We start from the raw sequence: 57,671 nt of genomic DNA, 5'->3' as shown, positions 1-57,671 counted from the left end.
ACTCAAGTTGAATCTTTAGTATCGGACACTGAGTGTGTGGTCAAAAAACTTGAAATGATACCCGTAGAGTGTGTTGTTAGAAATATTGCTGCAGGCTCTATGGTTCGTCGCTTAGGGGTTGAGGAAGGACTTGTTTTAGACCCGCCGACGTTTGAGTTTTTTCTTAAGAATGATGCCTTACATGATCCAATGGTTAACGATTACCATATCACTGCATTCGGTTGGGCTACGCAAGAGCAAATTGATGAAATGAAGCGACTAACATTCGCCGTCAATAATGTGCTCAAGCCTTTGTTTGAAGAAGGTGGAATGTTGCTTGTGGATTACAAATTAGAGTTTGGTCTAAGTAACGGCGAATTGATTCTAGGAGATGAGTTTACGCCTGATGGTTGTCGTTTATGGGACAAAGAAACTCGCAAAAAACTAGATAAAGATCGTTTTAGACAGGGTTTAGGCTCGGTTGTTGAATCCTATATTGAAGTGGCGAAACGTATCGGCCTCGACCTGTAAGAATTAGCAAGTATCAAAATTTTAAAAAGTTGTATAGAGAGTACCTTAGGGTGCTCTTTTTTTAAGGAAAACATAAATAATGAAAAGAGTATTATTTTTACTAACACTAGCCTTTTTCGCGACTCACCTAAGTGCACAGCAAGATGATTTAAAGGTAGTCGAAAACAATATAAAGCAAGCTAATGACAAGCTAGCCAATGCCAATATTGTAGTCGTAAGAGAATTAAGTGAACATCAACTTCCTGGTTTATATGAAGTTAGATTAGATGGCAGAACTCTAGTTGTTACAAAAGATGGTACAAAAGCCATCATCGGAGAAGTATTTGACCTGCAAAAGATGATTAACTTAACTCGTGTGGAACAACAAAAAAGCCAGGTTGTTTTAGTAGAAAAAGAATTAACAAAAATGACAAAGAACGATTTTGTTACTTATCCTGCAAAAGGCGAAACGGTTGGTAAGCTCTATGTCTTTTCAGATACAACCTGTGGTTATTGTAAGAAAATGCACTTAGAGGTCGAAAACTACCAAAACGCTGGTATCGAAGTGAATTATATTCCATACCCAAGAAATAGATTAGTAGACGGTGATCCGGCTTTTGAACGCATGAAGCAAGTTATGTGTGCGAGCAATAGAACAGAAGCGATGACAAGAATAAAGGCCGGAACTGACAATGATGACTATGTAAAAAATAGCTACGATCCTTCATGCGTAGAGACTGTTTTGAAAGGCAGAGCAGCAGGGGAGAGAATTGGACTTGAAGGCACGCCATTTATGTATTTGTCTAAAGGCGAAATGCAAATAATTCCGGGTTATCAGCCGTCTAGTGCTGTGATTTCTTTCTTTAAAAGTTAATCGGCAATCTAGTTTTATAAAAAACATTTAAAAACCGCTTATCGATTGGTGTCTTCTCACGAGTAATACAAAAGACATCAATTGATAAGCGGTTTTTTATTCGATTTTTGTAATGTATGGATTCCTTTGTACACACTCGAAAAACAGAACTTTACCTTCATTTACGATACAGCGTGTTGAATTGACACTAATACAAAGTAATTGAAATATCCGATGTAGGCTTACAACAACAAGGCAATATCTCATCATCATCGATAAAGGCGAGGGGATCAGTTGTATACTCAACCTGGCCTGAATTAAGTTTCGTTCGGCAAGCGCCACAATATCCTTCTCGGCAATGAAAATGAACTTCAACTTTTTGTTGTTCAAGATGCGTCAAAAGAGTGTCGTCATTATTGCTGCAGATGAAAGTGTCCGAGCCTTCGACTCGGACTTGATACGTCCCTGATTTTTCTGACACTTTAGAGTTCGAATGTCTCGAAGTCGTCAGATGCAACTTCACTATCAATTTGCCCAACAAGATAACTACTAATCTCAGTTTCCTGAGGTGCTACTTGCACGTTATCTGAGCTGAGATAGTTGTTCATCCAAGGAAGAGGGTTACTTTGAATATCAAAAGGTTGCCCCATACCGATGGCTGCCATACGGTGATTAGCAATGTATTCAACATATTGACAAAGTATGTCTTCATTCAAGCCTAGCATTGAACCATTTTTGAACAGGTAGTTAGCCCATTCTTTTTCTTGCTCAACAGCCTTCATAAAGATTGCTTTTGCTTCCTCATGGCATTCTGCTGCAATTTCTGCCATTTCCGGATCATCTTTTCCTTTTGCCCACAAATTTAGAATATGTTGGGTTGAGGTTAAGTGAATATTTTCGTCACGTGCGATTAAGCGAATAATTTTTGAATTGCCTTCCATTAATTCGCGCTCTGCAAATGCAAATGTGCAGGCAAAGGACACATAAAAGCGAATGGCTTCAAGTGCATTGACTGAGTTCATGCATAGGTACAGAAGTTTTTTGAGCTCTCGCATATTGATTACGTGAGTTTTACCTTCAATTTCATACTCACCTTCACCATGCGTTTGCCAAAGTTGCGTCGCAAAAATGAGGTCGTCATAGTATTTTGAAATGTCAGATGCACGTTTTTTAATTTCATCATTTACGACGATATCTTCAAAGATAGCACTCGGATCAGAAAAGAGGTTACGTAAAATGTGAGTATATGAACGTGAATGAATCGTTTCAAAAAATGACCAAGTCTCAACCCATGTTTCTAACTCAGGGATAGAAATGATAGGTAAGAACGCAATGTTAGGGCTTCGACCTTGTATTGAATCTAAAAGCGTCTGATATTTAAGGTTCGACGTGAAAATGTGCTTTTCAGCGTCAGATAATTTTTGAAAGTCCATTCTATCTTTGCTGACATCCACTTCTTCAGGACGCCAAAAGAAAGAAATTTGCTTCTCAATTAATTTTTCAAAAATAGGATGCTTTTGTTGGTCATAACGCGCTACGTTAACCGGGTTACCGAAAAACATAGGCTCGACCATCGCGTTATTGTTTTCTTGATTAAATGTTGTGTATTTCATTGTTTTTTATTTTCACTTCTCGTTTTAATCAAATGAATTTAAATTTTACAAGCACCGCCAGCGCAATCATCATCTTCTTCTATAATGACTTCTTGAGCAGGTTTCGATGTAGCTTCAGCAACATAGGCTTTATCTGTGTTGTCTGATGCACCATCGCGGGTGTTGTGGTAATAAAGCGTTTTCACACCAAGCTTGTACGAAGTTAACAAATCCTTAAGTAGCACTTTCATTGGTACTTTGTTGCCTTCGTATTTTCCTGGGTCGTAACTTGTATTGGCAGAGATAGTTTGATCAATAAACTTCTGCATGATCGCAACCAACTGCAAATATCCATCGTTTGATTTGAGATCCCAAAGCAATTCATAGTCATTCTTTAAACGTTGATATTCAGGAACGACTTGCTTAAGAACGCCATCTTTACTTGCCTTTATACTGATATGACCGCGTGGTGGTTCAATACCATTTGTTGCATTTGAAATTTGTGAAGACGTTTCTGACGGCATTAGCGCAGAAAGCGTACTGTTTCTCAATCCATGTTTAACGACATCATCTCGTAAGGTATCCCAATCGTAATGAAGTGGCTCGTTACAAATACCATCAACATCCTTTTTGTAAGTATCGATAGGCATTAAACCTTGAGAATAAGTCGTTTCATTGAATTTAGGGCAGGCGCCTTTTTCTTTTGCTAATTCCATTGAAGCTTTTAGCAAATAATATTGCATTGCTTCGAAGGTTTTGTGAACTAAACCGTTGGCACTGTGATCGCTATACTTAACACCATTTTTAGCCAAGTAGTAAGCGAAGTTAATAACACCTACGCCCAGTGTGCGTCTTCCCATTGTTGCATTTAGGGCTGCTGGAACAGGGTAGTCTTGGTAATCTAGTAAGTTATCGAGTGCACGAACAGCTAAATCAGCGAGTTCTTCAAATTCGTCTAAACTTTCAATTTCACCCAAGTTAAATGCCGATAATGTGCAAAGTGCGATTTCGCCTTCTTCATCATTGACATGTGACAGTGGCTTAGTTGGTAACGCAATTTCTAAACATAGGTTACTTTGACGCACCGGCGCTACTTTAGGGTCGAAAGGACTGTGCGTGTTGCAATGGTCAACATTCTGTAAGTAAATTCGACCTGTGCTTGCGCGCTCTTGCATAAACAAACTGAATAACTCAATTGCTTTAATACGCTTTTTACGAATAGTCTCGTCAGCTTCGTATTGCACATATAAACGTTCAAATTCGTCTTGATCAGCGAAGAAGGCGTCATATAATCCGGGAGTGTCGGATGGGCTAAATAGCGTAATGTAATCGTCTTTGATCATACGCGTGTACATTAACTTGTTAAATTGTACACCGTAGTCCAAATGTCTGACTCGGTTCTCTTCTACGCCACGGTTGTTTTTGAGTACTAATAAAGATTCAACTTCCATATGCCACAGCGGATAGAATAATGTTGCAGCACCACCGCGAACACCGCCTTGTGAACAGCTTTTAACCGCAGTTTGAAAGTACTTATAAAATGGAATGCAACCTGTGTGAAATGCTTCACCGCCTCTAATTGGACTACCAAGCGCTCTAATACGTCCAGCATTCACGCCGATACCGGCTCTCTGGCTAACGTATTTAACAATCGCTGATGCAGTAGCGTTAATCGAATCCAAGGAGTCGCCAGCTTCTATTAATACACAAGAGCTGAATTGACGAGTAGGGGTTCGAACGCCAGCCATAATAGGTGTTGGTAATGATAATTTAAATGTCGAAGCTGCATCATAAAAACGTTTGATGTAATCCATGCGTGTATCGCGAGGATATTTTGCGAACAAACATGCGGCAACAAGTACATATAAAAATTGTGCACTCTCGTAAATTTCACCTGTTACTCGGTTCTGTACCAAGTACTTGCCTTCCAATTGTTTAACAGCGGCGTAGCTGAAATTCATGTCGCGCCAATGGTCGATGAACTTATCCATTTCCTCAAATTCAGCTTGAGTGTAGTCAGTCATTAAATGCTCATCGTACTTTTTCGCTTCAACCATCTTTTTGACGTGAGCGTACAGAGCTGGCGGCTCGAATTGGCCATAAGCCTTTTTGCGAAGATGAAAAATGGCTAGGCGGGCTGCAAGATACTGATAATCAGGTGCATCTGTAGAGATAAGGTCAGCCGCAGATTTGATCATAGTTTCATGAATCTCAGCAGACTTAATACCGTTATAGAACTGGATCTGAGCTTTGATTTCAACTTGTGAAACTGAAACATCAGAGAGGCCTTTAGCCGCCCATGTTACAACTTTATGAATTTTGTCTAATTCGAGAGGTTCTTGCGTGCCGTCTCTTTTTGTCACTAGAAGAGTGTTGTTCATTTTTTATTATCGCTCTTTGGTCTACGCCTGATTTTTAGCGTGATATTAATTTTCTAAACCCAAATCAAATTCGCTTCGTGCCAATTTTGTGTTTAAACGAGGTATATGTTTAGACACTTAATATAGGGTGTTTGAAATTCCATGACCACAAGATAGTGAGGTTTTGAGTTAGATGCAACCCAACATGTAGTGCTTTTTGACTATTTGTACAACACTTAGAGATTCAGTTAGTAGTGACTAACGTTGGCGCAATTAAATTAACAGGCTTATATAGGTTGCAACAGAATTATTTTTATTTATTTTTCGGTAAACTAATTTAGTCTAAAAAGCGTTTGTTTATTACTATTTGTTTTAATGAAAATCGGGTATCTAGTGTTGATTTTTATAAAAGGCACTAGATATAGTGCCTAACGGAGTTTTTCACACTGCAGTATATAATTTACATCTACATTTTTATCAGATAAATAATAGGTATTATTTATCACATTTAAATGTAATCCAGTGATATTTTTCGGTACTAAAGATGTGGTATCAATCCAACGCGTCATTTCGGCGGGGGTAATGAATTTTTTATGGTCATGCGTTCCCTTTGGAACCAAGTTGAGAACATACTCCGCACCCAAAATTGCCATTACCCAAGACTTCATATTTCTATTAATAGTAGAGAAAAATACTTTTCCGCCAGGTTTCACTATTTTGGCACAAGCCTGAATTACAGAAGCAGGGTCAGGAACGTGCTCTAACATCTCTAGACAAGTCACAATATCCATACTTTCAGGATTGGCTTGAGCATAGTCTTCTGCACTAGTGAGTTCGTAATTGACTTTTACGCCTGATTCAAGCCCATGCAAACTAGCAACGTCTAAAGAGTCTTTCGCTAAATCGATCCCGGTCACCGAAGCGCCAGCTTTAGCCATCGACTCCGCGAGAATACCTCCTCCACAACCTACATCTAGTATGTCTTTGGAGAAAAGGCCTTGAGACTTTTCTTCTATAAAGGCGAGTCGAACAGGATTTATATCATGAAGCGGTTTAAACTCGCCATTAAGATCCCACCATTTAGATGCTAAAGCGGAAAACTTCTCTATTTCATTGTTATCTACGTTAACTACAGCCATGTTATCCTCAAAGAATTCTTGGTTTTTCTGCCATTGGCGCTATGAACTTCATCAATGGACAATTTTTATATGAATTATTATGACATACATCTACATATTCGACAGTCTTAATGATAATATCACTACGCCAACCTTGGCTAAAAATAACAAGTGAGCTATTTGCGTCAGATCAACGTCCATTTAGAGAATGGATAGCATCAGTTGATAAATGCTCTACAAATAATAAAGGACAGTGCAGTTTATGACTGATAACGCTAAAGAAATCCTGCCGATTAATATCGAAGATGAATTAAAGAACTCTTACTTAGATTACGCGATGAGCGTTATCGTCGGGCGTGCTCTTCCAGACGTAAGAGATGGCTTGAAACCAGTTCACCGCCGCGTTTTGTTTGCGATGAACGAGTTGAAAAATGATTTCAACAAGCCATACAAAAAATCTGCCCGTGTCGTTGGTGACGTCATCGGTAAGTATCACCCACACGGTGATTCCGCTGTATACGACACTATCGTTCGTATGGCACAACCATTCTCGTTACGCTACATGCTGGTAGACGGTCAAGGAAACTTCGGTTCTGTTGACGGTGATTCTGCTGCTGCAATGCGTTATACCGAAATCCGCATGGCAAAAATTGCACATGAATTGTTAGCTGATCTTGAAAAAGAGACAGTTAACTTTGTGCCTAACTATGATGGTCAGGAACATATTCCTGAAGTTCTGCCTACTAAAGTTCCAAACTTGTTAGTGAATGGTTCTTCGGGTATCGCGGTTGGTATGGCGACGAACATTCCGCCACACAATCTCACCGAAGTCATTAATGGTTGTATTGAAATTATTAATAACCCTGATCTCACAATCGAAGAGTTATTAGAGATTATCCCAGGTCCCGATTTTCCGACAGCGGCTTTCATAAGCGGTCGTAAAGGTATAATCGAGGCTTACAAAACTGGCCGAGGTAAAATTTACCTACGTGCTAGAGCCGAGATTGAGCAAGAGGAAAACGGTAAAGAAACCATTATTGTTCATGAATTGCCATATCAAGTTAACAAAGCACGTTTAATTGAAAAAATTGCTGATCTAGTAAAAGAAAAGCGCATTGAAGGTGTTTCGGCATTACGCGATGAGTCTGATAAAGACGGTATGCGTATTGTTATTGAGGTTAAACGTAACGAATCAGGTGAAGTATTACTTAATCATTTATATGCAAACACTCAGTTACAAACGGTGTTTGGTATTAACATGGTTGCTCTTGATAATACTCAACCACGTATCTTTAACTTAAAAGATATACTGCAAAAGTTTGTTTTACACCGCCGTGAAGTCGTAACTCGCAGAACGGTTTTTGAACTGAAAAAAGCACGTGACAGAGCGCATATACTTGAAGGTTTAGCAATTGCATTGGTAAATATTGATCCAATCATTGCACTCATCAAGAGTTCACAAAGTCCATCCGATGCTAAGAAGTTGTTGGTAGCACAAGGTTGGGAGCTAGGTGATGTCGCTGAAATGCTATCTAGAGCGGGCAATAACGCAGCTCGTCCAGATTGGTTAGCGCCTGAGTTTGGCATAAGAGATGGCCAATACTTCTTAACAGAAGAGCAAGCGCAAGCGATTCTTGATTTACGCTTAAACAAATTAACGGGCCTAGAACACGACAAGATTCTTGATGAATATAAAACACTTCTTGATCTTATTGCAGAGTTGCTACATATACTGGCAAGTTCAGAGCGCTTGATGGAAGTTATTCGTGAAGAACTTGAAGCAGTAAGAGACGAATTTGGTGACGAACGTCGCACAGAAATAACAGCTGCGACTCACGATATCGATATCGAAGACTTGATCGAGCGAGAGGATGTAGTTGTTACTTTATCTCGTGAAGGTTATGTGAAATATCAGAAATTGTCTGACTATGAGGCGCAGAGACGCGGCGGTAAAGGCAAATCAGCGACGAAGATGAAAGGTGAAGACTTCATTGAGAAGCTGCTAGTGGCGAATACACATGATCACATTCTTTGTTTCTCAACGAGAGGCCGTTTGTATTGGCTTAAAGTTTATCAATTGCCACTTGCGAGCCGAAATGCCCGGGGTCGTCCAATTGTTAACATCCTTCCTTTGGAAGAAGGTGAGCGTATTACTGCGATCTTGCCTATTCAAGAGTTTGAAGCCGGTAAATACGTATTTATGGCAACAACAAACGGTACTGTTAAGAAGACTGAGTTAACTCAGTATTCACGCCCAAGAGCTAACGGTATCATTGCCGTTAATCTAAACGACGGTAACGAGCTAATTGGTGTTGATTTGACCGATGGCGAAAGTGAGATCATGTTGTTCTCTGACGCTGGTAAAGTTGTGCGCTTCAGTGAAGAACAAGTTCGTCCAATGGGTCGTACAGCAACAGGTGTACGTGGCATACGTCTGATGGATAATGAGAAAGTTGTATCTCTAATCGTTCCACAAGGCGAAGGCGATATCTTAACTGCTACAGAAAATGGTTTTGGTAAACGTACCCCAATTGACCAATATCCAGCGAAGAGCAGAGCAACGAAAGGTGTTGTTTCTATTAAGGTCTCAGAGCGAAACGGGCTAGTTGTTGGTGCTATCCAGGTTGATGAAAGCAAAGAAATTATGCTTATCAGTGACCAGGGTACATTAGTTCGAACTCGTGCATCAGAAGTTTCAACTGTTGGACGTAACACTCAAGGTGTTCGTTTGATAAGAACTGCTGACGACGAATTAGTTGTTGGTCTTCAACGCATCGATGAAATTGAAGATGTGGAATTTGATGAAGTAGATGGCGAGTCAGTTGATGAAACGGCTGAATCGGTAGCAACACAGGAAGCAGATTCTTCGGATGATGCACCTGATTCAGAACAGCCAGCTGACTCAGAGTAAGCATTAATTACCGCAAAAAGTAATTAATTGGAGTATAAAAACAAGCGGCTAATAGCCGCTTGTTTTGTTTTTGGAAGATGAAAACTAATGCAAAACACATTTAATTTTAGTGCCGGACCAGCAATGCTTCCAGCAGAGGTAATGCAACAAGCACAAGAAGAATTAATTAATTGGCAAGACCTTGGAACATCTGTAATGGAGGTTAGCCATCGAGGTAAACCATTTATTGAAGTTGCCGAGCAAGCTGAGTCCGATCTTCGTGAATTACTCAGTATACCGAGTGATTATTCTGTCCTATTTATGCACGGTGGAGGACGAGGCCAGTTTTCCGCAGTTCCTTTGAATATTGCGGGGCAAAATGAACTGAGTCAGCACTTGGTTACAGGGCAGTGGTCAGTTGCAGCCGAAGAAGAAGCTCGGAGGTTTTGTCAAACCCAGATTATTGCAACAAGTAAAGAGCACGAAGGAAAGATGTACGTTCCTAAGCAAGATGAATGGACGATAGCTGAAGAGTCAGCATATTTCCATTATTGTACGAATGAGACAGTTGACGGGATAGAAATTGACTGGGTACCGCGTTCAACAAGTGGCAATGTGCCGGTTGTTGCAGACATGTCCTCAAACATTTTATCTAAACCTCTTAACATCGAAGACTATGGTCTTATTTACGCTGGCGCTCAAAAAAATATTGGACCATCTGGCTTGTCATTAGTGATCGTTAGGAATGAGCTATTAGGAAAAGAAAGGCGCGATACTCCTTCTATTTTTAATTACGGATTACAAGCAAAGAGCGGCTCAATGTACAATACACCGCCTACTTTTTCTTGGTACCTAGCGGGTCTAGTGTTTAAGTGGTTGAAGGCGCAAGGTGGCTTATCTAAGATGGCAGAAACGAACCTACAGAAAAGCCAATTATTGTATAGCAGAATCGATGAAAGCGGTTTCTACAATAATAACGTTCGCCAAGACTACCGTTCTAAAATGAATGTGACATTTAAATTAAGAGATGAATCACTCAACGATTCATTTTTAAAGCAAGCCGAAGAAAATGGTCTTGTTGCCTTGAAAGGACATCGTTCAGTAGGTGGCATGCGAGCAAGTATTTATAACGCGATGCCGATTTCAGGCGCACAAGCACTTGTTGATTTTATGAAAGAATTTGAAAGGAAAAACGGATAGATGGAAAGCTTAACTCTCCAGCCAATTAGTCTCGTTGATGGTGAAATTAATGTACCAGGCTCTAAAAGCCTATCCAACAGAGCACTTCTGTTAGCAGCACTCGCAAATGGTAAAACAACGTTGAGCAATTTGCTCGATAGTGATGACATCAAACACATGCTGAATGCACTATCTGAATTAGGCGTCACTTATAAGCTAAGTGACGATAAAACCGAGTGTGAAGTTACTGGGCTAGGTGGTTCATTCACAAGTGATAAGCACCTAACTCTGTTCCTAGGCAATGCCGGAACGGCGATGCGCCCACTCTGCGCTGCACTAGCTTTCTCCAATGTTGATGCGGAATTGACCGGCGAGCCGAGAATGGAAGAACGTCCTATTGGAGATTTGGTCGACGAGCTAATTGATGCTGGCGCTAATATCCAATATTTGAAGAATCCGGGTTTTCCGCCTCTTCATATAAAGGGAAGTAACTTAGAAACAAATTCATTCAAAATTGATGGTTCGGTATCTAGTCAATTTTTAACCGCATTATTAATGGCTGCACCACTTTTGAATCACGATGTAAATATTCAGATTGAAGGTGAGTTGGTTTCAAAACCTTACATCGATATTACACTCAAAACGATGGCAACTTTTGGTGTTGTAGTCAAAAACAACGACTATCGCTCTTTTACGATAGACGCAGGCCAACGATATACATCACCTGGCAAATTTTTAGTTGAAGGTGATGCTTCTTCGGCGTCCTACTTTTTAGCTGCTGGCGCTATTAAAGGTGGAACGGTTAAGGTGACTGGAGTAGGGCGAGCATCTATTCAGGGCGATACGGCGTTTGCTGATGTGTTGGAGAAGATGGGAGCAAAAGTGACTTGGGGTGATGATTTTATTGCCGTTACTGCTGCGCCTCTTAAAGCCGTCGACATGGATATGAATCACATTCCTGACGCAGCAATGACAATTGCAACCACTGCTCTATTTGCTGAAGGGACTACTTGCATTTCAAATGTTTATAATTGGCGTGTAAAAGAAACAGATCGCTTACATGCAATGGCCACTGAGTTGAAAAAAGTTGGAGCGATAGTAGAGGAAGGCAGGGACTATATAAAAATCACAGCTCCAGATCAGTTAAAACATGCTGCGATTGACACGTATAATGATCACAGAGTGGCAATGTGTTTCTCTTTGCTTGCCCTAGGTAACGCGGGTATCACGATAAATGATCCCGGTTGTACAGCAAAAACATTTCCAACTTATTTTGATGAATTTAATAAAATAGCAAAGTAATTTATTACCGCAATTATTAACTATAATTATTGTTACGAATCAGTTCAATGTCGATAAGGCGTTGCACTGTTTGTTCATGCGCGTATAATTGCGGCGTTTTTTGGCCATCGAACATAATGGAGTAATTATGCAAAAGGTGCCAGTAGTAACTGTTGACGGACCAAGTGGTGCAGGTAAAGGAACGCTAAGCACACTTTTAGCGGAGCATTATCAGTGGCAATTCCTCGACAGCGGCGCAATATATAGAGTACTAGCAGTGGCAACGACACATCATGGTATTGAACCAAATGATGAAGTCGGGATCGTGCCATTAGCGTCAAGTTTGGATGTTACTTTTGACACTCAGAATGGCGAAACCAGAGTCATATTAGAAGGGGAAGACGTTACTGACGACATTCGTACCGAAGAAGTTGGTTCGATTGCTTCACAAGTAGCTGCTTTACCAACTGTTCGAGAAGCTTTGCTGAGAAGGCAAAGAGCTTTTGCGGAACCACCCGGATTAGTCGCTGATGGCAGAGATATGGGCACAGTTGTTTTTCCAAACGCAGACGTGAAAATATTTTTAACAGCAAGTGCGGAATCAAGAGCTCAAAGACGATACGATCAGTTGAAACTAAAGGGCTATGATGTTAAACTTCCGCGCCTTTTATCAGATATACAAGCTCGTGATGAGCGCGATTCGAATCGTTCGGTTGCACCTTTAGTGGCTGCAGACGACGCTTTAGTACTTGATTCTACCTCTATGAGTATAGAGCAAGTGCTTGATAAGGCAAAAGAATTCATTGAAACCAAATTGTTTGGTGACAATATCTAAAGACTGTTATCAGGACGACGACAGTATTATTAACAACCCCGTAATCCTATGGATGATATTACGGATTAAAAAAGACTATCAAATAAAATGACTGAAAATTTTGCACAACTTTTTGAAGAAAGCTTACAACAGCTAGAAACTCGCCCAGGCGCAATTGTTAAAGGTACTGTAGTATCAATCGATAAGGACATCGTTCTTGTTGACGCTGGCTTAAAATCAGAAAGTGCTATCCCGGTAGACCAATTTAAAGCGGCTGACGGTTCTTTAGAAATCGCTGTTGGTGATGTTGTTGACGTTGCATTAGACGCTATTGAAGATGGTTTCGGTGAGACTATTCTTTCTCGTGAAAAAGCGAAGCGCCACGAAGCGTGGGTTGAGCTTGAAAAAGCTTACGAGGAGAAAGAAACTATTAAAGGTATTATCAACGGTAAAGTTAAGGGTGGTTTCACAGTTGAAGTTAACACTGTACGCGCATTCTTACCTGGTTCACTTGTTGATGTTCGTCCTGTTCGTGAAACAGTACACCTTGAAGGCAAAGAATTAGAATTTAAAGTTATTAAGCTTGATGCTAAGCGTAATAACGTTGTTGTTTCTCGTCGTGCAGTTATCGAAGCAGAGAGCAGCGCAGAACGTGATCAACTTCTTTCTAACTTGGAAGAAGGTGATGAAGTTAAAGGTATCGTTAAGAACCTTACTGACTACGGCGCGTTCGTTGACTTAGGTGGTGTTGATGGTCTTCTACACATTACAGATATGGCTTGGAAACGCGTTAAGCACCCAAGTGAAATCGTAAATGTCGGTGACGAAATCAATGTTAAAGTTCTTAAGTTTGACAAAGAAAAATCACGCGTTTCATTAGGTATGAAGCAAATGGGCAACGATCCATGGCAAGAAATTGCTAACCGTTACCCTGAAGGTGCTCGTTTAAGTGGTGCAGTCACTAACTTAACTGATTACGGTTGTTTCGTAGAAATTGAAGACGGTGTTGAAGGTCTAGTTCACGTTTCAGAAATGGATTGGACTAACAAAAATATCCACCCATCTAAAGTGGTTAACCTTGGTGATGTTGTTGAAGTTATGGTTCTTGAAATTGACGAAGAACGTCGTCGTATTTCACTTGGCCTTAAACAGTGCATCGACAATCCTTGGGAAACTTTCGCTAAGTCACACGAAAAAGGTGACAAAGTGTCTGGTAAGATCAAGTCAATTACTGACTTCGGTATCTTTATCGGTCTTGACGGCGGCATTGACGGTCTTGTTCACTTATCTGACATTTCATGGCAGAAAACTGGCGAAGACGCTGTTCGTGACTATAAGAAAGGTGATGAAATATCAGCTGTTGTTCTTCAAGTTGACCCAGAACGTGAGCGTATCTCACTAGGTGTTAAACAAATTGAGGAAGATCCGTTCAATAAGTATCTGACAGATAACAAGAAAGGTGCTATTGTTAATGGAACAGTAATCGAGGCCGATGCTAAAGGTGTAACAGTTCAACTTGGCGAAGAAGTTGTTGGTTATATCCGTATTGGTGACCTTGCACGCGATAGAGTGGAAGATGCTGGTGAAGTAGTGAAGGTTGGTGATTCAATCGAAGCTAAATTCATGGGTGTTGACCGTAAGAACCGTGTTGTGAATCTTTCGGTTAAAGCTAAAGATCAGGCTGATGAAAAAGAAGCTATCGATAGTAATAACAGTAAGACTGAAGACGCTGGATTCGCTAACGCGATGGCAGAAGCATTTAAAGCTGCTAAAGGCGAGTAATGCAATTCGGAGCGGCAGTTCCTGCCGCTCCAATTCTTCCCGGTTGCTGGTTATCATTCTTAATAGGAGATTAGCGTGACCAAATCAGAACTTATCGAACGTTTAGGCGAGAAAGCACAACACCTTCAAGGTAAAGAGCTGGAACTTGCTATAAAAGAATTATTAGAACAAATGGCCCAAACCCTTCAACGCGGTGAGCGTATTGAAATTAGAGGTTTTGGCAGTTTTTCATTGCACTACAGAGCACCTCGCACTGGTCGTAACCCAAAAACAGGTGAGACAGTGGAATTAACAGGTAAGCATGTGCCACATTTCAAAGCAGGCAAAGAACTCAGAGATCGAGTTGACCTGTAAATTTTAGCAATTTAGTAATCAGGCCTATTCGATGAAAGGAATAATCGTATTCGTTATCATTATCTTGTTGTTAATGGTATCGATTGTTATTGGTTCTCAAAATACCCAAATGATCACCGTAAACTATCTCATTGCGAAAGCAGAGTTGAGAGTTTCTACATTTATGGTAATTACTATAGGTTTGGGTTTCTTATTAGGCTTTCTTATCATGCTACTGCGTTTTCTCGGTCTTAAAATGCAAAATAAACTTTTGCAACGCAGATTGAAAAAACTTTCAAAAGAAGCTTCATAAATGTTAGAAGCTTTATTTTTAGCTTTACCAGTCGCCGTTGCTTATGGCTGGGTGATGGGGCGTAATAGTCTTCGAAAAACACAACGTAGACAGTCTTCTATACTTTCCAAACATTATTACAAAGGATTAAACTTCCTCTTATCCGATCAGCCCGATAAAGCGGTTGATACTCTCATGAAAATGATAAGTGTTAATAATGACACTGTAGAAACCCATATCGCGATGGGTAATTTCTTTCGGCACCGCGGTGAGCTAGATAGAGCCATTCGAGTTCATCAGAATTTAATTAGTCGTGACGAAATTAGCAATAAGCAAGAAGCCCTTGCATTATTGGAATTAGGCACCGATTATCTAATGGCTGGTTTCTTAGAACGAGCCGAAGGCGTTTTTCTCCAACTCTTAGAACAGACGCAACACTTTAATGTTGCGCAGCAGAAACTGTTTAATATTTACCAAATTACGAAAGAATGGAATAAGGCGATAGACTTAGCGAGCGCAAGTATTCAAATTACGCCTAATGATAAGCATCTTTACGTCCTTTTATCTCACTTTTACTGTGAACAAGCCAAAGCCTTGTTAGAAGAAGATAAGAAAGATGAAGCCACGTCATTGTTAAAGAAGGCAATTGTTATCGATGGCAGTCAGGTAAGAGCTTGGTTAGATTTAGGAAAGCTAGCACTTGCATCTGAAAACTACAAAGAAGCATTTTCATATTTATCAGAAATACCTAAACGTGATCTAAATTGGTTAAGCGAAGCGATTCCTTTACTAGAAGAGTGGGCGAGCAAGACTGACGGTTGGGATGATCTAGATAAATTACTTGAGCCATATTGGCAAAAATGTGCGTCTTCCTATATTGCCAAAGTAAATATTATCGCTCGTAAAGGAGATACTGAGCACGCAACAGATATCCTTATTGCGCAATTGCAAAAGCACCCTACGATGCGTGGATTTAAAACACTCTTAAGTTTGTACAAGAAAGATTTCAGTGATGTGCCTAAAACAGAAGAGAGTCTTGGGCACTTACAGTCGCTTCTAGATAAACAGATTGGTCAACGTCCAAAATATCGTTGCAATAGTTGTGGCTTCTCTGGTCGCCAACTGCATTGGTTGTGCCCTTCATGTAAAACTTGGTCAAGTATAAAACCCATAAAAGGGCTCGACGGGGAGTAATATTAAGATGTCTTCAGTATTAATTGATCCAAAAGTTATCATCGCACTCGATTTCGATAGCCAAGCAGCCGCAAATGAACTTATCGGAAAATTAAATCCAGGTACGTGCCGATTAAAAATTGGTAAAGAGATGTTTACTTACTTTGGTCCGGACTGGGTACGTTCGATAGTTGCTCAAGGTTTTGATGTATTTCTCGATTTGAAATTTCATGATATTCCCAACACCGTCGCCAAAGCAGTAAAGGCTGCGGCTTCGCTAGGTGTGTGGATGGTGAATGTGCATGCCAGTGGTGGGTCTGAAATGATGAAGGCTGCTATGAGTGCATTAAATGAACTTGGTGAAGAAAGACCCTTGCTGACTGCGGTCACAGTGTTAACTAGTATGGACCAGAGCCAATTAGACAGAGTAATTGGTAATCGCCCAATAGTAGAGCAAGTAGAGCGTTTAGCTTTGCTAACACAAGAGTGTGGCTTAGATGGCGTTGTTTGTTCACCACAAGAAGCGATTGCTTTAAGACGTATCGTTAATGAAAATTTTCTGCTTGTCACACCGGGCATTCGTCCAGCAGGTTCAGACTTGGGCGATCAAGTTCGTATAGCAACGCCTGCAAGTGCATTAGAGAGTGGAGTTAATTATTTGGTGATAGGTAGACCGATAACACAGTCAACAGATCCCTTAGCTAGTTTGAATGTGATTAATGATTCTATAAGTCATTTTCAAAAATAGATTATTCTTAAATAGTTTTAATACTCAAAGCACTCTATTACCTAAAATTCACTATTTGTTAGAAAAAACTAAGACCTAAAATAAACTACTCAGTTAAGAAGCAAAAAAGGAGCACTAGGCTCCTTTTTGTATTAGTGGTGTTTAAACCTAACTATTTAACGCATCAACTGCAGACATATACTTAAGGCCCAATTTTTCACCTAGTGCATCAGCTACCGCTTTATAAGTAACAACACCTTTATGAACATTCAAACCATTGAGTAAATGAGCATCATCAAGTAAGGCTTGTTTAGCGCCTTTGTTCGCTAATGCTAAACCGAATGGCAATGTCGCGTTATTAAGCGCCATTGTTGATGTACGTGCAACACCACCTGGCATGTTAGCAACACAGTAGTGCACAACATCATCAATGATGTATACAGGATCTTGGTGTGTTGTTGCTTTAGATGTTTCAAAACAACCACCTTGATCAATTGCCACATCTACTAGGACTGAACCAGGCTTCATATTTTTAATATGTTCGCGATTTAGTAGTTTCGGTGCGGCAGCGCCTGGAACAAGAACAGCGCCAATCACTAAATCCGCACGAGATGAGTAATAATCGATGGCTTCAGATGTAGAGAATACAGTAGCTAAACGACCTTCGAAAATATCGTCTAATTCACGTAAGCGATTTAAAGAACGGTCAAGGATAGTCACATCAGCGCCTAAGCCCATTGCCATTTTTGCTGCGTTTAAGCCAACAACACCGCCACCAATGATAAGCACTTTACCTGGTGCAACACCAGGAACACCGCCTAATAATGTTCCGCTTCCACCATTAGCTTTTTCTAAGTAATGCGCGCCAGCTTGAATTGACATGCGACCAGCAACTTCACTCATCGGAGCGAGTAGTGGTAATGTACCTCTGTTGTCGGTTACTGTTTCGTAAGCAATACATGTAGCGCCAGACTCAACTAGTAACTTTGTTTGCACAGGATCTGGTGCAAGGTGAAGGTAAGTGTAAAGAGTTTGACCTTCACGAAGCATTTTACATTCGTTAGGTTGCGGTTCTTTCACTTTTACAATCATATCTGCTTTTGCAAAAATCTCTTCTGGTGTTTCAATAATTTGAGCACCAGCATTCACATAAAGGTCGTCTGTGAATCCAATTGATGTACCAGCATTGGTTTGCACCAGCACATCATGACCGCTATTAACAAACTCTAGAACCGCAGCTGGTGTAAGACCAACGCGATATTCATGATTTTTAATTTCTTTAGGTACACCAACAATCATTATTTACGCCTTTCAAATGTTAATTAATTGTGCGCAGTTTACTTTATTTTTCAGAAATAAAAATATCGAAGATTTTTAATTTGCAGTACAATGTTTTGAAAATTCATATTTAAGAGATATTTAATGCTGGTTAAAACCCCCAAGCATATCGACAGAATTGACAGAAAAATTCTAACGGCCCTGCAAGTCGATGGTAAAATGTCTAATGTCGAGTTGGCTAAAAATATAGGTCTAAGTCCCAGCCCCTGTCTCGAACGCGTGAAGAGGTTAGAGCAGCAGGGTTACATTACTGGATATACGGCTACCGTTGATCCTACGAAGCTCGGTGCGGCAATGTTAGTGTTTGTTGAAATTACACTATCAAAGACCTCTGTCGATATCTTCGCAGAATTTTCTGCTGCTGTTCAAGGTTTAGATGATATTCAAGAATGTCATTTGGTTTCTGGGAATTTTGATTTTTTGTTAAAAGCACGGGTTGCAGATATGTCTAGCTATCGAAAACTGCTAGGTGATACCTTATTACGCTTACCAGGTGTTAGTGAATCGAGAACTTATGTCGTCATGGAAGAAGTGAAGCATACCAATCGAATAAAAATTAACGATAAATAGCATTCAGTATGTATTCAGTGGTTTGGATTATGATATTCTTACCAAACAATATGAGTTGGTCGAAATTAGGCTGATAAACAAAATATAAATATAAAAAGAATTGTAGGGATATGGCGCGATTATCCGGGACACAACGATTAATGGAAGTTGGCATGATGCTGTCATGTGCAACTGCATTTTTCTTGCTCATAGCATTGGCTTCATTTCACCCCAGTGACCCAGGTTGGTCTCAGGCTGGATTGCATAACGAGATTCAAAACCTGATGGGCTCAATGGGCGCATGGGCTGCCGACATCTTATTGTTTACCTTCGGCATTACAGCCTACGTGCTGCCTTTTGGCCTTGCGTTCTGTGGTTGGTTTATTTTCTTGCATATAAAAAGTGTCGCTAAATTAGATTACCTAACAATCAGTTTACGTCTCGTTGGTGCATTATTAGTCGTTTTTGGCTTCACAGGTATAGCCAGCATTAACTTTGACGATTTTTACAGTGTATCGGCCGGCGGCGCCATGGGCGATATTATTAGTACAGCTCTTATTCCTCACTTTAGTTTTGTTGGCACTGTATTGCTTCTTATATGTTTCTTCTGCACGGGTTTCACCCTCGCAACAGGTATCTCTTGGTTGAACATTATTGATGGCATAGGTGCGTTTACAATCAATAGAGCAAAAGATGTTTATGCCTTACCCAAGAAGGTTTCGTCATTATCTCTGCCGTCATTAGGTAATAAAGGTGATAAAGCGCTTGAACATGATACAAGCAGCGATAGCACTGAGCTAAATATTACTAGCCTGAGGGCTGAACCTGAGGCGGAAGTCGAATTTAAGTCTGAAGAGCCTGCTGAGAAAATTCATAATAAAACCACTCGAACTGAGCCTGAATTTCACATTCCAGATGCTGTTTTCATGTCTGAGGACGAAGAAGTTAAATCTGAAGAATCTTATTCAGTTACAACTGAAGACGAAGCTTCAGAAAGTATTGCGATGCCAGCAACAGAGCCAAAACGAATTAAAGTCGTTCGAGCCTCCAAAAGTGTGGGGCAGGGTGGTTTGCGTGCAGAGCAAAGCATAAAGCCAGCAGGTGTTGAGGCAGCTTCAGTACCGAAGGTTGCGGAAAAACCAGCTGAAAAGCCGCCTATGCCATCCTTTGATTTGCTACAACGCGCAGATAAACATGAGAACCCGATTACTCAGGAAGAACTTGATCAAGTTTCTCGTTTGCTAGAAGAGAAACTAGCGGACTTTAATATTACTGCGAACGTTGTTGATGTGTTACCAGGCCCGGTTATTACTCGATTCGAACTAGATTTAGCCCCTGGTGTAAAAGTAAGTAAAATTACTGCGTTGGCAAAAGATTTAGCTAGAGCGATGTCTGCGATATCGGTACGTGTTGTTGAGGTCATACCCGGTAAGTCGGTTATTGGATTAGAACTGCCAAACAAACATCGTGAAATGGTTCGCTTGAGTGAAGTAATTGAAACTAAAGCATTCCAGGCTAGTGACTCACCATTAACAATGGTACTCGGTGCGGATATTTCAGGTAAACCTGTTGTTGTCGACCTTGGTAAGATGCCACATCTATTGGTGGCAGGTACTACGGGCTCGGGTAAGTCTGTGGGCGTCAACGTAATGATTTTGAGTTTGCTTTATAAATCGACACCAGAAGATGTACGCTTGATAATGATCGACCCGAAGATGCTGGAATTGTCAGTATATGAAGGAATTCCCCACCTGTTAACCGAAGTCGTAACAGACATGAAAGACGCGTCTAATGCATTACGCTGGTGTGTTGGTGAAATGGAACGTAGATACCGCTTGATGTCGGCGCTAGGGGTACGAAACCTCAAAGGCTACAACAAGAAAATTAAAGATGCTAAAGCGGCCGGTGAAGCTATTCGAGATCCTCTTTGGAAGTCTGAAGAAAGCATGCTAGAGATAGCACCAGAATTAGAAAAACTACCTAGCATTGTTGTTATCGTCGATGAATTTGCAGACATGATGATGATAGTGGGTAAGAAAGTAGAAGAGCTTATTGCGAGGATTGCACAAAAAGCCCGAGCTGCAGGTATTCACCTCATTCTTGCTACACAAAGACCTTCTGTTGATGTTATTACCGGCCTAATAAAGGCCAACATTCCAACTAGAATTGCGTTCCAAGTATCTAGTAAAATTGACTCTCGAACAATCTTAGATCAACAAGGTGCGGAATCATTGCTAGGCGCAGGTGATATGCTGTATAACCCTCCGGGTACGAGCATAACAACTCGTGTACATGGAGCCTTCGTGGATGATCACGAAGTACACGCAGTTGTAGCCGATTGGAAGCAACGAGGCGTTCCTCAGTATATAGATGAAATTCTAAATGGCGAAGCGACTGCAGAGGTATTGTTACCGGGTGAGCAAGCTGAGGGTGATGACCAAGAATACGATGCTTTTTATGATGATGCTGTAGCGTTTATAACAGAAACAAGACGAGCGTCAGTATCTAGTGTGCAGCGTAAATTCCGCATCGGCTATAATAGAGCGGCACGTCTAGTTGAACAAATGGAACAGAGTGGTGTCGTAAGTTCACCTGGCCACAATGGCAATAGAGAAGTTCTAGCACCGCCACCTCCAAAGGATTAATACATGTTGACGCGTTTAAACAAACAATCATTCAGTCTGAGGACTCTGGTTATTGCTGCAAGCAAATACACGGCCATTATAAGCTTGAGTATTGTCGCAATCACTAGTCAAGCACTTGCAAGTGAGACTGTGAATGCAGAGCCCGCAAAAGCTAAAGCTGAATTGAAAACTAAACTGAGTCACTTGATCTCCTATTCTGCCAGCTTTTCTCAGAGTATCTCAGATGCCACGGGAAAGGAGTTGCAAAGTTCTTCAGGTAAATTAACACTCAAGACGCCTAATCAATTACGCTGGGAAACTGAACTTCCGGATGAAACCTTGCTTATCGCTGATGGCACAACTGTTTGGAATGTAGACCCATTTGTTGAACAAATTACGGTGATGCATCAACACACAATCACACAAAACAATCCATTGATGTTGCTCGTTTCAGATGATGAACAACAGTGGAGTTCAGTTGAAGTAAAGAAATTGAAATCTGGTTTCTTGGTTAATTCAAATGATGAAAATGCCAATATAGTATCTTTGGTGATTGAATTTAATGGGAACGTGTTGTCTCGTTTACAATCAACGGATAGGCAAGAGCAAAAAAGTTTACTCGTGTTTTCAGACATTAAACAGAATCAAGACATTGATGCCTCTCAGTTTATCTTTGAAGTGACTGACAGTTACATTATTGATGACCAACGTACTCAGCAATAGCCTTTAAAGCGCTTCTGTGTAATGCAATTCAATTTATATCAATGAGTATGCCATGAAATCCTCTGCTTATAATCCTCTAGCTAGTTTATTAAGGCCTAATACGCTTGATGACTATGTTGGGCAATCGCATCTGATTGGGAAGCAGGGCACAATCTCCAAAATGCTGGCGCAAGATAATTGTTACTCGATGATATTCTGGGGCCCACCTGGAACTGGCAAAACAACACTTGTACACCTAATTGCAAAGCAACTTGATGCAGATGTAATAGTACTATCCGCGATCAATTCAGGCGTAAAAGACATACGCGCGGCAATTGGTGATGTTGGTGGTCCGCTGACAAGTGGCAGTTCAGATATGTTCGCAAAGCAAAAGCTTGTGTTTGTCGACGAGATCCACCGTTTCAATAAAAGCCAACAAGATGCCTTTCTACCCTATGTAGAAAGCGGTCATATTATTTTAGTAGGTGCTACCACCGAGAATCCTAGTTTTTCAGTCAACCGTGCTTTGCTCTCAAGGTTGAGAGTATTTATTCTAGAGAAGCTATCTACTAATGACCTTTTGGTGCTTTTAGATAGAGCTATTCTGTTCTTAGAAAAACGAGAAAATCGTCAGTTCACATTTGAAGACAATGCAAAGCTGGCGCTAGTAAAACAAGCCAATGGTGACGCCAGAAGCCTACTAATGTCAGTTGAAATCTGCTGTGATATGTCAATCGATGGCGTTCCAATTTCATTGGACCTAATTAAGAAAGCGACTGGCGCAAAGACGCTAGCTTTTGATAAAAACGGTGATCATTACTATGACTTGCTATCTGCATTTCATAAATCGGTAAGAGGGTCGTCACCAGACGGCGCGCTTTATTGGTTTTGTCGCTTACTCAAAAGTGGTGGTGACCCACTGGTTATTGCGAGGCGTTTATTAGCAATTGCTTCTGAGGATATTGGTAATGCAGATCCACGCGCGCTTCAAGTCTGTTTGAATAGTTGGGACCTTTATCATCGAGTTGGGCCCGCTGAAGGGGAAAGAGCCCTTGCTCAAGCCGTTATCTACTGCTCCTTGGCACCCAAGAGCAATGCCGTATACACTGCGTTCAAAAAAGCGAATCGTTTGATAGAAGAAGAGCCAGCTTACGATGTGCCTGAGTATTTACGTAATGCGCCTACAAGCCTAGCAAAAGAAATGGGGCATGGTGATGGCTATCGTTACGCCCACAACGAAGAGAATGCCTATGCTGCTGGCGAACGTTACTTACCCAAAGAAATTGCGGATGAATACTTTTATGAAGCATCAGACAGAGGTCTCGAGAAGCAATTGAAAGCTAAAATGGCTTATCTTTCTGAGTTAGATGCGCAAGCTTACGCTCAAGGCAAAGCGAGAGATGGCAAAGCTAGAGACGGTAAGGTGCAAAAATAGTATGCATAGCTTTCAAATTTATTTATTCGTTTCTATTGGCGGTGCGCTTGGCGCCTCGCTGCGATATTTAATTGTGCAAATGTCCACTAATCTATTGGGAAAGGGCTTTCCATTTGGTACTCTTGCGGTAAACGTATTAGGTTCGTTCCTTCTAGGAATGTTGTATGCTTTTATGCAACAAGATAATGGTGAGAATTCAGGCCTTAGGGCGCTAATTGGCGTCGGTTTACTTGGCGCATTTACAACGTTTTCAACCTTTTCGCTCGATACCGTACTATTAATTCAGCAAGGCGATCTTATCAAGGCCTCGCTAAACGTATTTTTCAACGTCACTGTATGTCTCTTTTCAGTGTGGTTGGCTTTATTAATTTTCAAAGGATAATGTAAAAAATGTTAGATCCTCGATTGCTCAGAAACAACCTAGAAGAAGTTGCCGCAAAACTACAAAAGCGTGGTTACTCCTTAGATGTTTCGGCTTTAACTGAGTTAGAAGAAAAACGCAAAGCAATTCAGATTGCGACTGAGAAGCTACAAAATGAGCGCACTGTTCGCTCCAAAGCAATTGGAAAAGCGAAAGCGTCTGGTGAGGATATTCAACCATTATTAGACGAAGTCAGCGGTTTAGGTGATAAATTAGAAGAAGCGAAATCACAACTTGATCAAGTAATGAATGCTTTGAACATTATTTATCAAGAAACGCCGAATTTGCCGTCAGATGAAGTACCTTTTGGTAAATCGGAAGATGATAATCAAGAAATACTTACATGGGGCGAAGTTCCTACGTTTGATTTTGAGGTGAAAGATCATGCAGATGTATCCGCAGCGCTTAGCAAGGGTTTAGACTTTGAAACTGCGGCAAAACTATCCGGTTCTCGTTTTGTTGTCATGAATGGGCCTGTCGCGAGAATGCACAGAGCATTGGGTCAGTTTATGCTAGACATCCACACTCAAGAGCATGGCTACCAAGAGGTTTATGTACCGTACTTGGTTAATTCAGATAGTTTGTATGGAACGGGGCAATTACCTAAGTTTGGTGAGGATTTATTCCACACACAACCAGCGACTGAGGAAGGTCAGGGCTTGTCCTTGATCCCAACAGCTGAAGTACCATTGACCAACATAGCAAGGGATGAGATTTTTCCTTTAGATGCGTTGCCAATCAAAATGACGGCACATACGCCATGCTTTAGAAGTGAGGCAGGTTCATATGGTCGTGACACAAAAGGCCTGATACGTCAGCATCAATTCGACAAAGTTGAAATGGTTCAACTTGTGCATCCAGACCATTCAATGCAGGCTTTAGAAGAGCTAACAGGGCATGCGGAAGTTATCCTACAAAAACTAGGGCTAGCTTATCGTAAAGTCCTATTGTGTACAGGTGATATGGGATTTGGTTCGGTCAAAACTTATGACTTAGAGGTTTGGCTTCCTGCACAAAACACTTACCGCGAGATTTCTTCTTGCTCAAGTATGGGGGATTTCCAAGCCCGCAGAATGCAAGCAAGATACAAATCAAAAGATATGAAAAAACCAGAGTTGTTGCATACGCTTAATGGTTCTGGGCTAGCAGTCGGTAGGACGTTAGTGGCAATCTTAGAAAACTATCAGCAAGCAGATGGCAGCGTAAAAGTGCCGGAGGCTTTAGTGCCTTATATGAATGGTGTGGAAGTTATATCACCCAATTAATAGTGTTTCCGTATAGCTTGGTTGTTGAAATGCACCAATAGTATAAACACTTAAGTGATAATCAAGGCCTGAGCTCGGTATTCCAGTGGACTCAGGCCTTTTAATGTAAGCTTTTTAGCGCCTTTTTTAGTTTATTACACTATAAACATTTTGCGGGTTTTGGAAGCCCTGCGATTTTTGTGGCTTGCTTTGCTGGGCCTTTTGGGAATAAACGCTGTACGTAGCGGCTGCTACCAATTTCAGGTCCAAACTTGTCTTTCAAACTCCTAACAAGTACTCGAATAGCGGGGCTTGTCTCGTATTCTTCATAAAAATCACGAACAAATTCGATAACTTCCCAGTGAGCGGGACTCAACTCGATCGATTCCTTTTGTGCAATTATCGGCGCTAAGTCCTTATGCCATTCGGTATGATCTAGCAAGTAACCATTCTTATCGGTTTCAATTTTTTGATTATTAAATTCAATATAGTACGGCATGCTGTTTGATTTTCACTCTTAGTCTTTCAAATTAATATTGTTATTTTTTGTTTACTACAAATAAACGGTTTTCTATTGAATGGTGACGCTTGGAGTAAATTCAGTACTCAAAATTACGAACTTATTGAAGTCGATTATTTCAATATTGTCCTTATCGTCGAAACTAGACAAGAGGCCAGTCGCTTTCAGATCACGATTAAGCACGTATATCTTACTCCGATTAACATATTGCTCGATGATTTTGCTTAGATGATAGACACCTTCTTGAGCGACAATTATTGCTGAGGCATTTGACTCATCTTGAATTATATATTTCTCAATTAAAGAGTGTTCTGAACCTAAAAATATGATCAACACAGCGCTAGTTCCTTAAAAACGTAATATACAGCTTGCAGTTGAGCATAAATGCGTAAACTCCAAGTCGCTTATAGCATTAGCAACATTCAACATAGAATTACTACTAATTTGCCGTTCAGACAAATCAGAGTCCATGAAGTAAATAGGTTCGATATCATATAGGGGCATTGCTTTAATTTGCTTTGATATGGATTTTTTACCGATTTGTTTACTATCTTGACCATTTAATAATTGATACAGGCCACCTCCCATAAAAACAAAAGTAACAGAGAGGCCAACATTACTTGCTGCTAAAGCGGCTTCTAATGCATCTTGAGCTGCGCTTGAGTAGTAAGGAGGTCTTGTAGATATAATGAGTAGCTGGGTCATTCTATGCACCTAGAACTGAATACATATCGGTGCATTCACATCACCGCTATTATCGTTATTAAGCGCGGCAAAGTAATCCGCCATTCCCACGCTATTGAACGAAGCATGCAAATTGCTATTTAGCTCAAGCTCTTGAGCCTCTTCCATTGCTATAACACCACGTTTAATCGCAGCGGTGACACAGATATTCAAAGGTGTTTTTGTTTGCTCAGAAAATGAAACCCACTTTTTCATTATACCTAATTCACCACTTGCCGCCTGTACATCAATATTAGCATGTTGAACGCCTTGCTGATAAAAGAAAACCTGTTCGACACAATGACCCATTGAAACCGCTGATTCACAAAAGGATAGGGCAGTTTGACCATTCAATGAATCAAATGGAGAGCCAGTGATAAAAATAAGAAATTTGTTCATAACAAACAAAAACACCCCTAAGCGGGGTGTTTTCCTTTAGTAGAGGTGCGAATCAATCGTCACCACCAAAAGCGTTTAACAATGCAAGCAATGAAGTAAACAAGTTGTAGATGTTTAAGTACAAGCTTACCGTAGCCATCACATAGTTTGTTTCACCGCCTTTCACAATTCTACTCGTGTCATACAGAATGAAACCAGAGAAGATGAAAACGATAACTGCGTTAATCGCTAGATATAGAGCTGGGATTGCAAAAAAGATGTTAGCGATACTCGCGATAATCGCAAATACCAAACCAACAACTAAAAAGCCGCCCATAAAGCTAAAATCTTTTTTAGTAAAGATTGCATAACCTGACAACGCAACAAAGATAATTGCTGTTGTACCAAGGGCTTCCATTATTAGACCAGGATAGCCCACGTTTAAATAGTAATTCAACAATGGACCTAAACCAGCGCCCATCAAACCGGTAAATAAGAAAACAAGTCCTAAACCAATCGTTGAATTTTGGAATTTACTAATTGCAAATAGGCTCGCAATAGCTGCTATCATTAATCCAATTCTAGCAACAAATGAAAGATCCATTTGCATTGTTATCCATGCACAAACTGCACTAAATGCCAAAGTCATAGACAATAACAGATAAGTATTTTTCAATACTTTATTAATCTCAACTACTGAGCGAGTGTCAGAAGCTGAATACACTGAACGTTGTTCCATTTTTATACGTCTCCACGTTAAATAATAATTGGGCAAAACAATTAGTTAAATCTTAGATACTTTGTATGGTGTTTGGTTCCAAATTTCAAGTCATTTTCGAAAACATATTTGTAAACCATATGGTCTAAATACGAAAATGGGTAAAAAACGTTCAAACAAACAAAAAAATTGAATTTTTTCTATCTAAAGACTTTACAACAGCTCATTTGAACTTTAATATGCGCACCTCGTTACGGAGAGTTGGCAGAGCCCGGTTTAATGCACCTGACTTGAAATCAGACGTGGGGTCAAACCCACCAGAGGTTCGAATCCTCTACTCTCCGCCACATACTAAGCCCCTGATAACTTTGTTGTCGGGGGTTTTTCTTTTCTAGCATATCATTTCTTTTCCACTAGCTTGTTTATTTATGGTTAGAAATCAATACTGCTGATACATAAATCTATTCCAATATGAAGCTATTTGTAAGATACTCGGTACTTATAAATAGTCGTATTAAATTAATAATAAGAAATTGAGGTTCCTACGTGATCAAGATTTTATTGGTCGATGACCATGAACTCGTTAGGACAGGGATCAGTCGCATTTTAAATGATGTTAAAGATTTTAACGTCGTAGCTTCCGTCGGAAGTGGTGAAGAGGCCATTGAGCATTGTCGCAAAAGCGCACCTGATATTATCATGATGGATGTGAGCATGCCGGGAATCGGTGGCCTAGAGGCTACTCGTAAAATATTACGTATTTGCGATAGTACGCGTGTCATTTGTTTATCTATGCATAAAGAAAACCCAATTCCAACTAAGATAATGCAGGCAGGTGCACACGGATTCCTAACGAAAGATGCTGATCCGAGTGAAATGGTCAATGCAATCTACAAAGTTTCAGCGGGCCAACGCTATATTTCTGCCGATGTTGCTCAAGAGTTAGCAATTGGAAGCACAGTGCAGAATCATGATAATCCATTTGAGAACTTGTCTGATCGTGAATTGGAAATTACCTTAATGTTGACGAGGGGAACACGGGTTCCTGAAATTGCGCAACATCTTAATATAAGTGCTAAAACCGTTAATACTTATCGATACAGAATGTTCGAAAAACTGAATGTCAGCTCTGATGTTGAGTTAACGCACTTAGCGTTGCGTCATAAGTTAATCCAAACTGAATAGCGATGAGTGACCAAGCGCTTTTTGATTCCGAAGCCTTTCTTAAAAACCTAACTTCAAAACCTGGTGTTTACCGAATGTATAACATCAGGGATGAAGTAATTTACGTGGGGAAGGCAAAAAACTTAAAGAAACGCGTTAGCTCCTACTTTAGAAAAAATGTAGATAGCGTTAAGACCCAATCCCTCGTTACTCATATTGCCAAAATGGATGTTACTGTTGTTTCTAGCGAAACCGAAGCATTCATTCTCGAAAACAATTTCATCAAAAAATATAGGCCTCGTTATAACGTCGTTTTAAGGGATGATAAGTCCTATCCGTTTATCTTTTTGTCTGATCATGAGCATCCTAGATTAAGTTTTCATCGAGGTACGAAGAAATTAAAAGGGACTTATTTTGGACCTTACCCGAGCGCTTGGGCAGTAAGAGAGAGTTTACGCTCAATGCAGCGTATTTTCCCTATTCGACAATGTGAAGATAGTTACTACAGAGCCCGCAGTCGTCCTTGCTTGCAGTATCAAATGAAACGGTGCTCTGCACCCTGTGTTGAAGGTTATGTGAGTAATGAGGAGTATACAGAGCAGGTTAATCTGGCAACATTGTTTCTGCGTGGCAAAAACTCTCAAGTTATCTCTTCATTAGTTGAGAAAATGGAAAGGGCCAGTGAGGCATTAAATTTTGAAGCTGCCGCGCGTTATCGAGATCAAATTAGCGCACTACGACGAATTCAGGAACAACAGTTTGTGAGTGGTGATCAAGAAGAGATGGATGTATTCGGCTTTGCCTTTCGAAATGGCTTGGTGTGTGTTCAAGGTTTATTTATTCGTGATAGCCAACTACTTGGCAGTAAGTCATTTTTTCCCAAAATCCCAAAAAACATTGAAGCAGAGACTGTCTTTCAATCCTTCATACTTCAGTTTTATCTTGCTGGTAATAAAACGATCCCGAAGCAAATCATTATTCCAATAAAATTCCCTGAAATGGCTGATATTGAAAAGGTTCTCTCTACAGAAGCGGGTTATAGAGTGCGCTTTTATGAAGGTGCGAGAGATGAAAAACGACAGTACTTGCAACTAGCAAATAAGAACGCAGACAATGCATTGGAAACACAACAAAACCAACAAAAATCAATGTTTGCACGCTTTGTTGACTTAGAACGAGCGATAGAAAGAGATACGCCGATTAGCAGAATGGAATGCTTTGATATTAGTCATACATCGGGTCAGCAAACAGTTGCATCATGTGTTGTATTTAACCGAGATGGACCTTTAAAGAGTGAATATAGAACTTTCAACATTGATGGTATTACAGGCGGAGACGATTATGCAGCAATGGCTCAAGCTCTGAAGCGACGTTACAAGTCACCCAATGCCGATGCAAAAATTCCCGATATTCTGTTTATCGACGGCGGGAAAGGGCAATTGTCACAAGCTGAAGTACATTTCGAAGATTGGCCCGACGATAAGAAGCCAACGCTTATTGGTGTTGCAAAAGGAAGTAGCAGGAAAGCCGGCCTTGAAACATTGATTAGAGCCGGTTCCTATGAAACGATTCCTATGGAAAGTGATGCGCCTGGACTACATCTTATACAGCATATACGTGATGAATCGCATCGTTTTGCTATTTCAGGGCACAGAAATAGACGACAAAAAGTGAAAAAGACTTCAACACTAGAAGGGATAGCTGGAGTAGGCCCAAAGAAACGGCAAGCTTTGTTAAAGTATTCAGGTGGATTGCAAGGTCTGAAGAATGCGAGCAAACAAGAAATCTCAAGGGTTCCTGGCATAAGTGATGAACTTGCCGATATCATATATGATCATTTGCATTCTTAATTCAGTCTGTTCTGGTATCATAGTTGCAGATTAGACCAGTTAACTAAGGTTTTTAGTATTTATGTGGACCATCCCTAACATCATCACCATGTTCAGAGTACTTCTGATACCTGTATTCGTGGTTGTTTATTTTCTCGATTGGCGTTGGGCTCATGAAGCCGGTGCATTTATATTTTGGTTTGCGGCCATTACAGATTGGTTCGATGGTTATTTAGCTAGAAAACTAAAGCAATCAACGCCCTTCGGCGCGTTTCTTGATCCTGTCGCTGATAAGCTTATAGTGGCAGCTGCACTACTAATGGTGACGCATACATACGCCGACGTATGGATTACGGTGCCAGCTATCGCTTTATTAATGCGTGAAATATATGTTTCAGCCTTAAGAGAGTGGATGGGACAACATGGTAATAGCGAAGCGGTTCAAGTCTCCTTTATCGGCAAATCGAAGACCACCGCACAAATGCTTGCATTAATCGGTTTACTCTCTGGTTTAGAAGTCTTTATGGGCATTCCTATATACTGGGTAAGTTTAGGTAAAATATTATTGTACTTCTCTGCGGTTTTGTCACTTTGGTCAATGGTTGTTTATACAAAAGCTGCATGGAAACAGTTGAGTGCAGTAAAAAGTTAGTTTTTTAGTGGTTTCAGTGCAAAATAACAACGAACTGTACAATTTTTAATAAAACAGTAATTTTCTTTAAGATTTAGTGTTGACAGCTTTGATTTTGAGGGTAGAATGCACCCCACATTTCAGAGCGGGAATAGCTCAGCTGGTAGAGCACGACCTTGCCAAGGTCGGGGTCGCGAGTTCGAATCTCGTTTCCCGCTCCAATCTTTTGATTGACGAAATGTAAAAGCAACAATGTTGCGGCGGAATGGCAGAATGGCTATGCAGCGGATTGCAAATCCGTGGATCTCGGTTCGACTCCGGGTTCCGCCTCCACTTTTTGCTATAAGATATGTCGTAACATCAGTGCCCGGGTGGTGAAATTGGTAGACACAAGGGATTTAAAATCCCTCGCTCGTAAGAGTGTGCCGGTTCAAGTCCGGCCCCGGGCACCATTTCTTTTTTGCAAACTTCTATGTTTGGCATAATCGTGTTTTAATTATGTCATTGAGTACTAGACGAAATTATTGGTTTGCTTTCAATATGAATTCAACAACAATACAATGTGAAGAGTTAGCTGAAAAGCTAAGCTTGGTTGATTCAAAAAATTTAAAAATTCTCTATACAACAATGGCTAAAGGTCCTATTTCAAAGCCGACCCCGCCAAACATAGCGTGTTCCGAGTACATTCCCGATTCCTTATTTTTTGATTTTGAGAGCGACTTTGTCGATCATAATGCCTCTTTAAGTAATATGATGCCAAATCGCGAGGTTTTCCAAGCCTCTGCACGTAATCTTGGCTTGAACATAGATGATGAAATTGTTGTTTACGATGACTTAGACAATTTTTGTGCATCAAGAGCTTGGTTTATGTTGTTATCTATGGGTTTTGAGAACGTGCGAACACTTGACGGCGGTTTAAAAGCTTGGAATGCTTCGTCTTTTGATACACATTCAAACTTATCTCAAGTCAGCTCCCCATCGAATGTAAGGCTTAATCCTTCAAGCTATTTTAGCTTCGTAAATGCTGATTATTTGGTAGATAAACTTAGTTCTAACTCATCTCAGAGAAAGGTTTATCAGATAATTGACGCTAGAAGTCCAGGGCGCTTTGCAGGTTCCGAAGCAGAGCCAAGAGAGAACATGCGTTCCGGTCATATTCCCACCTCAGTCAATATTTATTATGCTAGCTTACTCGAAGCTGCTTGTTTTAAGAGTAAAGAAAGCTTGCGCGCCATGTTCAACGAAAATAATATTCAATTGGATAATGAGATTATTACTAGTTGTGGAAGCGGAATAACAGCCTGTATCATTGCGCAAGCAGCTTATTCTTTAGGAGCATCTTGTATTCGAGTTTATGATGGAAGTTGGTCAGAATGGGGAGCTAGCCAGTCGTTCCCAGTCGAGGTAAGTCAATGAGCGACCTTTCGGTGTTTAATTGGTTAGAATTCTTTTCTATTGCGCTCATTCATTTTTTTGCTGTCGCAAGCCCTGGTCCTGATTTTGCTATTGTATTAAAACAAAGCATACAGCAGGGGAGAAAGGCGGCTATAGCAACAAGTATAGGGATTGGCAGCGGGATTCTTTTGCATGTTGTTTATTCGCTCGTTGGCATTGGTATTATTATTAAAACGACGCCATGGTTACTCAATGCTTTGCTTTATTTAGCCGCGGCTTATTTAGCCTGGATAGGTATATCAGCGCTTAGAAGTAAACCTACGAATGCCAGCACCGAAATACCGTCTACTATCAATGCATCAAAGAGCTGGAGCAAATCGTTCATGCTTGGCTTTTTTACTAACGGTTTAAACCCTAAAGCAACGCTTTTCTTTTTATCGGTCTTTACTGTGGCGATTTCTGCTGACACAATTTTAGAGCATAAAATTATTTATGGCTTGTATATGGCGCTTGCAACGGCTGCTTGGTTTATATTTTTATCTGTCGTAATTACACATAAACGCGTACGAGCATTTTATGAATTAAATGGTTATATTTTTGACCGCGCAATGGGCGTCGTACTAATCGTTATGGCGGTATTTTTAGTATTCAATAGCTAATGCTAACGATGTTCGTAAACAGCAAACTAATTTGGAATGAATTGAGCAATGATTAAAGCACCGTCACAAGATTATCAAATTGATATTAAAGCGCTTTTAGAGCGAGGTAATGTAGCAACGAAGAAAAATTTACCCGTAATCTTAAGGTCTTTATTTTTTGTCATTTTTATAGTTTTGCTTTCGTTTGTAGCATTCTTCAATGTTTACAATATTGAAACTGTTGCTCAACTGGAAGCCTTGCAAACTGAAACCTATTTTTTGAATATGATCCTTACAGTTTTGTTAGCGCCATTGTGGGCAGGGATCGCTATGATGGCTGTTAATACAGAAAGAAAAAAAGATATTAGCTTTAGCCAATTATTCAACTTCACATATTTAATCTTAGGTTTAGCAACCGCCGAGTTATGTATCTCTTTATTAACTCAAGTAGGCATGAGCTTATTTATTGTTCCAGCTATTTATATATACATAACAACGAGCTTTACTAAATTTTTGATTGCAGATAAAAGAATGAGCCCTTTTGTTGCAATTAAAGTATCAATTCAGATGGCCAATCAGCACTTGTTTAAACTAAGCATGTTGTTCCTGATATTCTTTGCCTTGGCTTTGCTGGGTATGATAACGTTTGGCCTAGCATTCATTTGGATTACACCACTTTACTATAATGTAACGGCTATACTCTATAACGACTTGTTTAATTCTCAAGATGAGGATCAAAATGTAGAGCACCTTACAAATACCGAGGAGTCACACTTTGATGCATAAATTGAAAATAATTTCGATTTCCGCTGTCGTTCTTTTACTCGTTTTATTTACGATATATTCTCTGCAACCAGAGAAGTCTGAAATTCAAGAAGTACCACAGAGTATTTCTGCGAAAAAGCCCATCCCTGACTTTTCAAAATATCAGATTAGTTTAGAAAAGAAAAAAGCATTCTTTGAATATCTTAGACCCTCAGTTGAAACACAAAATGGTCACATATTAAGACAAAGGGAGTTTATTCAAGGGCTCAGAGCTAAACACATTTCGGGTGAAATGATTTCTGAACGCCAAATGCAGGAACTTGAATGGCTCGCAAAAGAGTACAGAGTCGACATGGGGGAAGACTTAGACCCGGTGTTTGAACGCCTTCTTAATAGAGTGGATATTATCCCTGTTGAACTAGTATTAGTGCAATCAGCTAATGAGTCGGCGTGGGGAACATCTAGGTTCGCTCAAAAGGGCTATAACTTCTTTGGACTTTGGTGCTTTAGAGAAGGTTGTGGTTTTGTTCCTAAACGTCGTAATGATGGTGCTGCCCATGAAGTTGCCAAGTTTAATAATTTATCTAGAGCGATGTATACCTACATGCGCAACTTAAACAGACATGACGCGTATCGTGAAATGCGCGCAATAAGGAAAAAACTTCGTGACGAAATGAAGCCTATATCGGCAGTCGCAATGACTGAAGGGCTTTTGAAATACTCTGAACGTGGCGAAGAATATGTACATGAGCTCAAACAAATGATTCGAGTCAACAAGGAACATATGTAATGCTAAAGAGCGTTGTTATTACTGGGCTGTTTATATTTTCATTTTCGAATGTGGCGGCAGCTGATGAAGTAGAAGTAAAATACAAAACGTTCTACAGCCATGTTAGAAAACTAGACAATGAAGACACTCAAGCTCTGCAGTTCGCTTTTGGCTTTAAGCACGTTACTAGCGGTAAGCTTTGCACCATAAATTCCGCACGAATCAGTACCGAGAAAGTGCAACTGCCTTTAACTATTTCACCTGAACAACGTTTTACGGTTCAATCTGAAAAAGCCTTAAGTCTCGCCAACGCTTTTGTGGTGATTGATTTTAAAGAACCTTCAAATCAATGTGATATCTCTGTTCAACTTGAAACTAAACCAGAGTATTTGAAGACTAATTACACTTTTGAAGAGCTAAGATTTATCTACCAACAATATGAAGCGTTTTTTAATGAAATGGGCAGCTTTTTGTCATTTATGATGCCTACAGTTAAAGGATTAACCTTTCAATTTAGCGACAAAAACTTGAACGAATCAAGTAGAACCGGCGAGCTTGTAAAAGAAGGTCTGTTAATACTAGATGATGAGTGGTTTGAGCGCAGGAAAGGGCTGAAGCTGAATACGGCGCCGTTACGCATAACGGCGCTAGCAAGCAAATAGTTAGTGAGTCTCGATTAAATTCATTTGATAGGCAATTTGTTGGGCGAGTCTTTCGACCGCCTGGCTTCCCTTTGCTCCGATCTCAATTGCTCGATGAAATTCGAGGATACCAACATCATTTAATTGTGGTTCGATGAGTATATCTGGTGGCTCGCCGGCCAAGCGTGAACGAGTAACTCTTGCTTGTAAAATCTCTAAAGAACTACTCATGACACCCACGATACTAGGTGGTGTCTTTTTGCTTTGCTTTGCGTCCGCTGAAAACCATTTCTTAATAAAACCGTCGCTCGCTTTATCAAGCATCTCATCGGTCTTCTTTTGGCTTTCTTCGTGCTCTTTCTCATATGTTTCTATGAGCCTTGGCCTAAAATCCGCACTCAGGTTCACTGCAATGACGAAGTCAGCCCCCATTTGCCGACATTGATTAACAGGGACTGGATTAACGACAGCACCATCAACTAACCATCTACCATTGTGATCAACTGGACTGAAAAGGGCAGGTATGGCACAAGACGCTTGAATAGCATCACCAATTTCACCGGAATTGAAAACAACTTCTTTTCCGGAGTAAAGATCGGTTGCAACACACGCAAACGGAATATTCATTTCCTCAAATGTAGGTGCGCAAAAATCTTCTTTGAGTTTATCAAATACTTTCTGGCCGCTAGCTAAGCCACCACGACGAAACCCTACACCAAGCAGTTTAAAAACTTGCCATTCAGTGAGTGTATTAGCCCACGCTTCAAGTTCGTCCAATTTACCACTTGCAAATGCTGCTCCAACATATGCACCAATAGAACAGCCAGCGACAACATCAACCTTGACTCCCGATTTCTGCAACGCTCGAATAATACCAATGTGAGCCCAGCCTCTAGCGGCTCCAGCACCTAAAGCAAGTCCAATTTTCATGTCGCTCCTTTTATAAGTTGGCTATTTGAATAACTAAGGATTCATCAATATTGGTTGATGAAACTTCCTCACTATTAAATTCGTATTCTTTTTTGGGACTAGTGCGGTCAATTGACAAGGTTTCAAAATCAAACAATTGAGTGTCAGCCATTTGGCTAGGACTAATATTTTGAAATGATTTGAAGATGTTTTCGACTCTCCCTGGTGTAAGCTTGTCCCAGTCGGTCAACATTGCTTTGATATTTTGACGCTGCAAGTTTTCCTGTGAGCCACACAGATTACAAGGAATAATAGGATAGTCATTCACTTCAGCGAGTTTTTGAATGTCTTTCTCACGGCAGTAAGCCAATGGTCTAATGACAATATTACGTTTGTCATCTGAAAGTAGCTTTGGCGGCATCGATTTCATCTTCGCACCGTAAAACATGTTGAGAAAAGTGGTTTCGACCATGTCATCCATATGGTGGCCTAGCGCTATTTTAGTGGCACCAATGGTTTCTGCGAATGAATATAAGCTTCCGCGACGCAGACGAGAACATAAACCGCAAGTCGTTTTCCCTTCATCGATTTTTGCTTTCACTACAGAGTAGGTGTCTTTGTCGATAATGTAATACGGAATATCTTTAGATTCTAAATACTCAGGAAGAATGTGCTCTGGAAAGCCAGGTTGCTTTTGATCTAAGTTCACGGCAATTACATCAAAATGTATTGGGGCCGATTTTTTCAAGCTGAGCAAAATATCGAGCATAGCGAATGAATCTTTACCACCACTTATTGCTGCCATGACAACATCGCCATCTTCAATCATATTGTAGTCAGCGATGGCTTTACCTACATTCCTACGAATCTTCTTCGTTAACTTATCATTATTGTATTTTTGCTTTGGATCAAAGCTCGCAATTACGCTCATTATTCATTCCGACAGCCGAAGGGCTCAAACTTATTAATAAAATACTTCTCACACCTACAAGCGAAATATTGATACAGATGCAAAGTAGGGTGCTTTCCAATGCCGTGTATATTAAAGCTTGTTAACGAGGTAAGCAATTAACAAAACGTCGGCACAAGAAAACCTTATGAGAGCAATTGTAAATACTGAACTGTGTAAAATACATAGCTTAAGCTGAGCTAAGCAGTGAGCTAGTCAAAACAATGAGCTAATCAAAGCATTAAGTAACTCGATACAGTGAACCACTCAAAACAAGTCGATGAACTTAATCAGGTTTTACAACTAAGGTGTCACACTCAACGGCATCTATAATCAGTTCAGCTGTATTGCCTAATAACGCTGCAGATAAACCTTGTCGACCAACCGAACCAATAACAAGCAGTGTTGCTTTGTTTTTCTTACATATTTCTGGAATGATATCTTCAGGTAAGCCTTCTAATACATGAATATTGGCTTCTTCAAGTTGGTATTTTTGACCTAGTTCTTGCACCTTTTTAATATGTCTTTCTTCAACTGACTTGTTATACACTTCGGGTGAAAAGTTAGGAACTTCGACAGCAATATGTAATGGGGCTCCCGCATAAGAGTTGGCAAAATGCACTTCTGCATTGAGTAAGTCTGACAAAGCATGAGCATTCTCAGCAACTTTATCGCTCAATGATACATGTGTGTCATCTCTTGCAGAAACTCCTAGAGAGGCGACGATGGTGGCTTCCTCTGGCCAATCATGTGATTTAACTAGTAAGACGCTGACTGGGGACTTTCTAAGTATATGCCAATCGTTTGGTGTAAAAATACTGGAGGAGAGTAAACCATGCTTCTTTGTGCTTTTTATAATTAGGTCACAAGCTAATTCATTACAGGTGTTGACAACTGAATCGTGTAACTTCTTCTCCCAAGTCACTAAGATTTCTACCTTACTCTCGCACTTGAATTGTTTAACCAAAGCTTCTAGTTTTAATTTGGCTTGTTCCATCATTGCTTGTTTCATGTTGAAGCGTTCATCACTTGTTAAAACAGCCGCCATATCGTATGACTTATCATAAATACAGCTAAGGGCGACAATTTGCGCCCCTGTTTTATCAGCAATGCTTAAAGCACGCTGAAGTGATGTTTGTACTTCTGATTTAGGATCTACAACGGCCAGAATTTTCTTACAAGTAAACATATTGCTCTCCAAAACTTATCATTCTATTTTTATAGTTTGGATCTATTTTAGATAATATGCCAGTAAGATCATTGCCTTAGATCAAATGACTGTGGAATAAAAGGCTAAGTCCGCTTTCGTTTAACAGTGCTGCATGTTTAACATACTCAGCCTTTGAAGCACAGAGCGTTTAAAATACTAAGATTTTAAACGCAGACGCGTGAGAAATTTATTTCCATATCGGGTAATCGCTGATTGATAGCATCAAAATCAATAATCGAAATCAATTTACCATCTACTTTAATCAAAGACTCTTTTTGAAAGCGCGTTAACAATCGACTTATCGTTTCAACGGTAAGACCCAGGTAGTTTCCAATCTCATTGCGTGTCATAGATAAATTAAATTGCTTGGCCGAAAAGCCTCTCTCTTCGAACCTTTGAGATAGGTCACTGAGAAAATATAATAAGCGTTCTTCAGCATTGCGCTTACTAAGCAACATCATTAGATCGTGATCATGCTTTATTTCGGCACTCATGAATCGCATTATTTGTTGTCTTAGTTTAGGAAGTTTCACCGACATTTCATCGAGAGTATCGTAGGGAAGCTCACATACCATCGCAGTTTCAAGTGCTTGTGTATAGCTACTGTGCTTATTATCATTTAGCGCATCAAACCCAATGATGTCGCCGGGGAAGTGAAAGCCAATGATCTGTTCAACACCATCTTTATCACTGACATATGATTTAAAAGAGCCAGATCTTACAGCATATAAAGAATGGAACTGATCACCGTATTTGACTAACTTATCATTCTTGTGGAGTGGTTTCTTGCGCTCGATAATGTCATCTAATGATTCTAGTTCGCTTTTGTTTAAACTAACGGGTAAACATAAGTGACTGAAGCTACAACTTTGACAGTGAATCGACAGTTCTGGACCTTTGGCCATGACTTACTCTTTTTGATTATTTTCAAAGTAATTATGACCTATTTAAAGCTTTAAGGTCAAGATAAGTGCAAAGCAAAGCAGAAATAGTGAAATGATTTTTCGTGTCACTCTATGCTGAAAAATGGGCACTAAAAAACCAGCTCCAATACTCGTCGCTATTAGTGTGGGTAATGTACCTAAACCAAAAGAAAACATGATCAATGCGCCTTGAAAAACAGATTCACTCGCCAAGGACCAGGTAAGTACAGAGTAAACTAGCCCACAGGGAAGCCAGCCCCAGATTGCACCGTAAGCTACTGTATAAATTGGGTTTTTAAATGGAATTAGTTTTTTTGATATGGGTGAAATTCGTTTCCAAACTTTAGCACCTAATGCCTCTAATGCAGATAAACCTTTGTACCAATCACCGATATACAAAGCGAGTAAAACTAAGAATACAATGCTGATAATTTGCAGAATCGGTATTGAAGTTTGAATATTGACGCTGGCAATACCACCGATGAAACCGGTTAAAGCGCCAGCCAAAGTGTAACTGAGTATACGACCAAGGTTGTATGAAAGAATATAGGGAAGTTGAGATTGTCCTTTTGGGATAGCAAAGGAAAACGCACTAGCAATTCCTCCGCACATACCAATACAGTGCACGCCGCCAGCAATACCAATAAGAAATGCACCTAGGAAATTGATTTCTAGCATTATTTTATATCTTCGGAATTTTTAGCTGATCCCTTTGACTCTTGTTTGTCTTTCTTCTTTTCTAAATCGTCATCAAACAATATGCTAAAACCTTGACGATCTAAATCCTCAAATTGATTAGACCTTACAGCCCAGAAAAATACGATGACAGCAATACCCACGAGAATGATGGCGAGGGGGATCAATACGTAAATAATACTCATAAAAATCTGTCCAATGTAATCTTAATCTAATTCTTAAGCAGACGCGTCGAATTGTAAACGACAATAATGGAGCTAATTGACATGCCAAGCGCTGCCATCCATGGAGTTAAAAAGCCAGCCATCGCTAAAGGTAATACTAATACATTGTATCCAATTGCCCATGCCATATTCTGCTTAATTTTTCTTCTGACTCTTTTGGCCATTGATAAAATGAATACAAGTGACTCTAGCTGAGGGTTTAATAAGATAATATCGGCAGCATTTTTCGCTAAGTCCGAGGCGTTTCCAACGGCTAAAGATACATCGGATGCCGCTAGAACAGGTGCATCGTTAATACCATCTCCGAGCATTAAAACTCTTTTACCTTCGCCTTGTAAGCGCTGTATAGTTTCTAGTTTCATTGCTGGAGTACATTGAGAGTAGCTAGCATCGATACCTAACTTTTGCGCAACGTCCGAGACATTTTTTTCACTATCACCACTGAGAATAATGGTTTTATAATTGGCCAATTGACTCAATACATCTGCTACATCGTTCTTAATCTTATCAACTAGCCAGAATGCTGCACTTAGTTGACCATTTTTAGTCATTATAATAGTCGCGTCTGCAATTTTATGTTGTATTAGCTCTTGCTCACTTAAAGCAACATAGTTTGCGGATCCTAGCTTGTAGAGAGCGTTGTCAACTTTACCAGAAATCCCGTTTCCAATACTTACTTGAAACTTATCTATATGACGATGGCTTTCTTCTATTTCACAGTGAGTAAAAGCGCTAGCTATAGGATGTTCTGAACGAAGTTCTAATGAGCTTGCAATCGACAATAAAGTTTCGCGCTGTGCGTCTTTTGCAAACCACATTTTTCCACAAGAAAACTCACCATATGTGAGTGTGCCTGTTTTGTCGAATACAATGTCAGTGATATCGCTCAGTTGCTCTAAGGCATCTGCTCGCTTCAATAGAATGCCATTCTTATTTAGATTAGCCATGGCGCATGTAAGCGCTGAAGGAGTTGCTAAACCTAAAGCGCAAGGGCAGGTTGCAACGAGGACTGATATTGCTATCCAAAACGCATGAGGACTATCTTGTATGAACCAATATGAGTAGGTTAACACAGTGAAGGCTAGCACAATCGCCCCAAAATGCTCGCTAAACTTATCAGCCATCAAGGCAACTTTAGGTTTGTTTGTCATTGCTGTTTCTTGCAAGCGCAAAATCTGATTAACCATGGCATATTTAAGCGTTTTGGTGACTTTAATCGTAATAACACCAAGTTGATTTAGTGTACCGCCATAAACTAGCTCACCTTGTTGCTTAGCAACGGACTCAAACTCACCGGTCAATAGTGACTCATCAACTGTGGCTTGTCCTTCTACAACTTCACCATCTACCGGAATAATTTCGCCAGCTTTTACTAAAACAAGATCATCTACTTTCAATTGTTTTGCTAAAACACCTTTTATTTCTCCATCTACCCATTTGTATGCTGTAAGTGGGATATGTTTTAGCATATTTGAGGATATTAGGTTGGCTCTGTAACGTGTGCGTTGTTCTAAAAAGCGACTAATTAGGAGAAAGAAAATAAACATGCAGATGGATTCAAAATACACTTCTGCATCAGCTTGGTTTACAGTGATTATTCCAGCAATATACGTGGATAAAATAGCGATCGTGATGGAGATATCCATATTGATTCTTTTAGCTAAGGTGGCTTTTAACGCGCTTAAGTAGAATACGCTGCCGGAATAAAGCACTACTGGCGTGGTAAGCACTAAACTAACCCAATTAAAGTATCTAGTCGTTTCAGCGTCGATACTACCGAAGAGGTCAAAATATTGCCCCATAGCGAGCATCATTACCTGCATCGTCATCAAGCCTGCCAAGCCCAACTTCTTTAGGTAGCTTTTTTGTTCAATTTGGAAGGAGAGTTCGTGGCTATCTGCCTGGAATGGGAGAGATGCATAACCTATTTTCTTTAATTGCTGCAATAACTGTGAGAGCTTGATCTGTTCATCGTCCCATGAGATCAATGCTCGGCGCGCACCAACATTAACAGAAACTTGCTTTACACCTACAACTTTGGCTAATTGCTTTTCAATTAACCATCCGCAAGCCGCACAAGTAATTCCTTCGACGGTTAATTGGATTTCTTTATTATTACCGCTTTCCAGTACAAAATCTTCCTGCAATTCAGGCTCATCATATACTGATAGTTTACTCATTGTATTATCAAGCGCCGAGTCGCCGCGTGCAGCTGGCTCGGTTCGAAATTCATAGTAGCTTTCTAAGCCATTATCAACTATTGAGCTTGCAACGGCTTGGCAGCCGGGGCAACACATATTGTGACTCTGGTTTAATATGGTGACAGGGTATTTGTCACCTTCAAAATTAGGAAGACCACAATGAAAGCAGTCTCCCTTCGATATACTAATCGCCATTGTTGTTAGTAACACTCATTATGGATTAAAACTGATAGCCGTATATGTGGGTAATGTAATGGTTTTTTGAACCTTCCAGTGTTCGTCTAGTGGTGTTAATCGTAATCGCCACTTACCTTTTATTGACGCACTTGCTTCTGCTCTATAAATACCAGAAGCATCTGCAAGTAAAAGCACTTGGAAGTCTTTATCTTCTTGTGTCACATGAAAGAAATCTAATCTTAATGCTTCTTTGCTTTCTGGTGCTCCGGTTAGAAACTCGACACTGATAAGCTCATCACTTATTTTCAGTTGGGTGCTGATATTCAATGCTCTCGCGGCTTCGACTTTATCTAGTCGTGCATTAATCGATTTACCTTCTTTATAATAATCATCGACAACTAGGCTATTGGTACCGTCTGTCGCAAAACTAATGACAATGCCACCAACAATAAACGATGAAACGGGTATGCAGATTAAAAACCATGGCCAGAACTGTTTGTACCAAGGTTTAATGTCTGACTCTTCCATAGGATGTAAACTCTTCTTTTTAAGTGATAAACGGGGTTTGAATAGATAGGGAGTATACTGAATTGGGCATAAAAAAGCCCCGTTAATACGAGGCTTTCAGTGTTTTATATTTACTTATTATTCGACAAACTGTAAACGTAAGCTGCAACAACGTGTACTTTATCTTCACCTAAAGTTTCGTTAAATGCAGGCATTACACCATTACGCCCGTAATAAAGGGTTTGCGTAACGGTTTTCGTGTTTCCGCCATATAACCAAATATTATCAGTCAAGTTAGGTGCACCAAGCATTTGGTTCCCTTTACCGTCAACTCCGTGGCAGGCTGCACAAACCGCAAACCTTGCTTTACCAGCTTCTTTTAATCCTTGATCTACGTCACGGCCACTAAGGCTAAGCGTGTAAGCTACTACTTCGGCAACACCATCTTCACCCATACTGTTTAACCAGCCTGGCATCGCGCCTTTACGGCCAAGGATCAAAGTTTCTTTAATCTTGTCGCCGGAACCACCATACAGCCAATCGTTGTCCGTTAGGTTAGGGAAGCCTGATGCAGCACCTTTTGCGTTCGAACCATGGCATTGAGCACAGTTTTGTAAGAATAAACGCTGGCCAACTTGCACCGCTTCTTTATTCATCGCTAGCTCTTCCACCGGAGTTTTCGCATATTCAGCGAATATGGGATCAAACTTTTCATTAGCGTATTTGATTTGAAGGGCATACTCGTTCCAGTTTCCATCTTCAATATCTTTACGTAAGGCTAGCTTCGATTCCTCTAGACTGAGCACACCTTGGTTAGAACTAGTCCAACCTAACACGCCTTTGAACCCTCCTAAACCAGGGTAAAACACTAAATAAATGAGTCCCCAGACCATACAAATATAAAATAGTATTGTCCACCAACGAGGAAGCTGGTTATTTAGTTCTTCAATGCCATCGAAAACGTGTCCCATTGACTCGCCTTCAGGCACATCGGTAGAGTTTGATAAGCACCAACGTAAAAGCCAGTAACAACCTATAATTGTGCCCAGAGATATAACAGATATCCAAATTGTCCAAAACATACTCATAGGTTTAAGACTCCTGATCTTCTTTATTTAAGTTTTTCTTTGGTTCGTCATCGAACACTAAATTTGCTGCTTCATCAAAGCTCTTTTTATTGCGGCTGCTGAATGCCCAATAACAAACTCCAACGAAACAAACGAAAACGATGACCGTAAATATACTGCCTATAGTTGCTTGGTCCATTATTTTAAATGCGTCCCAAGTTGTTGCAGATAAGATATTAAGGCTTCCATTTCTGTTTTGCCTTTAACTGCAGCTTCAGCACCTGCAATATCTTCATCTGTATAGGGCATACCCAACATGCGGTTAACTTCCATTTTCTTAGCGATGTCGGCACCATCAAGTTTGTTTTCTGCTAACCATGGGTAACCAGGCATATTTGACTCTGGAACAACGTTTCGTGGGTTGATTAAATGCACGCGATGCCATTCATCACTATAACGTTGTCCTACTCGCGCTAAATCTGGACCCGTTCTTTTAGAACCCCATAAGAAAGGACGTTCCCAAACAGATTCACCGGCGACGGAGTAATGTCCATAACGTTCAGTTTCAGAGCGGAAGGGTCTTATCATTTGACTATGACAGCCAACACAACCTTCACGGATATAGATGTCACGGCCTTCCAATTCAAGTGCAGTATAGGGGCGTAAACCTTTTACTGGGTCTAATGCTTGTTGGTCAAACATCAGCGGTAAGATTTGCGCCATTGCACCAAAGCTAATGGCAACGAGGATAAGGACAGTTAATAAACCAACGTTTTTTTCTAATAACTCATGTGGATTTTTCATTATCGCTCTCCTCTATGCTGCAGCAGTTGCAGAGTTATCTACAATGCTTTCTTTAGGGGCACTAATTGTGCGGTAACAGTTGTAAGCCATAATTAGCATACCAACTACAACGAATAAACCACCAATGAATCGGACGACATAGAATGGCTTCGATGCTTCCAAGGACTCTACGAAAGAGTAAGTCAGAGTACCGTCAAGATTCACAGCTCTCCACATTAGTCCCTGAAGAACGCCTGACATCCACATTGCAACGATGTATAAAACAACACCAATCGTCGCTAACCAAAAGTGAACATTAATTAATTTCGTGCTGTACATTTTTGGTTGTCCAAACAGGATAGGTACTAAGTGGTAAATAGAGCCAATAGACACCATCGCAACCCAACCTAAAGCACCAGAGTGTACGTGACCAACAGTCCAATCAGTATAGTGTGAGAGGGCGTTAACCGTTTTGATTGCCATCATTGGACCTTCAAAGGTAGACATACCATAGAAAGACAATGAAACAATTAAGAAGCGGAGTATTGGGTCGGTTCTTAGCTTGTGCCATGCGCCTGATAAGGTCATGATTCCGTTGATCATTCCACCCCATGAAGGAACAAAAAGAACAATCGACATTACCATTCCTAAAGATTGAGTCCAATCAGGTAGGGCAGTGTAATGAAGGTGATGCGGACCAGCCCAAATATACAAAGATACAAGAGCCCAGAAATGCACAATTGACAAGCGATATGAATAAACCGGACGACCTGCTTGTTTAGGTACGAAATAATACATCATGCCTAAGAAACCGGCTGTTAAGAAGAACCCAACAGCGTTGTGGCCATACCACCACTGCATCATCGCATCTACTGCACCTGCATATATTGGATATGATTTCATGAAACTAACCGGAACAACCATACTATTACCAATATGCAATACAGCAACGGTAAGCATGAATGCGCCTAAGAACCAGTTTGCGACATAGATATGAGATGTGCGACGAATTACCAGGGTGCCAAAGAAGTTGATAATATAGGCAACCCAAACTAGTGTAATGAGTATATCGATAGGCCATTCAAGCTCAGCATACTCTTTACTTGATGTGTAACCAAACGGAAGCGTAACTACTGCAGCAACAATTACAGCCTGCCATCCCCAGAACGTGAATGCTGCGAGTTTGTCACTGAATAAGCGCACCTGACTGGTTCTTTGCACTATATAATAAGAGGTTGCAAAAAGAGCACAGCCTCCAAAAGCAAAAATAACCGCATTAGTGTGTAAAGGTCTTAAACGAGAGTAGGTTAACCATGGAATATCAAAGTTTAATGCAGGAGCAAATAATTGCGCTGCAATTAACACTCCTATTGTCATTCCAATTATGCCCCAAACAACCGTCATTATAGTGAATTGTCTGACTACTTTATAATTGTAATCAGGTTGTACTTGGCTTGTTTCGCTCATATCAATATATCTTCCGCGTCGAGAAAAAATAATTATATCTCAGTGTAGTCGACTTACTTGTTGATGCCTAGTTGAGTAGTGGCTTCAATTTAAGTAAGCTTGTGAGATCTCACATGCGAATAATAATGTTTTTAAATACAAAAAGATATATTACTTCAGTCACAATTGATCTCCGTCAATAAAGGAAAGTTTACGGTTAATAAATCGTTAAAAAAGAAAATAAAATGCAATCCAAAAACACACTTTTAATCTTCACAATCCTAATAACCATAAGCATCGCAGGGATTTATTATAATTTTGTTAATAAAACGAATGAGCCAGTCGATGCTTGCGATTTATCGAGCGAAAAGTGTACTTTCGTAAACAAAAATGGTGAAATTTCGATAAATTTTTTATCAAAAATTATCACTGAGGAAGAAATATTATTGTCAATTGAGCTTCCTGAAGGAATTCAACTCAATAATGCATGGATTGAGGGAGTTAATATGTACATGGGGAAAACACCCATCATTGAACAAAATGACGTGTTTGTGACATTTTTAGGAAGCTGTAATTTAGCAAAAATGCAATGGAGGTTAAATTTATCTGTTGAAGACGAAAACGGCCAAGTAGAAAACTACTCAGCCGTGTTTTTTACAACTCTTGATGAGTGATTACATTTGAGACTGTAAATAATTAGATAAGCCTAACCTTTCAATAAGACCAAGTTGCTGTTCTAACCAGTGCGCATGATCCATTTCTGTGTCGTCTAATAGGATCATTAACATGTCACGAGTCACAAAATCCTTCTCACTTTCGCATAACGCAATGACGTTTCTTAACTTATCAGCTACTTCATATTCTACTCGTAAATCACTCTGTAACATTTCAGCGACTGTTTTTCCTACTTTGTAACCAACACGGGTTTCCATGTCAGGCTCACCGCCTAAAAAGAGCATTCTTTCAATCAGTTTCGTCGCATGGCCTTTTTCATCGTCAAATTCGTGGTTGATGCGTTCGTATAATTTATGCAAGCCCCAATCTAAATACATTTGCGAATGCACAAAGTACTGATCCATAGCGGCAAGTTCATAGCCAAGTAGGGTGTTTAAGCCATCTATAACTTTTTTGTTACCTTGCATTTTAATCGTCCTCTACTTGTGATTGAAGATAGTTTTGTATTCCTAACTGCTCAATTTGATATGCCTGAGTATCCAACCAGTCAAAATGATCTTCTTCGTATTCCAGTATGCTAGCTAGAAGATCTCTTGATACAAAATCTTGCTGCACTTCACAAAGAGCAATCGCATCTTTCATCTGTGGGATTTGTTTTAGTTGAAAGCCAGCATCGCATTTCAACATTTCAACGGGTTCTTCACCAATATTTATTTTGCCAAGCATTTGCAGGTTGGGTAGGCCCTCTAAAAATAATATACGAGCAATTAATTCATCGGCCTGTTTCATATCTTTGATTGATTTTTTATAGCATTTCTCGTTGAGTGCTTCAAAACCCCAGTTTTTATACATTCGTGCGTGTAAAAAATACTGGTTAATAGAGGTGAGCTCTGTGGTTAGTACTTCATTGAGTACTTTTAAGACTTCGGGTTTCCCTTTCATTTTTCTACCTCTTAACTGAATTTATATAGACGGTGCTTAATAAATTTAGGTTAAATTACTTATATAACCATTATAGATAGCTTTTGAGTAAGATCAATTAAAATGAAAAATACTTCTTAAATATCAATACCATAGTAAAGAGAATGATTTTCATTAAGTCTTTGATTAGCAACTGAAAGGTATATTACTTACTGAGCATCTCAAAACTTTCCTCCGCGAAGCCTAAACCGGCCTCAGTGAAGAAGTTGAATACTTTATCTACACCAACATCTAATAGTGGCTGAACTTCATCTTCATAGCGCGCGATGGCGGCGATCTTTCCTTTATAGGAAGCTGACCTAAGTTGATTCGTGATGTTAGATGAGTCTTCAATCGACGGAAGTGCTAATAGAATGAGTTCAATATTACTAATGTCTACATTCTCCCATAAATCGATGTTTTCACCGTCCCCCAGTATTGCTTCATACTTTTCTTCTTTTAGCGCATTTACTTTTTCAAGATCAGCATCCATCCCGGTTACACCATGTTCCATCAACTTAGCTAATGTTGTAAATGCACCTTTACCGACACGACCCATACCAATAACAAGGACTTTTGTTTTTCCCATATGTGGATAAACATCCTCCTTTAGTGATACCGGCGATTGGAATTTTTTCAGCGCTTCTTTATGTCGTTTATATTGATTATGGGAGTTCTTATACATAATGCTGGTAAATACAAACGAGAAGGAGACACTCAAGGCTATGATAACTAACCAAACGTTATCCAAAAGGCCAACACTAACTGCTACTGCAGCAACTATCAGCCCGAATTCGCTGTAATTTGACATTACTAATCCTGATAGGAATGAAGTGCGCGCACGTAATCTAAATTTGGTCAGTAAAATGAAGAATAAATAAAACTTAATGGGTAGAAGGAAGGTGATAAGTAAAGCAATAAACACGATTTCCAAAGTAGGTAATGCTGTTAAGCCAATTGTTAAGAAAAACCCTATTAGGAATAAATCTTTGAAGCTTAATAGCGATTTCGATAATTCTGTCGCTTTCGAATGACCTGATACTAATATTCCGAATATCAATGCACCTAGGTCTCCCTTAATTCCAACTAACTCGAAAAGTTGATAACCACCCAATGCAAATATAAACCCCGTCAAAGGCAACAATTCTCCGTGACCAGATTCATTGAGTAACTTATGAAATAGCGGAATCATTGGGACGAGCAAAAACAAGAGTAGGGCATATATTGAAGGTACTTGCCCGGTAACAAACACCATAAATAAAACAGCGAAGATATCTTGCATTACCAATATACCAATGGCTACTTTACCGTGTCTCGTTTTACCTTCGCCACTCTCTTCTAATATCTTAACAACACAAACTGTTGAACTAAAACTAAACGCAAAGCCAATAAGTGCAGCTGTACTGGGCTCCATGCCTACAAAATAAGGTAAGCCCAAGATACTGAGTAAAGTAAAAACGGCACTAATAAAGGCAACCCAAATTGCTGTGTGCAATATACTGCTTACCCAAATCTCTCTCTTCAACAAATCCTGAATATTGAGTTTCAAACCGATAGTAAACAGCATAATAGTTATGCCCATATCAGCGATCGTTTGTAAGGTATCGTTATTCTCAATTCCCCATACATTAAGAATGAAGCCTGCAATAAGATAACCTATTAAAGGTGGCAGGTTTAATAGCCGAAAGCCAAAACCAAAAATAAAAGCAATTAATAAGTAAATGTATTCCATCGGGCTTTTGAGTTCTCTAAATGTTTTTGTCTATAAATTAGATTATGTGGTTAATACTTTTTGCTTAAGATTTGTTTTCTAAAAATAGCATGATGTCTTTGGATACTCTTTTAACATCTTCTACCATTGCCATGTGTCCAAGATCTTCATATATCACTGTTGTTGAATCTAACATTTCTTGCCAAGTTATATAATCAGCAACGGGCATTAGTTTATCATTAACGCCCCATATCAGCATAACGTCTGACGACTCAATTCTATGAGATAAATCAAAGAAGTCGTCTGGATTAAAGAAATCTCTGAACATATGTACATATTGTTCACGTTTACTGATGTACTTGTATGCAATAGCTCTCAATATAAAGCGAGGCATATAAGGCGGCTTTGCCATGACTAAGTCATAGAAATAGAAGAAGTCGGCTTCATTGTAATGATTGAAAGGGTTCTTATTTGACTTTGCCATTTCTAAGGAAAAGTCCGATTTTATGCCAGCAGGATCTATCAATACCGCTTTGCCAATATCTCTTGGGCATATTTCTAGCATTTTCGCCGTCATTAAACCGCCCATACTATTGCCGATAATATGAAACTTTTTTATGTTCAGTTTGTTTAGCATACTTAATAAAAAGCGAACTTGTTCCGGTGTCGAGTAGGTGTCTGTTTTGCGATAGACAACGTCACCATGTCCGAGTAGGTCTGGTGCGAAAATTTGATATTGGTTTGTTAGGCGTTTAGCAATTCTGTTCCAAATATATTTGTCAGCACTAAAACCGTGCAGCAATACGATGATAGGTTTTGTGTTATCGAATTCTAATACGTTGCTTAAATAGTGAGACTCTATATCGAACTCTTTATTCCAAATAGAATAATGTTTTAATTTAGCTAATTTAGCTTCCAATTTATTTGCTGAATTATACAAGCCATTAGCTATCACAAAGCTGGTGTCGGCCTTCAACAACAAAAGCCAAAGAAATGCGAGGAGAATGAGAACAGAAAATACTATTAAAATTGTCATTTATGAATTGAACCAAGGTTAAAGCTTAATAGTGAGTATCTTATTTTTTTTGGAATTAAGCGAGTGAATGATGAACAATATATCGACAAATTGCTGATTCTATTAATATAAAATGAAAATTAAGCTTACATTTTTGCATTTAGTTCACAACAAGAGTATCTTTTCGTATATACACATGCAATGTACAGGGTGTGCAGGCTTAACAAATGGTATTTAACTTCCTCGCTAGGTAAACAACTTGACCGATTCGCAAAAATTACAAAATAAACTTAAACAAAATATCGCTGTCAAACTGGTGCTTATCGTCATTATTGCGTGTGCTTTGTTGTTGCCTGTTACTGTTATAACTTGGCTTAACGAGGGATATCATCACCTTCATCTGGTCCATATTGTATTTTTAATCTTAGCGTTTGCGCTATACTTTAGACCGTCTAAACAATTGTTTGGTATTGATGTAGCCTTAGTTACGATGTTTTTAAGCTTTGTTATGCTTATTGGCGCATATGGAATTGGTATCAATAGTGGCTTGCTGGCATTACTATTTTCATCTTGCTTAGTTTTACTATACTTGCACAGCTCTATGCTTTCAGCCATTTATGGTTTTCTGGCGATTGCCTTAGTAGCGACAATTTTATTACTCAAACCAGATTCTGTTATTTTTCCATACGACGCTCATTTATCCCTAGATACCGCTTATTATGTATGGAACTTTTCAATCATATCCGTATTAATCGCCTTCGTTGTAATTTCTACTTTGTTAGCTGAGACATACAAGAAGTTTAGTCAATCAACTCTTCTTTTGGCAAAGAAAAAAGAAGAGCTTGATTATTTAGCTAATCATGACCATTTGACGGGACTTAGTTCACAAAGGTTAGCGCAAGAGCAACTTGAACTAACGCTAAATATGGCGAAACGCCATGAGTTTAAGGCCGCTATTCTCTATATTGATATTGATGAATTTAGCCTGATAAATGATGCTCTGGGGCACGATGCTGGTGATTACGCTTTAAAAGAAGTTGCTAAACGCATAAAAGAACTTATTCGTGATACTGATATTGCTTGCAGGCAGGGCGGTGATGAGTTTCTCGTTATACTTCATTTCCCTGTATCAAAAGAAGCGTGCGATATTATCTGTAAACGACTTATTGCTGCGTTTGATCAGAGAGTGCCTTATAAAGATCATGAAATAAAAATTAATCTAAGCATCGGAGTGGCAATATTCCCTGATCACGGTGATACCCAATATGAATTGAGAACGAAAGCTGATAAAGCGATGCAGTTTTCGAAGAAACACAATAAACATAATTTTACCTTTGCTGATGAAATAGAAACTAAATAGACATCACTACCGTAAATACCTTGAATGTCATAACAGCATCAGAATTATTTACTAATGAAATATTTTTTCAGCTTGGTTAAAATCGTTCAATATGGTTTTCAGATTTAAAACCTCAATCAATTAGAAGGTGACAATATGAGTAAAATAGATATAGGTATAAATGAAAGCAACAGGATTGAAATTGCTGAGGGCCTAAAAAGCTTACTTGCCGATTCTTACACTTTGTACTTACAAACACACAATTTCCATTGGAATGTGACTGGGCCACAATTTCGTGAGCTACATTTGATGTTTGAAGAGCATTATACAGAACTTGCTATTGCCGTTGACGACATTGCTGAGCGTATACGTACTTTAGGTGTCGCTGCGCCAGGAACTTATCAAGCATTTGCAAAGCTCAGTAGCATTAAAGAAGTAGACGGAGTGCCGGAGGCAAACGAGATGGTTAGCCTTCTTTTAAAAGGGCATGAAGCTGTTGTAAAAACATGTCGCGGTGTATTAAAACTAGCTCAAGATGCGGACGATGAATCGACCTCAGCGTTGGTTGGTGATCGTATGCGTATACATGAAAAGACTGCTTGGATGTTGCGCGCAACGAAGTAGAGTCAAATTGGTGCATAGAAAAGTGAATTACTTGGTCACTTTTCTATGCGTTTGCAATAGTAATAACTATGGTATCAGAATTCGTGGTTCTCAAAACTTAATCCAAATTTGATTTGCTAAGCTTTCGCTCAATCATTCTTTTCAAACTCATCAAACTCTTAACTTCATTTTAAAACTATCAATACTGCCTTTTATATTTTCATTAAATTTACTGAGATGAGAAGAGGGCACAAAATGCAAATCATCAAGAATCCAAACAAAGCGTAAATTCAATATAATATTCAATTAGATAAGAAGCGGGCAACCTTCTAAATCGGTTATCAAAATTAGCTTAAATTAGCCTATTTTTATTCATTTATCCTCATTTTTACTTCAAATATGGGTACAGTATGAAGGAATGAAGCTAACTTTATTTACTTTCCACCAATTAAGGGTGCATTGTTGGTCGTGCATTAGACTTTCAGAATCGTTTATTTGCATAATTATGCATTCGCATCGAAGTAAGGCAGCTATAGGATTAAGAATCTTTATGCGAATATTTTCTTATTTGTTTTATTAATGGTAGCAAGCTTCACTAGTTGAATTTAGTGCTATGGTTAGGAAGCCTCCAGTCTACAATTTCTCGATGCCATTATTCGGTACCCTTACTAAAGTTACCGTGGTGGACGGTAAATAAACGTAGCAAAATCGTTATCATAATACTTGTCGGTATCAAATTTGTTAAAATATGAGTTACACAGACACGTAGGAAATCTCGGTAGAGTAGACAAACAATCTTCATTAGGATTCAAAAGTCCGACACCATTAACACAGAAAGCATTTTTTTCTAAGTCCAGATAACTTATAACGCTATTTCCCTTTATAGAAAAATTTCGATGCTTATTCTTTCTTTCTATTCTATTAATACCGTCTGCAAAACAATTTATTGGATGAGAAATAGCACTTTTGTCCACTGTAGTATAACAAAAAGCCATCTTCAAAATTCTATTGAAAAATGTACGCAATTCGTACTCATATATCCATTTTTGAAACTTAGAATCTAGTTTCATATCAACGTCACTTATAATTGCCTTTTCTACTAAGCTGCCTTGCGTGACAAATGTAGAAGGGTTACATGGCGCAAGGTGGTATAAGTATTCAAATATACGATTAATCTTATTGATAAAGTGTTCAAGAGTTATGAAGTTGTAACTATATCGAGTCAAATCAATCCAGAGGTTTAATGCGACACAATATGGGCATGGATTGTACTTCTTGTCGAAACAAAAACGACTGGTGCCTATAAAATACTTTCGGTGAAATTGGTGCTCGCCAATTGCATGTGTATTAATAATAGAAATAAGAGATTGGCGAACTTTTTTTCTTAATCTTATTTGCCATGGACTTAGATTTAATCTGAAAAATTTGTAATTATAGTCTACTTTATTTACGTTTTTGTTGGCTAAAACCTTAACATCAAATACAAGCTTATTAACATCAGGCAACCTTAAATTTTCCGTTTCTTGTGTCTTTTCTTTCTCTGTTAAAACGGAAGCCCATAGAGTAAAGTCTATATCTTGCATGGTTGCTTGATGAAAAGATTTGAGTCTCGCTTTTGCGATATGTTTCTGTAAAAAAAAAGATTTAGATATTAAACCTAAGCGATGAAATGCATGAAGCTGACTGACAGTAGAAGTTTTTAATTTTTCACATTTACTTTTAGTAGCGTGGTTTATGTTTATATGTCTTCCGCAAACTGAACAATCTCGCTTAATAAGCTCCTTTATAGTGGGCCACGCTTTATGACACGAAGGACACGAGTCAACCAGTTTTGTTTTGTGTTCGGGGCATTCAGTTAGCCATGTATACTCGTACAAATATGAGTGATATCCAGAACTGGAACACGTTGGGCAATTTTTTGTAATTCTATATTCGATTGAATTTGTGTAATCCAGTGGCATTTCAAAGCTTGGTAGGCTCTTTTCTTTTTGCGAAAGTTCATTATAGATTAGCTCTAAATCAAAAGCTTTAAGGTATCTTCTATCTATATCGCCCGTAATATCATTAATCCTACACGCTGGGTTTGCAGACAAAAATCGCCTATATTTGCTATAATAACTTTCATAGGGCTGCCGAAAATGAACACCTGTATTGAAAATTTTATTTAATTCGGAAGAGAGAGTTTTAGTTGACACAAATAGTTACTCAGATTTGTTTAACCAAGCGTAATAAATCGACTGAATACTTCACGCTAATTATTTTTGCATTTAATCGACGAAAGTAATCTGGGATTTAGGTAAACCCGACAACTCAATACATTTCAGTACCATTTCTTCATTTAATCGTTCTACACCAAGTGCAGGTAGATAATCTGTTAACAACGGTCTTATAGTGGCCAAAATATATTGCATCCCGATAGACTCAAATTGATGCTCTTTCTTTATTGACCAAAAACAAGACCAAAGTAACTTGCTTTGGTCTGACAACCTCCAGCCAGACTTGTAATCTTCCGGTAAGAAATATTCTGTGTAGGAAATCGCACTGTTTTCCGGATAACACAAATTGTCATATTGTCGCAAGCAATGTGTTAATTCAGTTTCTTTTCGGATACCGTGAAATCTTTCATTGTTAACAAAAAATCGACCTTGTATGTGACTATATGTTTTGGTTCCAACCGCTCTTATCAGCCTGTCACTTTCATGGTGGTTTCCTAGAAAAATTACTACCAGCAAAATACCTCTGATACGCATTTTGTCGTGTAATTCGGCAAAGGCATTAAATTGCTTTGGAATAATTCGCTGCATTTCGTCGACAAAAAGTACAAATGTATTTGAGTTCCTAATGAGACAAAGTTCTGCAAGGTGTATACACCAAGAATTAGTCAAATCATCTGAGGTTGCTCTTGGCTGATATGCGATGTTAAACGATTCGCACAAATTGATATGGACTGCACGTATAGTCTTAGTGTCACGTTCAGGCATTGTAATCATCATTGATGGTATTAAATCTCCACTTCTGTTTGTAAGGCTATTTAGGACCATTTCGATGGCTGTTGTTTTCCCCACTCTTGATAGCCCTTCAATGTAACCGCCTGTTGCACCAAGCCAAATCCACCGTTTTAGTGTATCTTTTAGATATAATAATTGAAGGGTTTCAATTCTGAAACCGAAAGGCGAAAAAATGGGATGGTTGCCTTTATTCATTTTTAGTTTGCTCAATTAGTTCATTCCAGTCCGGAAGTGATGGAAGTGGCTTTTTCACTATGACTGGCTCTTGTATAGTTGATTTTTCATCGAGTGAATCAATGTTCGTTTCTTTACTTTGCTTTCCAGAGGATAGTGCCAAAGATTCTGTTTCATCTAAGAAGTTCAGTAACTTTAATGCAATGGATGGTTTTGATTTGTTTTGAAGAAGCTCGTTAAAGTAATTTGCAAAAGGGTCGGTGCTATGAAATCTATTCCGGCGAACCTCACGCATTATGTTAGTCCTAAGCGCACAACTGTGACGATAAATCAGCCATGACTTCGGCGCTCTAACTTGACCAAAATAGTTCCCTGTGAGTGAATATACGCTTAAATTTCTAATGTCACTTCTGTCATACTTAATCACAACAGAATCACAGTTTTCTTCAAGTTCTAATGTAAGTGAGCCGCGATATTTTAGGTAGTAAAATGTTATGAATCTTTCACCGGTGTCCTTGTTGCGGTGAAGTTTGACCTTTTTACTTTCTTGTAAAGGATTCCATCCTTCTGTAAATGCATAAGGCATAATCGGTAATAAAAGTTGCTGCACGTCTTGTGAAAAAGCATCTAATGGCGACTGTCCAGCAAGTCGAGCTTGTTGCGTTATATTATGATTTACAAGAAGTAACTCTATTGCTTGTTGGAATTCTTTAAAATTGATAAGTGGTGGCTTTTTTAAAAGAGATTTACTTTCTCTTTTCTTGTCCATAATATGCGAGCCGGTCGTCGAGGCTGGTCTATGGGAAAACTGATTGCATCTTTTGAATGCGAACTCTACCCAATTTCGGTCATTAGGCTTACCTGGAGGTCCAAAACTTAATGTTGACCCAAATTCATCACATATTAATGATTTAACTGAGTAAGCAAGATGAATCATTGCGTTGTCTAATTTCACATTAGAAATAGCTAAGTATTCGAACTCTTTTCCTAAAGAGCTTGGGTAACTAGCTCCAGGAATCAGTTCACTCGCAAAAACTCCTAGGTCTGGGGTCAACTGCGGTAATACAACTTTTTTCAATAAAGAAAGCATATCTTGCTGATTAGCTGCTCTTGAGAAAACAAACTTGCACCCTAAAACACAATCTGTGTCAGCATCTAAAGCGATAATAAGAGTAAATCTAGCTAAACGAAGCGTGAGTTCTGTATCACCAAAAGGAATGGTGATTTCGGTCGGAGTATCAACAAGTTGCTCATCAATCTGAATTTCTCTCATTGCGTGCCTGTTTTGATATGCCACATTTGATATCGAAACAAGCCTATCTTTGTTCTTTTTAAGAGTGTTTAGGTCCTTAAGTTCGGTTTTCCTTCGGTGAAAGTATTTTCTGACCGCTTCATACCCCATAGAGTTTGTCGTGTAAGGGTATTCATCTTTAGGAAGTGACAATTCCGCGATAGTACGTTTAAACTCGCCGAAAAAGGCATGAACGCTATCGACTTGCGCGTATTTTTTATCTTGAATTCTCACTAATAGCATTTTATCTAAGTTAGAAACTAAGAGTGGGTTTTTCAATAATAAATTGGTAAACTGATCCTCCCCCAATTTAGTAGACATTCAGCTTGCCTTTGAATATGTGTTTTCATATTCATCGGGGGACACATAGCCAAGGTGGCTGTGCAGTCGAGTTGGATTATAGAACATTTCTATATAATCAAACAAATCAGCTCTT

58 protein-coding genes and 4 tRNA genes (1 of these 62 running past the window's edge) are annotated in these 57,671 nt (G+C 39.5%); 32 read left to right on the top strand and 30 right to left on the bottom strand.

Going from position 1 to position 57,671, the window contains the following annotated elements:
- Positions 1–510 carry the 3' portion of a phosphoribosylaminoimidazolesuccinocarboxamide synthase gene (gene purC, locus ACKLNX_RS15490; protein WP_412973008.1) on the top strand. It extends 201 nt beyond the left edge of the window, so only the last 510 of its 711 coding nucleotides appear in the window; its start codon lies off the left edge, out of view; its stop codon occupies positions 508–510.
- Between the two features lie 79 nt (positions 511–589).
- Positions 590–1,363 carry a DsbC family protein gene (locus tag ACKLNX_RS15485; protein ID WP_411693809.1) on the top strand — a complete coding sequence of 258 codons (774 nt, stop codon included), beginning with the start codon at positions 590–592 and terminating at the stop codon, positions 1,361–1,363.
- Positions 1,364–1,550: 187 nt separating this feature from the next.
- Here ACKLNX_RS15485 and yfaE read toward each other — a convergent pair whose 3' ends face one another.
- From yfaE to ubiG, 4 genes are all read right to left on the bottom strand, one after another.
- A complete protein-coding gene (gene yfaE / locus ACKLNX_RS15480; protein ID WP_411693810.1) occupies positions 1,551–1,823 on the bottom strand; it encodes a class I ribonucleotide reductase maintenance protein YfaE in 273 nt (90 codons plus the stop codon).
- Position 1,824: 1 nt separating this feature from the next.
- The gene (gene nrdB, locus ACKLNX_RS15475; protein WP_411693811.1) at positions 1,825–2,955 is read right to left on the bottom strand and encodes a class Ia ribonucleoside-diphosphate reductase subunit beta; all 1,131 of its coding nucleotides are present in this window, start codon (positions 2,953–2,955) and stop codon (positions 1,825–1,827) included.
- Between the two features lie 38 nt (positions 2,956–2,993).
- A complete protein-coding gene (gene nrdA / locus ACKLNX_RS15470; protein WP_411693812.1) occupies positions 2,994–5,315 on the bottom strand; it encodes a class 1a ribonucleoside-diphosphate reductase subunit alpha in 2,322 nt (773 codons plus the stop codon).
- A 407-nt stretch (positions 5,316–5,722) separates the two neighbouring features.
- Positions 5,723–6,433, bottom strand: a complete 711-nt coding sequence (gene ubiG / locus ACKLNX_RS15465) for a bifunctional 2-polyprenyl-6-hydroxyphenol methylase/3-demethylubiquinol 3-O-methyltransferase UbiG (RefSeq protein ID WP_411693813.1) — start codon at positions 6,431–6,433, stop codon at positions 5,723–5,725.
- A 241-nt stretch (positions 6,434–6,674) separates the two neighbouring features.
- Between ubiG and gyrA the strand changes: the two genes are divergently transcribed.
- From gyrA to pyrF, 9 genes are all read left to right on the top strand, one after another.
- Entirely contained in the window at positions 6,675–9,323 is a 2,649-nt protein-coding gene (gene gyrA / locus ACKLNX_RS15460; protein WP_411693814.1) for a DNA topoisomerase (ATP-hydrolyzing) subunit A, read from the top strand.
- Positions 9,324–9,410: 87 nt separating this feature from the next.
- Complete coding sequence (serC, locus tag ACKLNX_RS15455) at positions 9,411–10,502, top strand: 3-phosphoserine/phosphohydroxythreonine transaminase (RefSeq protein WP_411693815.1); 1,092 nt, start codon at positions 9,411–9,413, stop codon at positions 10,500–10,502.
- Positions 10,503–11,783: a 3-phosphoshikimate 1-carboxyvinyltransferase gene (gene aroA / locus ACKLNX_RS15450; RefSeq protein WP_411693816.1), complete on the top strand. Its 1,281-nt coding sequence runs from the start codon at positions 10,503–10,505 to the stop codon at positions 11,781–11,783. It begins immediately after the preceding gene.
- Between the two features lie 127 nt (positions 11,784–11,910).
- Positions 11,911–12,597, top strand: a complete 687-nt coding sequence (gene cmk, locus ACKLNX_RS15445) for a (d)CMP kinase (RefSeq protein ID WP_411693817.1) — start codon at positions 11,911–11,913, stop codon at positions 12,595–12,597.
- An 87-nt stretch (positions 12,598–12,684) separates the two neighbouring features.
- Positions 12,685–14,358 carry a 30S ribosomal protein S1 gene (rpsA, locus tag ACKLNX_RS15440; RefSeq protein WP_411693818.1) on the top strand — a complete coding sequence of 558 codons (1,674 nt, stop codon included), beginning with the start codon at positions 12,685–12,687 and terminating at the stop codon, positions 14,356–14,358.
- Between the two features lie 75 nt (positions 14,359–14,433).
- Entirely contained in the window at positions 14,434–14,712 is a 279-nt protein-coding gene (gene ihfB, locus ACKLNX_RS15435; protein ID WP_411693819.1) for an integration host factor subunit beta, read from the top strand.
- A gap of 31 nt (positions 14,713–14,743) precedes the next feature.
- Positions 14,744–15,004: a LapA family protein gene (locus tag ACKLNX_RS15430; protein ID WP_412973007.1), complete on the top strand. Its 261-nt coding sequence runs from the start codon at positions 14,744–14,746 to the stop codon at positions 15,002–15,004.
- Positions 15,005–16,177: a lipopolysaccharide assembly protein LapB gene (gene lapB / locus ACKLNX_RS15425; protein WP_412973006.1), complete on the top strand. Its 1,173-nt coding sequence runs from the start codon at positions 15,005–15,007 to the stop codon at positions 16,175–16,177. It begins immediately after the preceding gene.
- Between the two features lie 7 nt (positions 16,178–16,184).
- Complete coding sequence (gene pyrF, locus ACKLNX_RS15420; RefSeq protein ID WP_412973005.1) at positions 16,185–16,904, top strand: orotidine-5'-phosphate decarboxylase; 720 nt, start codon at positions 16,185–16,187, stop codon at positions 16,902–16,904.
- 147 nt (positions 16,905–17,051) lie between these two features.
- Here the strand turns inward: pyrF and ald are convergent, their stop codons facing one another.
- A complete protein-coding gene (ald, locus tag ACKLNX_RS15415; RefSeq protein ID WP_411693823.1) occupies positions 17,052–18,182 on the bottom strand; it encodes an alanine dehydrogenase in 1,131 nt (376 codons plus the stop codon).
- A gap of 123 nt (positions 18,183–18,305) precedes the next feature.
- Between ald and lrp the strand changes: the two genes are divergently transcribed.
- The 6 genes from lrp to serS all read left to right on the top strand — a co-directional run bounded on the left by lrp (position 18,306) and on the right by serS (position 25,217).
- Positions 18,306–18,791 (top strand): leucine-responsive transcriptional regulator Lrp, encoded by a 486-nt coding sequence (gene lrp / locus ACKLNX_RS15410; RefSeq protein WP_411693824.1) that lies wholly within the window; start codon positions 18,306–18,308, stop codon positions 18,789–18,791.
- 110 nt (positions 18,792–18,901) lie between these two features.
- A complete protein-coding gene (locus ACKLNX_RS15405) occupies positions 18,902–21,415 on the top strand; it encodes a DNA translocase FtsK (RefSeq protein WP_412973004.1) in 2,514 nt (837 codons plus the stop codon).
- A gap of 3 nt (positions 21,416–21,418) precedes the next feature.
- Positions 21,419–22,117 (top strand): outer membrane lipoprotein chaperone LolA, encoded by a 699-nt coding sequence (gene lolA / locus ACKLNX_RS15400; protein ID WP_412973003.1) that lies wholly within the window; start codon positions 21,419–21,421, stop codon positions 22,115–22,117.
- Positions 22,118–22,169: 52 nt separating this feature from the next.
- Positions 22,170–23,531, top strand: a complete 1,362-nt coding sequence (locus tag ACKLNX_RS15395) for a replication-associated recombination protein A (RefSeq protein ID WP_412973002.1) — start codon at positions 22,170–22,172, stop codon at positions 23,529–23,531.
- Between the two features lies 1 nt (position 23,532).
- Entirely contained in the window at positions 23,533–23,913 is a 381-nt protein-coding gene (gene crcB, locus ACKLNX_RS15390) for a fluoride efflux transporter CrcB (RefSeq protein ID WP_412973001.1), read from the top strand.
- Positions 23,914–23,921: 8 nt separating this feature from the next.
- Positions 23,922–25,217 (top strand): serine--tRNA ligase, encoded by a 1,296-nt coding sequence (gene serS, locus ACKLNX_RS15385; protein WP_412973000.1) that lies wholly within the window; start codon positions 23,922–23,924, stop codon positions 25,215–25,217.
- Between the two features lie 139 nt (positions 25,218–25,356).
- On the opposite strand, the gene ACKLNX_RS15380 is transcribed toward serS, so the two are convergent.
- From ACKLNX_RS15380 to ACKLNX_RS15360, 5 genes are all read right to left on the bottom strand, one after another.
- On the bottom strand, positions 25,357–25,695 hold the full coding sequence (locus ACKLNX_RS15380) for a TusE/DsrC/DsvC family sulfur relay protein (RefSeq protein WP_412972999.1): 339 nt from the start codon (positions 25,693–25,695) through the stop codon (positions 25,357–25,359).
- Between the two features lie 72 nt (positions 25,696–25,767).
- A complete protein-coding gene (locus tag ACKLNX_RS15375) occupies positions 25,768–26,052 on the bottom strand; it encodes a DsrH/TusB family sulfur metabolism protein (RefSeq protein WP_412972998.1) in 285 nt (94 codons plus the stop codon).
- Positions 26,053–26,064: 12 nt separating this feature from the next.
- A complete protein-coding gene (locus ACKLNX_RS15370; RefSeq protein WP_412972997.1) occupies positions 26,065–26,421 on the bottom strand; it encodes a DsrE family protein in 357 nt (118 codons plus the stop codon).
- Positions 26,422–26,430: 9 nt separating this feature from the next.
- A complete protein-coding gene (gene tusD / locus ACKLNX_RS15365) occupies positions 26,431–26,838 on the bottom strand; it encodes a sulfurtransferase complex subunit TusD (protein WP_412972996.1) in 408 nt (135 codons plus the stop codon).
- A gap of 52 nt (positions 26,839–26,890) precedes the next feature.
- Positions 26,891–27,556 carry a Bax inhibitor-1/YccA family protein gene (locus ACKLNX_RS15360; RefSeq protein ID WP_412972995.1) on the bottom strand — a complete coding sequence of 222 codons (666 nt, stop codon included), beginning with the start codon at positions 27,554–27,556 and terminating at the stop codon, positions 26,891–26,893.
- Positions 27,557–27,790: 234 nt separating this feature from the next.
- On the opposite strand from ACKLNX_RS15360, the gene ACKLNX_RS15355 reads away from it, so the two are divergent.
- The 12 genes from ACKLNX_RS15355 to ACKLNX_RS15300 all read left to right on the top strand — a co-directional run bounded on the left by ACKLNX_RS15355 (position 27,791) and on the right by ACKLNX_RS15300 (position 35,388).
- Positions 27,791–27,882, top strand: a tRNA-Ser gene (locus ACKLNX_RS15355).
- A 199-nt stretch (positions 27,883–28,081) separates the two neighbouring features.
- Positions 28,082–28,720 carry a UvrY/SirA/GacA family response regulator transcription factor gene (gene uvrY, locus ACKLNX_RS15350; RefSeq protein WP_411693836.1) on the top strand — a complete coding sequence of 213 codons (639 nt, stop codon included), beginning with the start codon at positions 28,082–28,084 and terminating at the stop codon, positions 28,718–28,720.
- Between the two features lie 2 nt (positions 28,721–28,722).
- Positions 28,723–30,549: an excinuclease ABC subunit UvrC gene (uvrC, locus tag ACKLNX_RS15345; protein ID WP_412972994.1), complete on the top strand. Its 1,827-nt coding sequence runs from the start codon at positions 28,723–28,725 to the stop codon at positions 30,547–30,549.
- Between the two features lie 61 nt (positions 30,550–30,610).
- Positions 30,611–31,180, top strand: a complete 570-nt coding sequence (gene pgsA / locus ACKLNX_RS15340) for a CDP-diacylglycerol--glycerol-3-phosphate 3-phosphatidyltransferase (RefSeq protein WP_411693838.1) — start codon at positions 30,611–30,613, stop codon at positions 31,178–31,180.
- Positions 31,181–31,304: 124 nt separating this feature from the next.
- Positions 31,305–31,380, top strand: a tRNA-Gly gene (locus tag ACKLNX_RS15335).
- 38 nt (positions 31,381–31,418) lie between these two features.
- Positions 31,419–31,492, top strand: a tRNA-Cys gene (locus ACKLNX_RS15330).
- Between the two features lie 32 nt (positions 31,493–31,524).
- Positions 31,525–31,611 (top strand) — tRNA-Leu (locus ACKLNX_RS15325).
- 88 nt (positions 31,612–31,699) lie between these two features.
- Positions 31,700–32,575: a sulfurtransferase gene (locus ACKLNX_RS15320; RefSeq protein ID WP_411693839.1), complete on the top strand. Its 876-nt coding sequence runs from the start codon at positions 31,700–31,702 to the stop codon at positions 32,573–32,575.
- Positions 32,572–33,213: a LysE family translocator gene (locus ACKLNX_RS15315; protein WP_411693840.1), complete on the top strand. Its 642-nt coding sequence runs from the start codon at positions 32,572–32,574 to the stop codon at positions 33,211–33,213. The genes ACKLNX_RS15320 and ACKLNX_RS15315 overlap by 4 nt, the downstream gene beginning before the upstream one ends.
- 48 nt (positions 33,214–33,261) lie before the next feature.
- Positions 33,262–33,978, top strand: coding sequence for a hypothetical protein (locus ACKLNX_RS15310; protein WP_412972993.1), 717 nt, complete (start codon positions 33,262–33,264; stop codon positions 33,976–33,978).
- On the top strand, positions 33,971–34,747 hold the full coding sequence (locus tag ACKLNX_RS15305; protein WP_412972992.1) for a glucosaminidase domain-containing protein: 777 nt from the start codon (positions 33,971–33,973) through the stop codon (positions 34,745–34,747). The genes ACKLNX_RS15310 and ACKLNX_RS15305 overlap by 8 nt, the downstream gene beginning before the upstream one ends.
- Complete coding sequence (locus ACKLNX_RS15300; protein ID WP_412972991.1) at positions 34,747–35,388, top strand: DUF2987 domain-containing protein; 642 nt, start codon at positions 34,747–34,749, stop codon at positions 35,386–35,388. Before ACKLNX_RS15305 ends, ACKLNX_RS15300 begins: the two co-directional genes overlap by 1 nt.
- Here ACKLNX_RS15300 and rssA read toward each other — a convergent pair whose 3' ends face one another.
- The 12 genes from rssA to ccoN form a co-directional block, all read right to left on the bottom strand.
- A complete protein-coding gene (gene rssA, locus ACKLNX_RS15295) occupies positions 35,389–36,297 on the bottom strand; it encodes a patatin-like phospholipase RssA (RefSeq protein ID WP_412972990.1) in 909 nt (302 codons plus the stop codon).
- 10 nt (positions 36,298–36,307) lie between these two features.
- Positions 36,308–37,207, bottom strand: a complete 900-nt coding sequence (ttcA, locus tag ACKLNX_RS15290; protein ID WP_411693845.1) for a tRNA 2-thiocytidine(32) synthetase TtcA — start codon at positions 37,205–37,207, stop codon at positions 36,308–36,310.
- 304 nt (positions 37,208–37,511) lie between these two features.
- Positions 37,512–38,414 carry a universal stress protein UspE gene (gene uspE, locus ACKLNX_RS15285; RefSeq protein ID WP_412972989.1) on the bottom strand — a complete coding sequence of 301 codons (903 nt, stop codon included), beginning with the start codon at positions 38,412–38,414 and terminating at the stop codon, positions 37,512–37,514.
- A gap of 185 nt (positions 38,415–38,599) precedes the next feature.
- Positions 38,600–39,340 (bottom strand): fumarate/nitrate reduction transcriptional regulator Fnr, encoded by a 741-nt coding sequence (gene fnr, locus ACKLNX_RS15280; protein ID WP_412972988.1) that lies wholly within the window; start codon positions 39,338–39,340, stop codon positions 38,600–38,602.
- 42 nt (positions 39,341–39,382) lie between these two features.
- Complete coding sequence (locus tag ACKLNX_RS15275; RefSeq protein ID WP_412972987.1) at positions 39,383–40,036, bottom strand: sulfite exporter TauE/SafE family protein; 654 nt, start codon at positions 40,034–40,036, stop codon at positions 39,383–39,385.
- A complete protein-coding gene (gene ccoS, locus ACKLNX_RS15270; protein ID WP_412972986.1) occupies positions 40,036–40,239 on the bottom strand; it encodes a cbb3-type cytochrome oxidase assembly protein CcoS in 204 nt (67 codons plus the stop codon). The genes ACKLNX_RS15275 and ccoS overlap by 1 nt, the downstream gene beginning before the upstream one ends.
- Positions 40,240–40,265: 26 nt before the next feature.
- Positions 40,266–42,674 carry a heavy metal translocating P-type ATPase gene (locus ACKLNX_RS15265; protein WP_412972985.1) on the bottom strand — a complete coding sequence of 803 codons (2,409 nt, stop codon included), beginning with the start codon at positions 42,672–42,674 and terminating at the stop codon, positions 40,266–40,268.
- 18 nt (positions 42,675–42,692) lie between these two features.
- Positions 42,693–43,184 carry a FixH family protein gene (locus ACKLNX_RS15260; protein ID WP_411693851.1) on the bottom strand — a complete coding sequence of 164 codons (492 nt, stop codon included), beginning with the start codon at positions 43,182–43,184 and terminating at the stop codon, positions 42,693–42,695.
- A 110-nt stretch (positions 43,185–43,294) separates the two neighbouring features.
- The gene (ccoP, locus tag ACKLNX_RS15255; RefSeq protein WP_411693852.1) at positions 43,295–44,251 is read right to left on the bottom strand and encodes a cytochrome-c oxidase, cbb3-type subunit III; all 957 of its coding nucleotides are present in this window, start codon (positions 44,249–44,251) and stop codon (positions 43,295–43,297) included.
- A gap of 4 nt (positions 44,252–44,255) precedes the next feature.
- Positions 44,256–44,429 carry a cbb3-type cytochrome oxidase subunit 3 gene (locus ACKLNX_RS15250; protein WP_412972984.1) on the bottom strand — a complete coding sequence of 58 codons (174 nt, stop codon included), beginning with the start codon at positions 44,427–44,429 and terminating at the stop codon, positions 44,256–44,258.
- Entirely contained in the window at positions 44,429–45,034 is a 606-nt protein-coding gene (gene ccoO / locus ACKLNX_RS15245; RefSeq protein ID WP_411693854.1) for a cytochrome-c oxidase, cbb3-type subunit II, read from the bottom strand. The genes ACKLNX_RS15250 and ccoO overlap by 1 nt, the downstream gene beginning before the upstream one ends.
- 12 nt (positions 45,035–45,046) lie before the next feature.
- Positions 45,047–46,480 (bottom strand): cytochrome-c oxidase, cbb3-type subunit I, encoded by a 1,434-nt coding sequence (gene ccoN, locus ACKLNX_RS15240; protein WP_412972983.1) that lies wholly within the window; start codon positions 46,478–46,480, stop codon positions 45,047–45,049.
- A gap of 224 nt (positions 46,481–46,704) precedes the next feature.
- Between ccoN and ACKLNX_RS15235 the strand changes: the two genes are divergently transcribed.
- The gene (locus ACKLNX_RS15235) at positions 46,705–47,133 is read left to right on the top strand and encodes a hypothetical protein (protein WP_411693856.1); all 429 of its coding nucleotides are present in this window, start codon (positions 46,705–46,707) and stop codon (positions 47,131–47,133) included.
- On the opposite strand, the gene bfr (ACKLNX_RS15230) is transcribed toward ACKLNX_RS15235, so the two are convergent.
- The 4 genes from bfr (ACKLNX_RS15230) to ACKLNX_RS15215 form a co-directional block, all read right to left on the bottom strand.
- On the bottom strand, positions 47,134–47,601 hold the full coding sequence (bfr, locus tag ACKLNX_RS15230) for a bacterioferritin (protein ID WP_411693857.1): 468 nt from the start codon (positions 47,599–47,601) through the stop codon (positions 47,134–47,136).
- Between the two features lies 1 nt (position 47,602).
- Positions 47,603–48,076 carry a bacterioferritin gene (gene bfr, locus ACKLNX_RS15225; protein ID WP_411693858.1) on the bottom strand — a complete coding sequence of 158 codons (474 nt, stop codon included), beginning with the start codon at positions 48,074–48,076 and terminating at the stop codon, positions 47,603–47,605.
- A 184-nt stretch (positions 48,077–48,260) separates the two neighbouring features.
- Positions 48,261–49,826: a cation:proton antiporter gene (locus ACKLNX_RS15220; protein WP_411693859.1), complete on the bottom strand. Its 1,566-nt coding sequence runs from the start codon at positions 49,824–49,826 to the stop codon at positions 48,261–48,263.
- Positions 49,827–49,890: 64 nt separating this feature from the next.
- Positions 49,891–50,841: an alpha/beta fold hydrolase gene (locus ACKLNX_RS15215; protein ID WP_411693860.1), complete on the bottom strand. Its 951-nt coding sequence runs from the start codon at positions 50,839–50,841 to the stop codon at positions 49,891–49,893.
- Between the two features lie 238 nt (positions 50,842–51,079).
- Here ACKLNX_RS15215 and ACKLNX_RS15210 point away from each other — a divergent pair, with 238 nt between their 5' ends.
- Both ACKLNX_RS15210 and ACKLNX_RS15205 read left to right on the top strand, forming a co-directional pair.
- Positions 51,080–52,180 (top strand): diguanylate cyclase domain-containing protein, encoded by a 1,101-nt coding sequence (locus ACKLNX_RS15210; protein WP_412972982.1) that lies wholly within the window; start codon positions 51,080–51,082, stop codon positions 52,178–52,180.
- Between the two features lie 135 nt (positions 52,181–52,315).
- Entirely contained in the window at positions 52,316–52,783 is a 468-nt protein-coding gene (locus tag ACKLNX_RS15205; RefSeq protein ID WP_411693862.1) for a Dps family protein, read from the top strand.
- Positions 52,784–53,436: 653 nt separating this feature from the next.
- On the opposite strand, the gene ACKLNX_RS15200 is transcribed toward ACKLNX_RS15205, so the two are convergent.
- The 4 genes from ACKLNX_RS15200 to ACKLNX_RS15185 all read right to left on the bottom strand — a co-directional run.
- Positions 53,437–54,855: a hypothetical protein gene (locus ACKLNX_RS15200; RefSeq protein WP_412972981.1), complete on the bottom strand. Its 1,419-nt coding sequence runs from the start codon at positions 54,853–54,855 to the stop codon at positions 53,437–53,439.
- A 174-nt stretch (positions 54,856–55,029) separates the two neighbouring features.
- Positions 55,030–55,965, bottom strand: a complete 936-nt coding sequence (locus ACKLNX_RS15195) for an AAA family ATPase (RefSeq protein ID WP_412972980.1) — start codon at positions 55,963–55,965, stop codon at positions 55,030–55,032.
- Positions 55,958–57,556 carry a hypothetical protein gene (locus tag ACKLNX_RS15190; protein WP_412972979.1) on the bottom strand — a complete coding sequence of 533 codons (1,599 nt, stop codon included), beginning with the start codon at positions 57,554–57,556 and terminating at the stop codon, positions 55,958–55,960. The genes ACKLNX_RS15195 and ACKLNX_RS15190 overlap by 8 nt, the downstream gene beginning before the upstream one ends.
- A partial coding sequence (locus tag ACKLNX_RS15185; protein ID WP_412972700.1) for an IS3 family transposase occupies positions 57,557–57,671 on the bottom strand: 115 nt, incomplete at its 5' end.

Origin of the sequence: Glaciecola sp. MF2-115 (assembly GCF_047250385.1) — a bacterium.
Classification (GTDB): Bacteria; Pseudomonadota; Gammaproteobacteria; order Enterobacterales; family Alteromonadaceae; genus Glaciecola.
The sequence above is the reverse complement of the archived record's forward strand: the minus strand, read 5'-3'. Positions and strand labels throughout refer to the sequence as shown.

What these genes read in the sequence shown, in the direction of transcription:
- ACKLNX_RS15430 (WP_412973007.1), top strand. Translation starts at nt 14,744, where the DNA reads ATGAAAGGAATAATCGTATTCGTTATCATTATCTTGTTGTTAATGGTA.
- ACKLNX_RS15300 (WP_412972991.1), top strand. Translation starts at nt 34,747, where the DNA reads ATGCTAAAGAGCGTTGTTATTACTGGGCTGTTTATATTTTCATTTTCG.
- ACKLNX_RS15405 (WP_412973004.1), top strand. Translation starts at nt 18,902, where the DNA reads ATGGCGCGATTATCCGGGACACAACGATTAATGGAAGTTGGCATGATG.
- ACKLNX_RS15220 (WP_411693859.1), bottom strand. Translation starts at nt 49,826, where the DNA reads ATGGAATACATTTACTTATTAATTGCTTTTATTTTTGGTTTTGGCTTT.
- pgsA (WP_411693838.1), top strand. Translation starts at nt 30,611, where the DNA reads ATGTGGACCATCCCTAACATCATCACCATGTTCAGAGTACTTCTGATA.
- bfr (WP_411693858.1), bottom strand. Translation starts at nt 48,076, where the DNA reads ATGAAAGGGAAACCCGAAGTCTTAAAAGTACTCAATGAAGTACTAACC.
- ACKLNX_RS15370 (WP_412972997.1), bottom strand. Translation starts at nt 26,421, where the DNA reads ATGACCCAGCTACTCATTATATCTACAAGACCTCCTTACTACTCAAGC.
- ACKLNX_RS15275 (WP_412972987.1), bottom strand. Translation starts at nt 40,036, where the DNA reads ATGCTAGAAATCAATTTCCTAGGTGCATTTCTTATTGGTATTGCTGGC.
- ACKLNX_RS15260 (WP_411693851.1), bottom strand. Translation starts at nt 43,184, where the DNA reads ATGGAAGAGTCAGACATTAAACCTTGGTACAAACAGTTCTGGCCATGG.
- ACKLNX_RS15265 (WP_412972985.1), bottom strand. Translation starts at nt 42,674, where the DNA reads ATGGCGATTAGTATATCGAAGGGAGACTGCTTTCATTGTGGTCTTCCT.
- nrdA (WP_411693812.1), bottom strand. Translation starts at nt 5,315, where the DNA reads ATGAACAACACTCTTCTAGTGACAAAAAGAGACGGCACGCAAGAACCT.
- ACKLNX_RS15205 (WP_411693862.1), top strand. Translation starts at nt 52,316, where the DNA reads ATGAGTAAAATAGATATAGGTATAAATGAAAGCAACAGGATTGAAATT.
- ACKLNX_RS15195 (WP_412972980.1), bottom strand. Translation starts at nt 55,965, where the DNA reads ATGAATAAAGGCAACCATCCCATTTTTTCGCCTTTCGGTTTCAGAATT.
- ACKLNX_RS15235 (WP_411693856.1), top strand. Translation starts at nt 46,705, where the DNA reads ATGCAATCCAAAAACACACTTTTAATCTTCACAATCCTAATAACCATA.
- cmk (WP_411693817.1), top strand. Translation starts at nt 11,911, where the DNA reads ATGCAAAAGGTGCCAGTAGTAACTGTTGACGGACCAAGTGGTGCAGGT.
- ccoP (WP_411693852.1), bottom strand. Translation starts at nt 44,251, where the DNA reads ATGAGTATGTTTTGGACAATTTGGATATCTGTTATATCTCTGGGCACA.
- rssA (WP_412972990.1), bottom strand. Translation starts at nt 36,297, where the DNA reads ATGAAAATTGGACTTGCTTTAGGTGCTGGAGCCGCTAGAGGCTGGGCT.
- tusD (WP_412972996.1), bottom strand. Translation starts at nt 26,838, where the DNA reads ATGAACAAATTTCTTATTTTTATCACTGGCTCTCCATTTGATTCATTG.
- ACKLNX_RS15360 (WP_412972995.1), bottom strand. Translation starts at nt 27,556, where the DNA reads ATGGAACAACGTTCAGTGTATTCAGCTTCTGACACTCGCTCAGTAGTT.
- uvrC (WP_412972994.1), top strand. Translation starts at nt 28,723, where the DNA reads ATGAGTGACCAAGCGCTTTTTGATTCCGAAGCCTTTCTTAAAAACCTA.
- ACKLNX_RS15315 (WP_411693840.1), top strand. Translation starts at nt 32,572, where the DNA reads ATGAGCGACCTTTCGGTGTTTAATTGGTTAGAATTCTTTTCTATTGCG.
- ccoN (WP_412972983.1), bottom strand. Translation starts at nt 46,480, where the DNA reads ATGAGCGAAACAAGCCAAGTACAACCTGATTACAATTATAAAGTAGTC.
- ACKLNX_RS15305 (WP_412972992.1), top strand. Translation starts at nt 33,971, where the DNA reads ATGCATAAATTGAAAATAATTTCGATTTCCGCTGTCGTTCTTTTACTC.
- ald (WP_411693823.1), bottom strand. Translation starts at nt 18,182, where the DNA reads ATGATTGTTGGTGTACCTAAAGAAATTAAAAATCATGAATATCGCGTT.
- nrdB (WP_411693811.1), bottom strand. Translation starts at nt 2,955, where the DNA reads ATGAAATACACAACATTTAATCAAGAAAACAATAACGCGATGGTCGAG.
- ACKLNX_RS15395 (WP_412973002.1), top strand. Translation starts at nt 22,170, where the DNA reads ATGAAATCCTCTGCTTATAATCCTCTAGCTAGTTTATTAAGGCCTAAT.
- ccoO (WP_411693854.1), bottom strand. Translation starts at nt 45,034, where the DNA reads ATGAAAAATCCACATGAGTTATTAGAAAAAAACGTTGGTTTATTAACT.
- ACKLNX_RS15215 (WP_411693860.1), bottom strand. Translation starts at nt 50,841, where the DNA reads ATGACAATTTTAATAGTATTTTCTGTTCTCATTCTCCTCGCATTTCTT.
- gyrA (WP_411693814.1), top strand. Translation starts at nt 6,675, where the DNA reads ATGACTGATAACGCTAAAGAAATCCTGCCGATTAATATCGAAGATGAA.
- ccoS (WP_412972986.1), bottom strand. Translation starts at nt 40,239, where the DNA reads ATGAGTATTATTTACGTATTGATCCCCCTCGCCATCATTCTCGTGGGT.
- crcB (WP_412973001.1), top strand. Translation starts at nt 23,533, where the DNA reads ATGCATAGCTTTCAAATTTATTTATTCGTTTCTATTGGCGGTGCGCTT.
- ACKLNX_RS15320 (WP_411693839.1), top strand. Translation starts at nt 31,700, where the DNA reads ATGAATTCAACAACAATACAATGTGAAGAGTTAGCTGAAAAGCTAAGC.
- uspE (WP_412972989.1), bottom strand. Translation starts at nt 38,414, where the DNA reads ATGTTTACTTGTAAGAAAATTCTGGCCGTTGTAGATCCTAAATCAGAA.
- ttcA (WP_411693845.1), bottom strand. Translation starts at nt 37,207, where the DNA reads ATGAGCGTAATTGCGAGCTTTGATCCAAAGCAAAAATACAATAATGAT.
- ACKLNX_RS15310 (WP_412972993.1), top strand. Translation starts at nt 33,262, where the DNA reads ATGATTAAAGCACCGTCACAAGATTATCAAATTGATATTAAAGCGCTT.
- ubiG (WP_411693813.1), bottom strand. Translation starts at nt 6,433, where the DNA reads ATGGCTGTAGTTAACGTAGATAACAATGAAATAGAGAAGTTTTCCGCT.
- serS (WP_412973000.1), top strand. Translation starts at nt 23,922, where the DNA reads ATGTTAGATCCTCGATTGCTCAGAAACAACCTAGAAGAAGTTGCCGCA.
- rpsA (WP_411693818.1), top strand. Translation starts at nt 12,685, where the DNA reads ATGACTGAAAATTTTGCACAACTTTTTGAAGAAAGCTTACAACAGCTA.
- ACKLNX_RS15485 (WP_411693809.1), top strand. Translation starts at nt 590, where the DNA reads ATGAAAAGAGTATTATTTTTACTAACACTAGCCTTTTTCGCGACTCAC.
- lolA (WP_412973003.1), top strand. Translation starts at nt 21,419, where the DNA reads ATGTTGACGCGTTTAAACAAACAATCATTCAGTCTGAGGACTCTGGTT.
- ACKLNX_RS15380 (WP_412972999.1), bottom strand. Translation starts at nt 25,695, where the DNA reads ATGCCGTACTATATTGAATTTAATAATCAAAAAATTGAAACCGATAAG.
- bfr (WP_411693857.1), bottom strand. Translation starts at nt 47,601, where the DNA reads ATGCAAGGTAACAAAAAAGTTATAGATGGCTTAAACACCCTACTTGGC.
- ACKLNX_RS15250 (WP_412972984.1), bottom strand. Translation starts at nt 44,429, where the DNA reads ATGGACCAAGCAACTATAGGCAGTATATTTACGGTCATCGTTTTCGTT.
- serC (WP_411693815.1), top strand. Translation starts at nt 9,411, where the DNA reads ATGCAAAACACATTTAATTTTAGTGCCGGACCAGCAATGCTTCCAGCA.
- aroA (WP_411693816.1), top strand. Translation starts at nt 10,503, where the DNA reads ATGGAAAGCTTAACTCTCCAGCCAATTAGTCTCGTTGATGGTGAAATT.
- lrp (WP_411693824.1), top strand. Translation starts at nt 18,306, where the DNA reads ATGCTGGTTAAAACCCCCAAGCATATCGACAGAATTGACAGAAAAATT.
- pyrF (WP_412973005.1), top strand. Translation starts at nt 16,185, where the DNA reads ATGTCTTCAGTATTAATTGATCCAAAAGTTATCATCGCACTCGATTTC.
- fnr (WP_412972988.1), bottom strand. Translation starts at nt 39,340, where the DNA reads ATGGCCAAAGGTCCAGAACTGTCGATTCACTGTCAAAGTTGTAGCTTC.
- ACKLNX_RS15190 (WP_412972979.1), bottom strand. Translation starts at nt 57,556, where the DNA reads ATGTCTACTAAATTGGGGGAGGATCAGTTTACCAATTTATTATTGAAA.
- lapB (WP_412973006.1), top strand. Translation starts at nt 15,005, where the DNA reads ATGTTAGAAGCTTTATTTTTAGCTTTACCAGTCGCCGTTGCTTATGGC.